The sequence below is a fragment of the Psychromonas arctica genome (assembly GCF_038155225.1).
Taxonomy (GTDB): domain Bacteria; phylum Pseudomonadota; class Gammaproteobacteria; order Enterobacterales; family Psychromonadaceae; genus Psychromonas; species Psychromonas arctica_B.
The window spans coordinates 1-45,176 of the sequence record NZ_JBAKBA010000032.1; the positions used below are offsets into that span (position 1 = coordinate 1).

General features: G+C 36.3%; 37 protein-coding genes. 19 read left to right on the forward strand and 18 right to left on the reverse strand.

The features are described 5' to 3' along the window. Nucleotides 1-114 precede the first annotated feature (114 nt). The 6 genes from pilB to cobT form a co-directional block, all read right to left on the reverse strand. Nucleotides 115-1,800 (reverse strand): type IV-A pilus assembly ATPase PilB, encoded by a 1,686-nt coding sequence (gene pilB, locus V6255_RS12985; RefSeq protein WP_341628542.1) that lies wholly within the window; start codon nucleotides 1,798-1,800, stop codon nucleotides 115-117. A 6-nt stretch (nucleotides 1,801-1,806) separates the two neighbouring features. Then, the gene (locus tag V6255_RS12990) at nucleotides 1,807-2,214 is read right to left on the reverse strand and encodes a pilin (RefSeq protein ID WP_341628543.1); all 408 of its coding nucleotides are present in this window, start codon (nucleotides 2,212-2,214) and stop codon (nucleotides 1,807-1,809) included. Nucleotides 2,215-3,161: 947 nt separating this feature from the next. Beyond that, on the reverse strand, nucleotides 3,162-4,607 hold the full coding sequence (gene nhaD, locus V6255_RS12995; protein ID WP_425355931.1) for a sodium:proton antiporter NhaD: 1,446 nt from the start codon (nucleotides 4,605-4,607) through the stop codon (nucleotides 3,162-3,164). Nucleotides 4,608-5,041: 434 nt separating this feature from the next. Beyond that, nucleotides 5,042-5,866 carry a histidine phosphatase family protein gene (locus V6255_RS13000; RefSeq protein WP_341628544.1) on the reverse strand — a complete coding sequence of 275 codons (825 nt, stop codon included), beginning with the start codon at nucleotides 5,864-5,866 and terminating at the stop codon, nucleotides 5,042-5,044. Between the two features lie 42 nt (nucleotides 5,867-5,908). Then, complete coding sequence (locus V6255_RS13005) at nucleotides 5,909-6,739, reverse strand: adenosylcobinamide-GDP ribazoletransferase (protein ID WP_341628545.1); 831 nt, start codon at nucleotides 6,737-6,739, stop codon at nucleotides 5,909-5,911. Nucleotides 6,740-6,860: 121 nt separating this feature from the next. Next, a complete protein-coding gene (cobT, locus tag V6255_RS13010; protein ID WP_341628546.1) occupies nucleotides 6,861-7,913 on the reverse strand; it encodes a nicotinate-nucleotide--dimethylbenzimidazole phosphoribosyltransferase in 1,053 nt (350 codons plus the stop codon). Nucleotides 7,914-8,444: 531 nt separating this feature from the next. Here cobT and srmB point away from each other — a divergent pair. Both srmB and V6255_RS13020 read left to right on the forward strand, forming a co-directional pair. Next, nucleotides 8,445-9,806, forward strand: a complete 1,362-nt coding sequence (gene srmB / locus V6255_RS13015) for an ATP-dependent RNA helicase SrmB (RefSeq protein WP_341628547.1) — start codon at nucleotides 8,445-8,447, stop codon at nucleotides 9,804-9,806. 172 nt (nucleotides 9,807-9,978) lie between these two features. Further along, nucleotides 9,979-11,535 (forward strand): hypothetical protein, encoded by a 1,557-nt coding sequence (locus V6255_RS13020; protein WP_341628548.1) that lies wholly within the window; start codon nucleotides 9,979-9,981, stop codon nucleotides 11,533-11,535. 675 nt (nucleotides 11,536-12,210) lie between these two features. On the opposite strand, the gene dacB is transcribed toward V6255_RS13020, so the two are convergent. Beyond that, complete coding sequence (gene dacB, locus V6255_RS13025) at nucleotides 12,211-13,668, reverse strand: D-alanyl-D-alanine carboxypeptidase/D-alanyl-D-alanine endopeptidase (protein ID WP_341628549.1); 1,458 nt, start codon at nucleotides 13,666-13,668, stop codon at nucleotides 12,211-12,213. 164 nt (nucleotides 13,669-13,832) lie between these two features. Between dacB and pyrB the strand changes: the two genes are divergently transcribed. From pyrB to rraA, 3 genes are all read left to right on the forward strand, one after another. Beyond that, entirely contained in the window at nucleotides 13,833-14,768 is a 936-nt protein-coding gene (pyrB, locus tag V6255_RS13030; protein WP_341628550.1) for an aspartate carbamoyltransferase, read from the forward strand. Between the two features lie 9 nt (nucleotides 14,769-14,777). Beyond that, on the forward strand, nucleotides 14,778-15,233 hold the full coding sequence (gene pyrI, locus V6255_RS13035; RefSeq protein WP_025563454.1) for an aspartate carbamoyltransferase regulatory subunit: 456 nt from the start codon (nucleotides 14,778-14,780) through the stop codon (nucleotides 15,231-15,233). A gap of 107 nt (nucleotides 15,234-15,340) precedes the next feature. After that, nucleotides 15,341-15,856 carry a ribonuclease E activity regulator RraA gene (gene rraA, locus V6255_RS13040; RefSeq protein ID WP_160063598.1) on the forward strand — a complete coding sequence of 172 codons (516 nt, stop codon included), beginning with the start codon at nucleotides 15,341-15,343 and terminating at the stop codon, nucleotides 15,854-15,856. Between the two features lie 284 nt (nucleotides 15,857-16,140). Here the strand turns inward: rraA and V6255_RS13045 are convergent, their stop codons facing one another. After that, nucleotides 16,141-16,374 (reverse strand): cell division protein ZapB, encoded by a 234-nt coding sequence (locus V6255_RS13045; protein ID WP_160063600.1) that lies wholly within the window; start codon nucleotides 16,372-16,374, stop codon nucleotides 16,141-16,143. Nucleotides 16,375-16,548: 174 nt separating this feature from the next. Between V6255_RS13045 and V6255_RS13050 the strand changes: the two genes are divergently transcribed. Further along, on the forward strand, nucleotides 16,549-16,770 hold the full coding sequence (locus V6255_RS13050; protein WP_341628551.1) for a DUF1653 domain-containing protein: 222 nt from the start codon (nucleotides 16,549-16,551) through the stop codon (nucleotides 16,768-16,770). Nucleotides 16,771-16,861: 91 nt separating this feature from the next. Here the strand turns inward: V6255_RS13050 and cysE are convergent, their stop codons facing one another. Both cysE and V6255_RS13060 read right to left on the reverse strand, forming a co-directional pair. Then, on the reverse strand, nucleotides 16,862-17,641 hold the full coding sequence (gene cysE / locus V6255_RS13055; protein WP_341628552.1) for a serine O-acetyltransferase: 780 nt from the start codon (nucleotides 17,639-17,641) through the stop codon (nucleotides 16,862-16,864). A 51-nt stretch (nucleotides 17,642-17,692) separates the two neighbouring features. Continuing rightward, nucleotides 17,693-18,613, reverse strand: a complete 921-nt coding sequence (locus tag V6255_RS13060) for a cation diffusion facilitator family transporter (protein ID WP_341628553.1) — start codon at nucleotides 18,611-18,613, stop codon at nucleotides 17,693-17,695. Nucleotides 18,614-19,095: 482 nt separating this feature from the next. Here V6255_RS13060 and V6255_RS13065 point away from each other — a divergent pair, with 482 nt between their 5' ends. The 3 genes from V6255_RS13065 to V6255_RS13075 all read left to right on the forward strand — a co-directional run bounded on the left by V6255_RS13065 (nucleotide 19,096) and on the right by V6255_RS13075 (nucleotide 20,942). Further along, the gene (locus tag V6255_RS13065; protein ID WP_341628554.1) at nucleotides 19,096-19,803 is read left to right on the forward strand and encodes a response regulator; all 708 of its coding nucleotides are present in this window, start codon (nucleotides 19,096-19,098) and stop codon (nucleotides 19,801-19,803) included. Nucleotides 19,804-20,138: 335 nt separating this feature from the next. Beyond that, the gene (trmL, locus tag V6255_RS13070) at nucleotides 20,139-20,603 is read left to right on the forward strand and encodes a tRNA (uridine(34)/cytosine(34)/5-carboxymethylaminomethyluridine(34)-2'-O)-methyltransferase TrmL (RefSeq protein WP_341628555.1); all 465 of its coding nucleotides are present in this window, start codon (nucleotides 20,139-20,141) and stop codon (nucleotides 20,601-20,603) included. Between the two features lie 147 nt (nucleotides 20,604-20,750). Next, nucleotides 20,751-20,942, forward strand: a complete 192-nt coding sequence (locus V6255_RS13075; RefSeq protein WP_341628556.1) for a DUF3185 family protein — start codon at nucleotides 20,751-20,753, stop codon at nucleotides 20,940-20,942. A gap of 107 nt (nucleotides 20,943-21,049) precedes the next feature. On the opposite strand, the gene recJ is transcribed toward V6255_RS13075, so the two are convergent. The 3 genes from recJ to xerD form a co-directional block, all read right to left on the reverse strand. After that, a complete protein-coding gene (gene recJ / locus V6255_RS13080; RefSeq protein WP_341628557.1) occupies nucleotides 21,050-22,780 on the reverse strand; it encodes a single-stranded-DNA-specific exonuclease RecJ in 1,731 nt (576 codons plus the stop codon). A 69-nt stretch (nucleotides 22,781-22,849) separates the two neighbouring features. Then, the gene (gene dsbC / locus V6255_RS13085) at nucleotides 22,850-23,602 is read right to left on the reverse strand and encodes a bifunctional protein-disulfide isomerase/oxidoreductase DsbC (protein ID WP_341628558.1); all 753 of its coding nucleotides are present in this window, start codon (nucleotides 23,600-23,602) and stop codon (nucleotides 22,850-22,852) included. A 398-nt stretch (nucleotides 23,603-24,000) separates the two neighbouring features. Further along, entirely contained in the window at nucleotides 24,001-24,897 is an 897-nt protein-coding gene (xerD, locus tag V6255_RS13090; protein ID WP_341628559.1) for a site-specific tyrosine recombinase XerD, read from the reverse strand. A gap of 57 nt (nucleotides 24,898-24,954) precedes the next feature. Between xerD and fldB the strand changes: the two genes are divergently transcribed. From fldB to rlmA, 4 genes are all read left to right on the forward strand, one after another. Then, complete coding sequence (fldB, locus tag V6255_RS13095; protein ID WP_341628560.1) at nucleotides 24,955-25,473, forward strand: flavodoxin FldB; 519 nt, start codon at nucleotides 24,955-24,957, stop codon at nucleotides 25,471-25,473. A 566-nt stretch (nucleotides 25,474-26,039) separates the two neighbouring features. Further along, nucleotides 26,040-28,325, forward strand: coding sequence for a formate C-acetyltransferase (gene pflB, locus V6255_RS13100; RefSeq protein WP_341628561.1), 2,286 nt, complete (start codon nucleotides 26,040-26,042; stop codon nucleotides 28,323-28,325). 196 nt (nucleotides 28,326-28,521) lie between these two features. Then, on the forward strand, nucleotides 28,522-29,262 hold the full coding sequence (gene pflA, locus V6255_RS13105; protein ID WP_341628562.1) for a pyruvate formate lyase 1-activating protein: 741 nt from the start codon (nucleotides 28,522-28,524) through the stop codon (nucleotides 29,260-29,262). Nucleotides 29,263-29,422: 160 nt separating this feature from the next. After that, nucleotides 29,423-30,238, forward strand: coding sequence for a 23S rRNA (guanine(745)-N(1))-methyltransferase (gene rlmA / locus V6255_RS13110; RefSeq protein WP_341628563.1), 816 nt, complete (start codon nucleotides 29,423-29,425; stop codon nucleotides 30,236-30,238). Between the two features lie 9 nt (nucleotides 30,239-30,247). Here rlmA and yfbV read toward each other — a convergent pair whose 3' ends face one another. Continuing rightward, a complete protein-coding gene (gene yfbV / locus V6255_RS13115; RefSeq protein ID WP_341628564.1) occupies nucleotides 30,248-30,697 on the reverse strand; it encodes a terminus macrodomain insulation protein YfbV in 450 nt (149 codons plus the stop codon). A gap of 352 nt (nucleotides 30,698-31,049) precedes the next feature. On the opposite strand from yfbV, the gene V6255_RS13120 reads away from it, so the two are divergent. The 3 genes from V6255_RS13120 (at nucleotide 31,050) to V6255_RS13130 (ending at nucleotide 35,294) form a co-directional block, all read left to right on the forward strand. After that, a complete protein-coding gene (locus V6255_RS13120; RefSeq protein WP_341628565.1) occupies nucleotides 31,050-32,249 on the forward strand; it encodes an acetate kinase in 1,200 nt (399 codons plus the stop codon). Between the two features lie 60 nt (nucleotides 32,250-32,309). Then, on the forward strand, nucleotides 32,310-34,475 hold the full coding sequence (gene pta / locus V6255_RS13125) for a phosphate acetyltransferase (RefSeq protein ID WP_341628566.1): 2,166 nt from the start codon (nucleotides 32,310-32,312) through the stop codon (nucleotides 34,473-34,475). Nucleotides 34,476-34,703: 228 nt separating this feature from the next. Beyond that, nucleotides 34,704-35,294, forward strand: coding sequence for a hypothetical protein (locus tag V6255_RS13130; protein WP_341628567.1), 591 nt, complete (start codon nucleotides 34,704-34,706; stop codon nucleotides 35,292-35,294). Between the two features lie 294 nt (nucleotides 35,295-35,588). On the opposite strand, the gene V6255_RS13135 is transcribed toward V6255_RS13130, so the two are convergent. Both V6255_RS13135 and V6255_RS13140 read right to left on the reverse strand, forming a co-directional pair. Then, nucleotides 35,589-36,527, reverse strand: a complete 939-nt coding sequence (locus V6255_RS13135; protein ID WP_341628568.1) for a class I SAM-dependent methyltransferase — start codon at nucleotides 36,525-36,527, stop codon at nucleotides 35,589-35,591. Nucleotide 36,528: 1 nt separating this feature from the next. After that, complete coding sequence (locus V6255_RS13140; protein ID WP_341628569.1) at nucleotides 36,529-37,689, reverse strand: AI-2E family transporter; 1,161 nt, start codon at nucleotides 37,687-37,689, stop codon at nucleotides 36,529-36,531. Between the two features lie 386 nt (nucleotides 37,690-38,075). Here V6255_RS13140 and adhE point away from each other — a divergent pair, with 386 nt between their 5' ends. After that, nucleotides 38,076-40,733 carry a bifunctional acetaldehyde-CoA/alcohol dehydrogenase gene (gene adhE, locus V6255_RS13145; protein WP_341628570.1) on the forward strand — a complete coding sequence of 886 codons (2,658 nt, stop codon included), beginning with the start codon at nucleotides 38,076-38,078 and terminating at the stop codon, nucleotides 40,731-40,733. Nucleotides 40,734-40,880: 147 nt separating this feature from the next. On the opposite strand, the gene V6255_RS13150 is transcribed toward adhE, so the two are convergent. After that, on the reverse strand, nucleotides 40,881-41,150 hold the full coding sequence (locus tag V6255_RS13150) for a hypothetical protein (RefSeq protein WP_341628571.1): 270 nt from the start codon (nucleotides 41,148-41,150) through the stop codon (nucleotides 40,881-40,883). A gap of 290 nt (nucleotides 41,151-41,440) precedes the next feature. Here V6255_RS13150 and V6255_RS13155 point away from each other — a divergent pair, with 290 nt between their 5' ends. Next, nucleotides 41,441-41,896 carry a MerR family transcriptional regulator gene (locus V6255_RS13155; protein ID WP_341628572.1) on the forward strand — a complete coding sequence of 152 codons (456 nt, stop codon included), beginning with the start codon at nucleotides 41,441-41,443 and terminating at the stop codon, nucleotides 41,894-41,896. A gap of 364 nt (nucleotides 41,897-42,260) precedes the next feature. Here the strand turns inward: V6255_RS13155 and V6255_RS13160 are convergent, their stop codons facing one another. After that, complete coding sequence (locus tag V6255_RS13160; protein ID WP_341628573.1) at nucleotides 42,261-42,449, reverse strand: DUF1289 domain-containing protein; 189 nt, start codon at nucleotides 42,447-42,449, stop codon at nucleotides 42,261-42,263. Between the two features lie 866 nt (nucleotides 42,450-43,315). On the opposite strand from V6255_RS13160, the gene gpmI reads away from it, so the two are divergent. Continuing rightward, complete coding sequence (gene gpmI, locus V6255_RS13165) at nucleotides 43,316-44,833, forward strand: 2,3-bisphosphoglycerate-independent phosphoglycerate mutase (protein WP_341628574.1); 1,518 nt, start codon at nucleotides 43,316-43,318, stop codon at nucleotides 44,831-44,833. The last annotated feature ends 343 nt before the right edge of the window (nucleotides 44,834-45,176 follow it).

Here is a 45,176-nt window from a genome sequence, read left to right on the forward strand (position 1 = left end):
TTATAGTTAAGGTTTATAGTTAAGGTTTATAGTTAAGGTTTATAGTTAAGGTTTAATATAGCTTAAATTTAAAACATAAGTAAAACATAATTCAAACAATGCTGATAAAGAAAATTAAGTAATGCGGGTCACTTCTTGTAAGCTAGTAACGCCATTTAACGCTTGTTTAATCGCTGATTGCCTTAAGGTATACATACCTTCATTTATTGCAGCATCTGAAATTTGCATGGCATTACCATTATCTAGAATAATCCGTCCGAGCTGATCAGACATTTCCATGACTTCATAAATACCAACACGTCCTTTATAACCATCAGTGCACTTATCACAACCAACAGGCTGACATAAATTACTTTTCTCAGATAGCTGCTCGCTTGTAAAGCCAATAGCGGCTAATTCAGAATCAGGCATTTGCAAAGGTGCTTTACACTCTTCACATAAACGTCTTCCCAATCGCTGTGCAATAATTAATGACACAGAGGATGCAATATTAAAAGCAGGTACACCCATGTTTAATAACCGAGTTAGTGTTTCAGCTGCAGAATTGGTATGTAAGGTTGATAATACTAAGTGACCAGTTTGTGCAGCTTTAATGCCTATTTCAGCAGTTTCTAAGTCACGTATTTCGCCCACCATTACAATATCTGGATCTTGACGTAGAAATGAACGTAAGGCTGATGCAAAGGTTAAGCCGGCTTTATTGTTGATTTGCACTTGGTTAACACCGGTTAAATTAATTTCTACTGGGTCTTCCGCTGTTGAAATATTACGCTCAACGGTATTTAGAATATTTAAACCCGTATAAAGCGATACGGTTTTACCGCTCCCTGTGGGGCCAGTAATTAAAATCATACCTTGCGGCTTAGCGAGTGCAGCGAGATACTTTTCTTTTTGTTCGTCGGTATAACCTAATTTATCGATATTTAATGCGGCGGCTGAGCTATCTAAAATCCGCATTACGATTTTTTCGCCCCACATAGTTGGGAGCGTACTGACACGTAAATCAATATTACGTTTATTGGATACTTTAAGTTTGATACGACCATCTTGCGGCAAACGACGTTCTGCAATGTCTAACTTAGACATCACCTTTAAACGTGCAGAAAAACGGTTAGCTAAATTAACAGGAGGAGAGGCAACTTCTTTTAAGATTCCGTCGATACGAAAGCGAATGCGGAATTTTTTTTCATAGGGTTCAAAATGTAAATCTGAAGCCCCCTTTTTGACTGCATCAATCAACACGCTGTTAATATATTTAACAATCGGGGTATCATCATCTGCATTTTGTGATTCATCTAAACGAGAGTCGGATTCATCAACTTCAATATCATCAATCTCACCCATATCACCGAGTGCACTAACATCGTCTTCTAAAATAAAGTCTATTGCTTTATTAAGCTGAGTTTCTTCAATCAGTAACGCTTCTGTATGCATGCCAAAACTAAAACCAAAGTCTTCTAAGGCTGCGACATTAGTAGGGTCAGACATGGCGATATACAAGGTTTTATGTTGAACATAAACCGGCAAGGCATGATGTTTCTCTATTAGTTTTTGGTTAATGAATTTTTCAGGGATATCGGTTAGATCTAAGGATTCATTATCTAATAGAGGAATACCATATTCTGCTTCACAAAATTCAGCTAAAGCTAAACTGGTAATGTAATCATTATCTACCAAATAAGCTGTTAAAGCCTTATTTTCAGAAGCTGCAGAGGTAGTAATTTGAGATAGTTTATCGTTACTTAATAAACCATGAGCGGCAAGGCTAGAAGCCAAGCCACTAATATTATGGTTTGCCATTAGCTATTAACAAAGGCCGTCAGTTGTACAAGATCCACTTTGAACCCAAGTAACTCGACCATTTGCCAAAGTAGCGATTAACTGATATGAAACACTACTATCATCTGTTGCAGTAATAGTTGCAGCTGAAGCCGTAGTCGATACATATGTAATATTATCTAACTCTCCAGCTTGATTAGTAGCTAGCTCTAAAGCAGTTGCTGCTGCACAATCAGTCTCAGCAATAGAGTTGCCTACTTGAGCACAAATTTCTACTGCTGATTTCATCGGAGATGTAGCTAAAATAACTTCAGAAAATCTAGCTTTGTTTGTATAAGTATTATAAGCAGGCAATGCTACCGCTGCAAGAATACCGATAATCGCGATGACGATTAGTAGTTCGATTAATGTAAAACCTTGTTGTACTTTTTTCATTTTTATTTCCTTAGCTTTGTTTGACATTTTTAGTCATTAGTATTGAACGTAATGACAAACAATAATTGGTTTTTAACTTATATGTACAAACAATCCCTATTCGTATCTTTCGGAAATACTCACAAAAATTATTATTATATAAATTGATTTTGAAAGTTTAATCCCAGTAATATTATTTATTACTCTGTTAAAGGTAGTTTTTTTTATCTAGAAAAACAAACTTTAATTTTATAAAAAATAACATTGAACCAAAAAAACTAACTTGTTACTGACTATCACTCATATACTTTAAACCTATATAAAAGCACTAGATTTTCATGTTAACTCAGTAAAGTCATTCCTTTACCTTATTATATAGCCCATGATTTATACCAAATAATCAATGATGAAGTAAAGTTTAATTACCTCTAATTGTATATAAAAGCATAAAATATTTAGCTTTAACGAGCATAGTAACCTAAGCAATCTATTTTTGACAATTAACATTAACAAAAAAAAACAAATCAAAACACAATGAAAACACAATGAAAACACAATAGAAATAAAAGTGTTATGTTAACAATATAACGAGATTAAATAGTCACATAGCGACAAAAGCACTGTATAAGTAATAAACAACAAAAATCTACCTGTTCGATTTTGCTCTACATTTCCTCTACGCTGTATTTTAAGCTTTATATTTCAGTAGCTGTATTTTAGGTTCTATATTTTAGTAGCTATATTTTAGGTTCTTTCTATTAAACGCTATTAAAAAGTACCACCGTTATAAATGTTAAACAGATCGTTTAGATTCTGTTTTTCAGCACCTCCACTTTGAATATTTAATTGAACACTTCAAAGTGGAGGCTTTTCTATAATGTATTGTATAAGGTTGTGGCATAAGGTTATTGTTTAAAAGCTGTTCATACCGAACAGCATTTTATTTAGCTAATTTTTTAGATAAACAATTAGCTAAAATACGCAGCATTAAACCAAAGGTGCGTATAAATACTGGCTATATAACCTAACGTAATCACAGGTGTCCACTTCAAATGAGCGCCAAAAGTATAAATACCACGAGCCTGCCCCATTAATGCTACACCAGCAGCACTACCAATCGACAGCATACTGCCACCGACACCAGCCGTTAAGGTGACTAACAACCATTGCCCTGTATCCATGTCAGGTTCCATGCTCAGTACCGCAAACATAACCGGAATATTGTCAACAATCGCCGATAATACACCCACAGTAATATTGGCGTAAGTTGCATCCCAGTTGCTATACATCGCTTCTGAAATCATGCCTAAATAACCAATAAAGCCTAAACCACCGACACACAGTACAACACCGTAAAAGAACAACAGCGTATCCCATTCGGCTTTTGCCACTTTATTAAAGATATCAAAAGGAGCACCATCGCCTAAACCACGTAAACGCTCGTGTTCTTTTTTATCAACTGTATGCGCCATAGCAAACTGATAGTGATTCTTTTGTGTTTTACGTAAGAAGAATGCGAAGAACTGTAGAATACCTAGTCCTGTCATCATACCTAATACTGGCGGCATCCCTAAGAATGAATGACCTGCAACGGCAAAGAAGATAGTAATTAAAAATAAGATAACAATACGTTTTGCACCACGTCTCATTGCGACCACTTCCCCATCACCTTTTGCAACTTCTTTAGAAATAAAGAAGCTCATGATGATAGCAGGCACTAAGTAGTTAACCGCAGAAGGCACTAATAATGCAAAGAAGGTAGTGAACTCAACCATGCCTTTTTGCCAAACCATTAATGTTGTGATGTCACCAAATGGGCTGAATGCGCCACCAGCATTAGCAGCCACCACTATATTGATACAAGCAAGGGCAATGAATTTTTTATTTTCCCCACCTACTTTCATGACAATGGCACACATTAATAAAGCAGTGGTTAAGTTGTCGGCGATTGGGGAAATAAAGAAAGCTAATATGCCGGTTAACCAAAAAATCAAACGTAAAGAGAAGCCTTTATTCACCATCCAAGCACGCAGTGCATCGAACAATTGACGCTCTTCCATGGCATTGATGTAAGTCATCGCTACCAATAAGAAGAAGAATAGCTCTGCATACTCTAATAAATTATGGCGAAAAGCAGCTTCTGCATCATGGCTCATACCATGTTGAGAATAGTAGTAACCGATCATTCCCCAAATAATACCTGCTGCAACTAATACTGGTTTTGATTTACGTAGATGAATAACATCTTCTAACATCACTAAACAGTAAGCAAAAGCGAAAAATAAAATAGCGGCGTAACCAATTCCATGTGAGGTTAAGTCGATTGTTTCCCCTGAACTAGCCAATACGCTAGTAGAGAATAAAAGCGTAAAAAGGGTCAGCATGACACTTAATACTTTAGACTGCTTAAACATTACATCTTCCTTAAAGTAACTAATAAATTGAAGCAAAAAAATCCGCCCGATTCTAGCATAAATAGACACTTTCAACGTACCGTTAAAAAAGTGCTAAATGTGAAAACTTTGAAGGCTGAAGCAATAAGACATAAAATGGCTAAAAAATAGCTAAAGGATAAAAGACGTTAGAAGTTTATTAATGATGGGTTTGTTCACTATCATTTCATTCATTCTTTTATTAAGTATTTTATTAATGCTTTCATTAACAACGAGCGTGTTAGTACCGATTAATATTCAACGTCACAACGTCATAGCAGGCAGATTCGCGTTAATAAATAAAAACTCATTACAGAGGCAAACAAGCAGTATTAATAGATAAGCGTTAGCAGTTATGGTCTGAATTCAAGAAGCGACGATGAGGATGCTAATAAGAATAAAATAATTAAAGCCATCTATAGTAAATGGTTAACGCCAATACAACGCGATAACTCAGCTTGTGCAGGAACAAGATCAATACTGGACACACTCATTTTATCAATTTTCAAAGATAAAGAGTGTTGTAATGGAATGTGTAAAAATGCAGATAATATAGAACGGATAACTCCTGCATGGCAAATGATGATGATAGTTTTTGATTGTTGCTCTTGGTTGGCTTGGTTTAGATTGTTTAATTTATTTAGGTTATTTAAGTTATCTAAGCTATTTAAGTTATCTAGGCTATTTAAGTTATCTAAGCTATTTGCTTGATTTAATCCGTTTAACTTAGATTGTAATTCATCCCAAGCTTGAATCACCCTATGATCAAACTCACGTGCGCTTTCACCATTTTTAAACGTGTAATCCAGTAAACCATCACTCCAGTCTTGTATTGCTTGTTGTCCAATATCTTGCCACGTTAAACCTTCCCAATCACCAAAGTTAATTTCTTGAAAGCCTTCGTTTATTTGTAATTCTATTGGATTGAAAAACGCACTTTGTGAGTACTCACTTACCTTTAACTCTTTCTCAGGATGAAACTCCAACTCTAAATTTAACTTTAAACCTTCAGCCAAGGCTAAACAACGCGTTAATGGGCTACTAATAATTAATGGCACTTCATTTACTTTTAACTTATCCATTACGTTAGTTTTAACGTAACTTGTTAATTTTAATAAATCGCCGTCAAAAGAGTCAGTCACAGCGCAATCTAATTGACCATAACAAATATCAGCGGCGACATTCACATCACCATGACGTACTAAGTAAATTTTATGTATTGCTAATGGTTTATTATCCATTTTGATTTCCGTTTCCACAGCTATTAGAAAAAGCCCAAATATTTAAGCTAAGCTAGCCCCAAACAAGGCTAAGCAAGTTAATAAAATGAGTAATTCATTTAGTTGTTGTAAAAAGCCTAAACAATCTCCGGTATACCCTTCAATTTTTTTATGGAAGTAAGATTTACATAACAAGGTACATATCGTTGTGACGATAACAATAACCAATATGGAGATGAATGGCATCCAAAGTAATGACAACAAGCTAAACAGCGAAGCACCTAATAAATACGGCAAAGGTAATTGATGCGATGATTGTGTCGATTTACTGGTTTCATCCTCTCTTGCATATTCACTATATTGGATCAAACATAAAGCACTAAAGCGACTCACAACAGCAGCGCTAAAAAGAACGCCAAAGAAATGAAGTAAGCCAAATTCAGAAAATTGATTAAGCTGGCTAAGTTGAATCAGCACAGCGGCTTTAAGCGCAAACAATATAATCAAACCAAGCACACCATAAGTGCCTATTTGGCTATCTTTCATAATACTTAAACATTGCTTTTTGTTATAGCCACCACCGAAACCATCGCAGCAATCTGCCAAACCATCTTCATGAAAAGCGCCGGTTAAGAATAAACCTACTAGCAACATAAAAATGATACTAATCGTATGGTCAAACACACTTAGGCTTACACAATAAACAGTAAAACAAATAAGCGCGTGCAAAGCACCGACAAATGGAAAGTAAGTATTTCCTAAATGAAATGGATAGGCTTTAAAATTAATAGATTTCGGCACAGGACAACGTGAAAAAAACGATAGCGCATAACAGCACAGTACCCATTGCTTATAGAGTTTTTTATATAGCTGTTTATTTAACTTTTCTGGCATTCAACTCTCTTTCTCTTCTCTATGTTTGTCATGTTTATGGTTATAGTTATGCTTATGCTTATTACAAATATGGCTATTACAAATATTACTATCACTTATTATATTGTTGATTCGCAACTAACTACTGACTATCAGAAACACCCGCATCAGCAAAAGAAGCCATTTCATTTAAGAAAGTTAATGCGGACACTAATAATGGATAAGCCACCGCAACACCAGAACCTTCACCTAAACGCATACCTAGTTTTAATATAGGCGTTGCACTCATAGAGGTTAATAATAATTGATGTGCTTGTTCGTCTGATTGATGGCAAAACTGTGTGTACTGTAAAAAATCATCATGCATTTCACTCGCAACTAATGCTGCGCTAGACGCAATAAAACCATCGACTAATACTAACATCGACAATTCAGCCGCTTTTAACATTGCGCCTACCATCATCGCAATTTCAAAGCCCCCTACTGTTTGTAATATAGTTAAAGGGTCAGCCTCTGTTAGTTGATATTTTGCAATCGCATCATCAATCACTTGTGCTTTTAATGAAACCGTTTGTTGGTCAATCCCAGTGCCTTTGCCTGCGCATTCTTGTCCTGTTAAGTTTAGAATAGCAGCCATTATCGCAGCAGCTGAAGTGGTATTAGCAATCCCCATTTCGCCAAAACCAATCACGTTGCAACCAAGTTGGTGCTGTTGTTTTACAATATCAGCGCCTTTATTAATAGCCGCTACACATTGCTCTTTTGTCATCGCTGGTTGCTCTGCAAAATTTTCAGTGCCTAATGCAATCGGGGAATTAACAAAGTTTTCATTGTGAATGTTGTCAAAGTTAGCTTTCACACCGGCATTAACAATTTTCAAATTAATACCATGCTGCTTTGAAAAACAGTTAATAGCAGCGCCACCCTGTAAAAAGTTTAATACCATCTGTTCGGTCACAACTTGTGGAAATAAACTTACTCCTTGGTCTGCAACACCATGATCAGCCGCAAAAATAATAACGCTCGGTTCAATAAAAACAGGCTCTAATGTTTGTTGTAATAACCCCACTTTAAATGCAATCGATTCCAACAACCCTAAACTACCTTGAGGTTTAGTTTTAAGATCAATTTTGTCTTGAAGTGTATTTACAAATTGTGAGGTTACTTTATCTAGTGGAGCAGTAATATTAAACACAGAATATCCTTTGTATAATTCAAAAATTTATAAGCTATCTAGTTAATAAATATCAATAAAATAAGAAACATTAATGGTCCAACTCATTTTTAAAGAAAATGCAGTTAAATCAATGTAGCCAACCAATGAAGTTAAGCTATTTAGCCAAAGCAAAGATAGAATACACGTTTATGACACGCATTTTGAAAACAACGTTAATTTTTTATATAAATAACCTTAACCTTTACATAAATAACTTTAGTTGCAGATAATCAACTCGATACCACATCATTATTTTCGTGCCTCAATGAGGAAAATAATACTCTTTCCGCGCCCCGTTATTTATAACCTTTATCAAACATCGTCTCGAATTTAAAAAGAATTTAAAAATAAAAATGTGATGATTTAGCATTACGGTGAGTTTTTTAAGCTTTAGGTTTTACAAAGCGACTTTTAGTTTCAATATTAAATGCGTTAATTGATAGACAATTCACCCTAAAGGCAATCTTTGCTCTATAATGTGCTTTTTGTTTTATTGTATTGGAAAATTTCATGTCATTTGAGTCGCTTGAGCTGGATCAGCATTTATTAAACGCCGTTGCTAAGATGGGCCACACACGCCCAACTAGTATTCAAAAAATGGTCATCCCACCAGCAATGGATGAACGAGACATCATGGCAAGCGCGCCTACAGGCACAGGTAAAACATTGGCATTTTTATTACCTGCAGTACAACGTTTAATTGATTACCCTCGCCGTAAAGGTGGTTCTGCACGTATCTTAGTATTAACACCAACACGCGAATTAGCAGTGCAAATAAGCGAAGTGGCTGAGCAATTAGTTGAAGGCACAAAATTGATCGTCGGTAATATCATCGGTGGTATTTCTTACGAAGCCCAAGAAGATATTATTATGGGCTCAGTAGATATTGTGATTGCAACACCAGGTCGTTTAATGGAATACATTGATGCAGAAGCGTTTGACTGTCGTGAAGTTGAGTGTTTGGTACTTGATGAAGCAGACCGAATGTTAGATATGGGTTTTGTTGCAGAGATGGACCGTATTGCAGGTGAAGCTCGCTGGCGTAAAATGACCGCTTTATTTTCGGCAACACTAGAAGGTAAAGGGTTACGCGAATTTGCTCGTGATGTATTAAAGAATCCAGTTAAATTAGATGCAGAAGTGACACGCAGAGAAAGCGGTAAAATATTACAATATATTCACCTAGCTGATAATCCTGAGCATAAGTTACAGCTGTTAGCAGCGATTTTAGAACAAGCACCTGAACACGAAGAACAAGTAAATAAGATAATTGTGTTTGTTAAAACACGCGATCGTCTTGCGCAATTAGTCGCTCAATTAGCAGAGTTAAATATTCGTTGTAACTACCTACGTGGTGAAATGGATCAAGAGAAACGTAATTTATCACTACGTCAATTTAAAGAAGGCACTACCAATATTTTAATCGCTACCGATGTTGCAGCGCGCGGTATCGATGTCCCAGATATAACGCATGTTGTTAACTATGATATGCCACGTAGTGCAGATGTTTATGTTCACCGTATTGGACGTACTGCTCGTGGTGGTAAAAAAGGTACTGCTATCTCTATTATTGAAGCACATGACATTGATATTCTCGCAAAAGTTGAGCGTTATACAGATCAAATATTAAAACGTCGAGTGATCAAAGATTTACGTCCACAGAATAAAGAAGCAAAAGTGAGTTTACGTAAAACTAAAAAGCCGATGACCAAAAAAGGTAAAGCACGCGAAGAAGAAGTGAAGCGCCTACAAAAAGAAAAACGCCAAAAGAAAAAATTAGAGATGGGTAAACAACGCCATCGTACTATTAAAGCAAAAGGAAAGCCTAGCTGGGCAGGTAAAAATAAACCTGATAGCGATAAAGCAGAATAAAAAAGCTATTTCACTTCTTTGGCTATCATTCAAGCAGTTAACTTCTATTTAAAGTGAGAAGTTGATTGTTTGATAGCCGTAAATAGTACTTTTGAGGACTACACACAAGCGTTAACACACTGCTATACTAAGCATATTTATTTTTATCAGCAGAAGCTGCCTAAGGTCAATTATGCGTTTTTCTTCCTCTTTTTTACTGATAACACCACTTATTCTTGTTTTATCTGCATGTAGTTCAACGACCTCTTCAACCTCTACCACCCAAGTAAAAGAAACTGTCATAACGCCCACACCTGAAGTTATTCATCAAGACTTTTCAAATATATTAGACGGAAACTTTAGAGGTCAACTTAGCTATAAAAATAATAAACCTTACTTTCAATCCTGTGATGATCCACAACTGTACCAAGTAATAACAGAAACAGCATTAAATGATGTTTATAACAAAATTGATGAAGATAATGGTGAACCTGTTTATATCGAGTTTGCAGGACAAATTGTTTTCCCTAAAAGCAAAAAGTCTAAAAGCTCAGTTATGGTAGAGCTTGATCGTATCAATCACATGGCCTCTACCAAAACGTCATTACAATGTGCAAAAGCAACCGATACCTTTAGCTTTAAAGCAAAAGGTAATGCTCCTTATTGGCGTATCAACATCCATGACAATAAATTATTTTTTGCCACAAAAGCCAGCAACCAATCATATACAGTGACTAACTCAACAGTTGAATCAACAAAACAACAAGTGATCAGTGCAATTAAATCAGATGAGCAGAGATTATCTTTAACGATGCAACTGGGAAGCTGTTATGTATCTGACAATAAAGAATACTGGGGATACATTACCGTTGTTGAAAGCATTCACGGAAAATTCAGTGGCTGTGGTGAGTTAGGGCAATTAACCAGTGAACAGCCGTTTACAGGTGAGTATTTAAGTCAATCTAAACAAAGTTCAGATCAAGACATTAACCTATCGTTAAATGCCAACCATACCTTGGAATATCAACAAGGTAACCAAGCAACAAAAACAGTTAAAACAGGCTTTTGGAAAAGTAATACTCCCAATACTGTTGTCGCTATGTTTACCAAGCAAGATGGTAAAAAAATACAGCAGGAAATTATATTTAAACGTAATGGATTAAGTCTTTCTAGCAATGAAGTTAATAAAGATAATGTGCTAGCTAAGTTAGATGAAATATTAACTTTCGAGAAAATGAATGCGAAATACAGTTCGTTGAAAGGAGATGAGATTCAAATTAAACGTCAGTTTACTGCTCAGTTTATTAACCCAGCAAACAGCATTGATTTAGAAGTACAAAAAGCAGTGCGTAACTACTTTAAAATTCATAGAACCGATCCTAAGAATACACGTTTTAACTCAGTTAGATTCGATTTAAATGGCGATGGTAAAGATGAAGCGATTGTTCTTTTAGATTGGTGTTCTAGTAATGGCTGTGAAATGCTGGTATTTGAATCGAAAGATAAAGGATTAGTATTCTCAAGTCGTGTATCTCGTATACAAGCGCCTATTTTAGTCGCTGAAACTCAGCACTTCTCTTGGCAGGACTTATTTATCGCTAAAGACAATAATTGGCTACAACTAGATTTTGACGGCTTAAGTTACCCGCTTAAAATAAGTGCTGCAAAAAGTATTGAGCGACCAACAGAGTCAAGCGGCGTTGTATTATTTAGCGAAGGCAGACCAACCACTTGGTTTTCTATTAAGTAGCATAGTTAGTTTAAGTAAAAGGCTTTATCAATATTGATAAAGCCTTTTAAAATGCGAATAACGATCAATACATAAAAGCAACACACAAAACCCTGTAAGCTAAAGCATGCGCCCCGAAGTCAAAAGCTCTGATTATTGATTCTTTAATTCTCAATCAAAAAGCGCCTCCCCCCCTGCAAGCTAAAGCATGCGCCCCAAAGTCAAAAGCTCTGATTATTGGTTCTTTAATTCAATACAAAAAGCAACACACAAAACCCTGCAGGCTAAAGCCAGCGCCCCAAGGTCAAAACCTTTGATGATTGATTCTTTAATTCAATACAAAAAACAACACACAAAATCCTACAAGCTGAAGCATGCGCCCCAAAGTCAAAACCTCCGATTGTTGATTCTTTATTTCAATACAAAAAGCAACACATAACCCCCCTGCAAGCTAAAGCATCCGTCCCAAGGTCAAAACCTTTGATGATTGGTGCTTTAATACAATACAAAAAAGCAACACAAAAAAACACCTGCAGGCTAAAGCCAGCGCCCCGATGTCAAAACCTTTGATGATTGATTCTTTAATTCACAATCAAAAAGCAACACATAAATCCCTGCAAGCTGAAGCATGCGCTCCGAAGTCAAAAGAACGGGTTGAAACCTACAGAGTATTACTTTTCCACCATCAATAGCAGTTTATTTGTATATTCTATCAAAAAAGGCTTTTTCAAATAAATAGATAGACGCTTTTTTATCCCGAGGCAGCTTTGCATTAACTGAACTATTTACAGGGTTATATCCGTTAGTCATTAATACAAATAATTTATCACCACTGTCACTTTTAACAATACCTGCTAGGTTAGCAACTCCTTTTAGTGAACCTGTTTTTGCAACCACTTTACCTTTTAACTCAGGTGCATTAACGCCTCGATGATATTTTAAAGTGCCATCAATACCTGAAATGGAAAATGTTTTGAGTAGCCCTAACTTTTTATCCTGCTTATAAACAAACTGCATTACTGACATAAATAACTCAGTACTCATTAAATTATGACGAGATAACCCAGAGCCATCAGCGATGTAAGCATTTTCTAAATTAACGCCATTACTTTTTAGAATCGCTTTCATTGCTTTAGCGCCATTACGGAAATTACCTGGCTGTTGGTAATAATGTGCACCAATCGTTTTGAATAAACTATCTGCAATTAAATTATCTGAACGCTTCATCATTCTTTTTAATAACGTATCCAGAGGGTCTGATTGGTGAGAAGCAAAGATAGAGGGTACAACCGGTTTTATATCTTCATTCGCTTTATTTTTATCCTTTATCGCAACTGAACCAATTAAGTTGATACCAACCTGCTTTAATTCAGCTTCTATTATTTTTTGAGCATAAGTATTAGGGTCATTCACTGCAAATGCTAAAGGGAATGCACGTTTACGAGGCACCATACAGCCCCATAAATGATATTTATTATGGCTATCGCGCGTAATTTCTAAATCACAAAATTGTTCTGCTCGTTGTTTTTTAGTCACAACGGATACATCACTGGTAATATTCACGGGCTCATAAGCAGGAATAAACAATGTTGCTTTTTCTGCATCATCACTGGCTAAACTCAAGTTACCTTGCACACAGTTTCGATTAACAATAATCGCATTAGAGGGAGAGGTGTAACAGACGCCTAAATCATTCCACGCTTGGCCGTTACTCCATTGATAACCATTAAAGAAACTGTTATCCAGTAAAAAGTCCCCTTCTATTTTGTTAACGCCTAGACGTTTTATATCTTGTAACAATTTACGAATATGTTGGCGAGTTAGTGTTGGGTCTCCCATGAAGCGTAAACTCAAATCACCTTTATAAATGCCCTGTTTAAGTTGCTTTTTATCGCCCTCAATGACTGTTTGATATTTAAAATCACTGCCTAATGTTAATTTGGCCGTCGTCGCCGTTAATAATTTTTGAACACTGGCTGGCGTTCTTAATGTTTCCTGTTGAAAACTAGCTACTTCTTTTTGCGTATTAGCATCAACGACTAAATAAGAAACCTGCGTACCTTTAGGTAATAACGATTGTAGATCCTGCCATTGTTCTGCAATCGCATTACAACAAACCACACTACCCATAATAAACAAACACGTTTTTAACATCACAAACCACTCAACTAAGAAATCAATTTTGAGAATAACCTTTCTGTTGATTCCATGCGATGAAAATTTAATACATTAATAACAACAAAAACAATTGTTAGTGATATAATTTTTGCCATTATCTGCTTCACTTTTAACTGCCCTGACAATATGAGTGTGAAAAAATGAATAATCCGTTATACCAAAAAAACATTATCTCCATTGCTGATTTATCTCGTTCTGATCTAGAACTCATCTTACAAACAGCCCACTCTTTAAAACAAACACCGCAACCTGAATTATTAAAAAACAAAGTTATTGCCAGTTGTTTCTTTGAAGCATCAACGCGTACTCGTTTATCTTTTGAAACAGCAGTACAACGTTTAGGTGGCAGTGTGATTGGTTTTGATAGCGGCGGTAATACTTCGTTGGCACAAAAAGGGGAAACATTAGCGGATTCAGTAAAAATCATCGCTTCTTATGCGGATGCCTTTTTTATGCGTCACCCACAGGAAGGTGCAGCACGTTTAGCGTCTGAATTCACTTCAATCCCTGTCATCAATGGTGGCGATGGTTCAAATCAACATCCAACTCAAACATTACTGGATTTGTTTACTATTTATGAAACACAAGCAACATTAGATAACTTAAATATTGCCTTTGTAGGCGACCTTAAATATGGACGTACAGTCCACTCTTTAGCACAGGCATTATCTTTATTTAATTGTAATTTCTACTTCATTTCGCCAGAAGCATTAGCAATGCCAGATTACATTCTTGAAGAATTAAAAGAGCGTAATGTTAATTTCTCTTTACATAGCAGTATTGAAGATGTCGTTGATGACCTTGATATTCTTTATATGACACGGGTTCAAAAAGAGCGTTTTGACGAAACGGAATATCAGCACATGAAATCAGCTTTCTTACTAAATGCCGATATGCTTGATGATGTAAGAGATAATTTAAAAGTATTACACCCATTACCACGTATAGATGAAATCAATATAGATGTTGATGAAACACCTTACGCTTATTATTTTCAACAAGCACAAAATGGTGTTTTTGCTCGCCAAGCGTTACTCGCTTTGTTATTAACTAATCATTTTCAAGCAAACGCTTAAGGTTTTATCATGCAAAAGAAATTACAAGTAGAAGCGATTGAACAAGGTTCAGTGATTGACCATATCCCGGCACAACAAGGGGTAAAAATATTAAAGTTCTTTAAATTTACTCAAACGAAAGAAAAGATCACCATCGGGTTAAACCTTGCCACTCATAATGGTGAAAGCAAAGATCTGATTAAAATTGAAAATACTTTTTTTAATGATCAACAAGCGAATCAATTAGCTTTATTTGCGCCGAATGCAACGATTAATCAAATTAAAGATTTCAAAGTGGTTAATAAATTTCAAGTGCAATTACCAAGTTCATTTATTGGTGTATTGGCTTGTCCTAACAGCAATTGTATTAGTCATAATGAACCAGTTCAAACACGCTTTTATGTCCACCAGAAAAACACATTAAAATTAAAATGTCATTACTGTGAGAAATCTTTTGAACGTGGTACTTTTGACGAATTAGACTAAGTTTGAAAATTAAGCTTAGTTTCAGCAAATATCAGAGAATAAGATTGAATTAGAGTCTGTTACGTTTATACTAAATTTAACTTCATCAATAAAAAGTGAGCATTTATATGCAATACAATACTTCTGTTTTATGTGATATCTACGCAGATACAATTGACGTAGTAGAACCACTATTAACTAACTTTGGTGGGCGAAACTCCTTTGCAGGAGAAGTCGTTACTGTTAAATGTTTTGAGTCGGTAGGATTGATTTATAAAGCATTAGAAGAGAATGGTGCAGGTAAAGTATTATTGATTGATGGAGGCGGTTCGTTACGTCGTGCTTTAATTAATGCACATATCGCAGACTTAGCAGTAGAAAATTGCTGGGAAGGTATTGTAGTTAATGGCTGTGTACGTGAAGTAGACGCGCTAGAGGAACTCGATATTGGCATTCAAGCAATTACTGCAATTCCTGTCGGTGCAGATGATGACGAAGTGGGCGAAATAAACGCAGCGGTGAATTTTGCTGGCGTGACTTTCCTACCTGAAGATTTTTTATACGCTGATAGTACTGGTATTATTATTTCCCCTGAGCCACTAGTGCTTGATGAGGAAGATGCTGAAGAAGAAGAGGTTTTTTAAAGCAAGCCTTTAGCTAACGCCAATTTACCTAAACTTGAAATTTAGCAACGGCTCGAGTTTAGCAAGCCTTATTTTGGCAAATGATAGATACTAAAAAGCCCAATTAAATTGGGCTTTTTGTTAACTAGCGATTTATTATTCAGTGCTTCATTATTTAATTAAGCTTACTGGTCACTCAACCTTGCCACTCAACCAAATATTTACTTATTACCCCAATAAACACCAGTTTTTCAATTAGCTATAAATAAGCGTAACGCTAAACAATAAATGCTAATCACAAATAATTACTCTGCGTTTTCTTCAGCTTGTTCGATTTTACCGACCAATGCACTTAAACGATCTTGCCATTGCTGATGCTCTTCGTTTAAACGATCGTTATCAGATTGTAACTGTTCAGTTTTACCTGATAAATTAGCTTTATCTTCTTTAAGCTCTTCAATTTCCATTTGCAACAGTGCAATAGTCTCTACAGCTTGGTTAATTTTGTTTTCTAATTTTTCTAATAGCTCAAATGTCATTTGAAGACCCTTAATACAAAGTAAATGGTTAACTGGAATGCAATGAGAATAAGCATTCCACGATGCTTATTCAACCTTTGTTTTAATTTTTATGAAAAAAAGATGTAAATCGTCTTTAAAGTCGCATTATGTTAGTCTGATTCCGATTAATTAAAATAATTTAAAAGGAAAAATATGTCTACACAACTACAAATAGGTAAGTACCAACATTACAAAGGCAGCTTTTATCAAGTCGAAGACATTGCTATTCATAGTGAAACAGAAGAAAAAATGGTGGTTTATCGTCCTTTATACGGAGAAGGGCTTTTATGGGTAAGACCGCTTGCTATGTTTTTAGAACAAGTAGAAGTTGAAGGTAAAAGCCAACCTCGTTTTGCTTATGTTGGCTTAGAATAAAAAATAAGTTTTAAAGTATTAATCCCTAGAACAGTCACTATTCTAGGGATTATGATCTAAAGGGCTAAAGAGCGTTTTAGATCATAAAATTTCAAATGTTCTGTTCCATCGATAAAGATGGCATATCGCATGATGGCCTACCAACAATCTTAGCGGGAACACCAGCAACTGTTGTATGTGCAGGAACCGTTTCTAAAACCACACTACCGGCCCCTATTTTTGCTCCAACACCAATTTCAATGTTACCCAATACTTTTGCACCTGCACCAATCATCACACCTTGACGGATCTTTGGATGACGATCTCCACTATCTTTACCCGTTCCGCCTAAAGTAACGCCTTGCAATATTGATACATTATCTTCAATCACAGCCGTTTCACCGACAACAACACCCGTTGCATGGTCAAACATTATACCTTTCCCAATAGTAGCAGCAGGATGAACATCGACTCCAAAAATAACTGAGCTACGGTTTTGTAAATACAATGCCAGGGCTAAACGATTTTTGTTCCATAACCAATGTGCAACACGGTGAATTTGAATGGCGTGAAAACCTTTCAGATATAAAAGTGGAATAGAATATTCTTCAACGGCAGGATCTCTATCTTGCACGGCTAAAATATCTGCCATTGCACTTTCTATAATACTTGGGTCGTCAGCAAACGCTTCGTCAATCACTTCACGTACTAAAATGCCAGGCATCGTACGGCTATCTAAACGGTTAGCTAATTGGTAACTTAATGCTGATGATAAATCTTTATGATTTAAAATAGTCGAATGGAAAAAACTGGCTAAAATCGGTTCACCTGTAGAACTAGCCCAAGCCTCTTCTCTAATTTTATCCCAGAGATCTTTTACCTTACATTCCATTCTTTTGTCCTTAACTATTAAATCTATGTCCTATCGACATTTTATTGCGCGCTATATTTCTATCTCATGAGTCGATTTATTATTAGGTACGACTGAAATAGGATCTAAATGAATCAATATATCGGCTCCCGGAAATGCGGTTTCAAGAGCCAGTTCTAGTTCGTCAGCCTTTTCATGCGCATCGAATAGGCTTTGCTCATCATCTAGCTCTAAGTGTAATTGTATAAATTTAATATAGCTTGAATAACGTGTTCTTAAATCATGAACGCCACGAACCCCTTTAACCTTATAGGCAAGCTTGAGGATCAATTCTTGATCTTCTTGAGGTAGCTGTTTATCCATTAAAGCATCAATCGATTGAGTCCCAATCTCCCAAGCTCCGTGTAAAATATAAAGGCTCACTGCAATAGCAAATACACCATCAGCCCAATCCCAACCATACCCAGCTAACACAATCGCTAATAGTACAGCCCCATTAAGAATAATGTCTGTTCGATAATGCAAAGCATCGGCTTTAATCGCCATGCTATTGGTTTTAATCACCACATAACGTTGAAATAAGACGAGCGCAATAGTAATAACCAATGAAAATAGCATCACAGAAACCCCTAAACTACTGGCGTGAATTTGATTGTTATTCACCACGGCAGAGATGCCATTGATCATCAAAAATACAGATGAGCCAGAAATAAAGGCAGCTTGTGCTAATCCCGCCAAACTTTCCGCTTTACCATGCCCAAAGCGATGTTCTTTGTCTGCGGGTTGTAAGGCAATTTTTATTGCAAAGAGATTAATAATAGAAGTGGTTACATCCATTAATGAATCAGTCAAAGCTGCTAAAATACTTGATGAACCCGTCATGATCCAAGCAATTAATTTAACAATAATCAATAAAGAAGCTGCAACAATGGCAGCTTGGCCAGCTCGTTTAACTAAATAAGCATATTCTTCGGAAGGTGCTGATTGATTCACAATAATATAACTCTGAAAATTGTTGGACGGTCATTATACCCGTTATCATTTCAGATACAAAACACCGCCTATATCAGTCGCTTTACATTTAAAACGTAAAGATAAAATATTTTATTTTTCATATATATCATAAAGTTAGAAGCTAAAATATTCGATAACTCATCTATCCGTAAGACCAGTTAACCCACTCTATTTCAAAATACGCAATACAAGTAATCACATTATTTACTCTGTTAAGTATATATACAGATCTTTTATCCGACCAATCAATCAATTACGCACAATATATAAAACATAAATACGCATCAGCACAAAAAATACCTCTTTATGGGGTATAATTGACAAATAAGGGCTACATTTAAGTCGAATAAACGATATAGGCATAAAAATAAAAGACGACACATTCAAATAAAATAAATTTAAATGAGATGTGAAGTAAAAAATTGCCATTTACAGCAGCCAATTTTACAAAGGCTTATACGATGAAAAATCTACTATTAATTGATGATGACAAAGAGCTAGTCTCCTTTTTGGAGAAGTTTCTAACGTCAGCAGGGTTTAAAACAGAAGTCGCTTTCGATGGTGAAGAAGGTCTATCTAAAATTCTAAGTAAAGATTATAACCTGATTTTATTAGATATAAAGATGCCCCGTATGGATGGCTTTGAAGTATTGAGATTACTACGCCAAAAAAATGAGACTCCTGTTTTAATGCTGACCACTGAAAATAGCGAGCAAGATATACTACTCGCTTTAGAAATGGGTGCAGATGATTACATATCAAAACCTTTTAGCGAGCAAGAGCTGCTTAAACATGTCCAAGCTGTTTTACGTTATACCGAACATAAAACAGGCAATACTGATGATAAAATAAGCTATCAAGATATTGAATTATTTCCCACACAACAGCAAATCACCTGCCAAGGTTTTACTATTGAATTAACTTCGACTGAATTGTTATTATTAGAGAAATTTATCACTCACCCAGGCGATCTATTAACCAGATCAGATCTTAGTGAACAGATTTTAGGGAAAAAATTAATTCCATCAGATCGTAGTATTGATATGCATTTAAGTAATTTACGCCGTAAAATTCCTATTCGTTTAGATGGTCAACTGCGTGTTAAAAATGTCCGTGGTCGTGGTTATGTATGGTTGGGTGAACAAGAAGCAATAATACAAAGTAGTTAAGTGTTCCGTTTATCAAAGTATAAAAAGTACTGAAACATAAAGACGACTATTACATAAATAGCATAATCATTTTATAACTATAAATAGCCAAAGGAGCATTAATTGATGCTCCTTTTTTGATCAGGCCATTATTTTATGCAGAGAAAAAATTCAACTTAAGAGGTCACTAATTAAGGTGCAGACTCTTTAACAGTATTTATAAGCTAGCATTATTTATAAGTTAATAGTGAATTTTTTAGACGGTAAAATAGATCAGCTATTTATTATGATTGGTATAAAATAAGCGCTTATTGATTTTAGTGATATGACATTAACCACAAAAGTAGAGTTTATAAATGATTGAAGTTGCATTGTACGAACCAGAGATCCCACCTAATACGGGTAATATCATCCGCCTATGTGCGAATACAGGCTGTATATTGCATTTGATTGAACCACTTGGGTTTGACTTAGATGAAAAAAAAGTAAGACGTGCTGGGTTAGATTATCGTGAAATGACCAATGTTTCCATACATAAAGACTTTGATAGCTTTCTAAAAGTAGTTGAAGGTAAGCGTTTACTAGCTTGTACAACTAAGACAACCACCTACCACCATAATGCAAACTTTCAAAAGGGCGATGTATTACTATTTGGTCCTGAAACACGTGGTTTGCCAGCAACAATATTAGATGCATTACCATTAGAACAAAAATTACGTATTCCAATGAGAGCCGATAGTCGCTCAATGAACTTATCTAATGCAGTTTCTGTATTTGTGTATGAAGCTTGGCGTCAGTTAGATTTCCCGGGTGCAGTATAAATAAACGGGTATCACTCTCATTTATTAATATGGACGCGCTTTTACCGGCAAGATTAATTAATATAATTTATTTTATTGTTATCATAATGCTATTAACGGTTTATGCACTTCAGCGTTGACCTAGGTTTATAAATAATCGGAGTTTGAATGAATAACAAAGTAATGGGGTTAGTACTGATCGTTTTCGGTATTATCTTATTTGTATGGGGTTATGACGTCTATAGTTCACAAGAGATCGAAGCGAATAGCTCTATTCCTCCACTTCGAGCATGGGTTGGTATGGTCGTGGGTGCGATTAACGTTTTTGTTGGTGTTTTAAAGCTGAAATCAAAAGCCTAACCCTTCATAACGAATCCAAAACTTGAAACCTAGTTAAACAGCAATAAAGCTGTTATAAAAAAATACCGTAATAAAAAGGAGAACTATCGATAGCTCTCCTTTAATATTTATCTTGGTTCTAACATTTGTACTAATAACTGCACGGTTCTTTGCCCTCTAAACTCATTAACATCTAAGCTATAAACACAAAATACTTCTTTAACAGACAAATCAGGCCATGCCTCAGGGTCAATATTAAATGCAATTGCATCAATTAACTTATCGCCCTGCTGTAATACCATTTTTAAATGTTTCAGCCCCACAATTCGCTGCTGTTTTAACTCAAACACACCGTCAAAAATAGGCGCAGGAAAGCCTTGTCCCCATGGCCCTGCATCGCGTAATTCTTGTGCGATACTTAAATCAAATTGATCAGAAGCTAATTGCCCGTCTGACAAGATCACATTTTGCAGCAGGTGATCTTCAACCTGTTCTTTTAAAATAGTGTTTAAAGTGTCGTTAAATAAATCAAAATCTTTTTCTAATAAACTTAATCCAGCAGCCATTGCATGACCACCAAATTTCAAAATAACACCAGGTATTTTTTTATCGACTAAGTCCAGCATATCTCGAATATGCACGCCAGGAATAGAACGAGCAGATCCTTTAATTTCACCATCATTTGCACGGGCAAAAGCAAAGGTTGGGCGGTAATATTTTTCTTTAATACGAGAAGCAACTAAGCCAATCACACCTTGATGCCAGTCTGCTTCAAATAAACATAAAGCCAATGGTAAATTATCTTGGTCTATAGACAGTTTTTGTAAGCTCACCATCGCTTCTTGTTGCATGCTTTGCTCTATTTCTCGACGAGACAAATTAAGCGCATCAAGTTCTGTTGCCAATGTATTGGCACGTAAATGATTTTCACACAGTAATAATTCGACACCATGGCTCATTTCATCCAAGCGCCCTGCTGCATTTAACCTTGGCCCCAATGAAAATCCTAAATCGGTTGCCACTAGTTGTTGTTGATTACGTTTAGCAACTTGAATCAACGCACTAATTCCAGGACGACAAAACCCTGCTCTAATACGAGCGAGTCCTTGATGTACCAGTGTTCGATTATTTGAATCTAACTTAACGACATCAGCGACCGTACCCAATGCAACAATATCTAAAAAGTTGGCTAAATTAGGCGCTGGAAAGTGTGTAAAACAGCCCTTTTCTTGCATTAACGATTTGAGAGACAACATCACATAAAATGCGACGCCTACGCCCGCTAAATTTTTACTTGGGAAATCACATCCAATTTGGTTCGGGTTAACAATCGCATCGGCAATAGGGGTTTCGTCTCCCGGTAAATGGTGATCAGTAACCAACACGGAAATACCCAACTTTTTAGCATGGGCAACACCACTGATACTAGAAATACCATTATCGACTGTCATTAATAAGCTGGCACCCTGCTGTGCAGCAAGGTCAACGATTTCAGGACTTAATCCGTAACCGTAATCAAATCGATTCGGGATTAAATAATCTATATTTTGAAAGCCTAGTGCTTTTAAAGAAAGGACGCTTAAGGCAGTGCTCGTCGCACCATCGGCATCAAAATCACCAATAATAATTATTTTTTGGCGAGTTAGGTAAGCTTGATACAACAATTCACAAGCATCACTCATTCCCTTTAATTGATTCGCATGAATCAATGTTTTGGTACTGTTATCTAATTCGCTATCAGCTTTAATGCCTCGACTAGCGTAGAGTTGAGTTAATAATGGAGAGCAAGATAATGACAGTAAACTACTATCATGTTGAAGACGTTGCTGTACTTGTGTTTTTGTTGTTTCTGAAGACATAAAAAAACTGCACGATAAGGGATTATCAATGCAGTTTATTATGAATGGAGCAATAGCTGAAGTATTACTCTATTTTTTTTGTTCTATTGCTTGCAGTAAATTATCAGCAGGTAAGTAACCAGGCATCATTGTACCGTCTTCTAAGAACAACGTTGGTGTTCCCGTAATACCTAAAGCAACACCTAAGTTATATTGGTCAATAACATTATTGTCACAGGTAACTGGTTTAATGCTACGACGTTTTTTTGCTTCATCCATTGCTGCTTTTTGATCATCCGCACACCATACTGACACCATAGTACGGTAAGCATTTGAATTAACGCCACCACGAGGGAAGGCTAAGTAACGAATTGTAATGCCTAACTTATTATAATCAGGAATTTCAGAGTGTAACTTCTGACAATAAGCACAACTTGTATCAGAGAAAACCGTCACAACGTGTTTTTCATTTTCTGCTTTGTAGACGATCATGTCTTTTTCAAAGTCTTTGATTTTTGCAAAATGCTCAGCTGTATTCGCTTTGCGTATTTCAGCAACCTTTGTACTGGTTAGATTGTTCATACTATTATCTAAATCGAAAATATCGCCATTTAATAAATATTGACCATTTTCACTAATGTAATAAATAGCACCTTGGCTAACTATTTCATATAAACCTTTTACAGGCGATTCACTGATAGAGTCAACGTCGACTTTTAATGATTCTAATTTTTTTATTAATGATTCATTTATTTCGTTTGATACCGCAGCAAAACTGCTTGAGCTAATCAGCAACCCTACTATTAATGCGCTTACACTTTTTTTAACGTTCAATATGGACATGATGACCCCTGTGAGAAATTAAATTATTGACGATTGATTATGCCTATCTTAACGCATAAAGTGAATGCTAATTGCCCATATTCGCTATATCTCAGATAACATTTACTTAACATCTAAGGCAAGACTCTGTGATAAATCATTTCTGACATACTTTCTATTAATTTATTAACTAAATTTAAATAGATAATACAAAATAACCATAAAACAATTCTTTATTGGTCACTGACGACTAACCCCGTTACCGTTCAAGGTGCTTTGTTCACAGAGGGCAAGTTGTGAAGTAAACACCTTCGTGGTTAGAAAATGTCGATTTAACCCGCCAAATCTTCCTCTTTTTGCCTAGCATCCGTTCACTTCACTGCTTACTGAATTTTGCACATTGATGGGTGTCGGGTATGTTACGCACGAGGATGATGTTCACTGTGCAATGCTTTTAATCTATCTTTAGCGATATGAGTATAAATTTGCGTGGTCGATAAATCACTGTGACCTAATAACATTTGTACGACACGTAAGTCTGCACCGTAGTTCAATAAATGAGTGGCAAAGGCATGGCGCAGAACATGTGGCGATAACGAATCTTTATCAATACCTGCTAGCTGAGCGTAAAACTTAATACGGTGCCAAAAAGTTTGTCTCACCATTTGAGAACCGCGACGGCTCGGAAATAACACATCACTACTTTGACCAGATAATAAAGCAGAGCGCATTTCTTCAATATAACGCTCTAACCAATACACAGACTCTTCACCTAAAGGCACTAATCTAGTTTTATTACCTTTCCCCGTGACACGTATCACACCTTGTTGTAAGTTTATTTCTTCCATGGTTAATCCCACCAGCTCAGAAACACGTAATCCCGTTGCATATAGGACTTCTAACATGGCTTTATCTCTGAACTGTACAGGATCGTTTAATTCCGGAGCAGATAACAATGCATCAACTTCAGATTCAGATAATGATTTAGGTAACGGTTTAATGACTTTAGGGCTTTCTAATTTTGCACTAGGATCGTCAATGCGTATTTTTTCGCGACATAAGTATTGATAATAACGACGAACGGCACTCATCAAACGTGCCGTAGAGGTATTTTTATAATCAATTTCGCCCTGTAAACGAGATTCAAAGTAATCACTTAACTGTCTCTCACTCGCATCACTCAACATCACGTCTTTTGTTTGTAAATAAATTTCTACTAAACTCAAGTCATGGCGGTAAGAATCTAAGGTGTTTTTGGATAATCCTCTCTCTAACCAAAGAGAATCTAAAAATTGTTCGATGCTTAATACTTCCATTCCAACGGCCTTAACGGTAAATTAGCGCCTCTTTTATTTTTCTTCAAAAGGTCACATATGAAAATCGGTTTATTTTATGGTTCTAGCACTTGTTATACAGAAATCGCTGCAGAAAAGATTCAAGCAGAGCTAGGGGAATCATTAGTTGACCTATTTAACATAAAAGATGATGGTTTAAGCAAGATAAATGATTACGATATTGTTATTTTAGGCATATCGACGTGGGATTTTGGCGAGCTACAAGAAGATTGGGGCAAGTTATGGGATCAAATTGATGGGCTGAGCGTTAATGGTAAAATCGTTGCCATTTTTGGATTAGGTGATCAAGACGGTTATAGCGAATGGTTTATTGATGCAGTCGGTATGTTGCATGAAAAACTATTGCCGCAACAGCCTAATTTCATTGGTTACTGGCCAACTGAAGGTTATAACTTTGATGCCTCTAAAGCACTCTCTGAAGACGGCGAATATTTTGTTGGATTAGCTTTAGATGAAGATACGCAATATGAGTTAAGCGACCAGCGAATCAGCGATTGGTGTTTGCAAATTTTAGAAGAGATGCAGGTTTTACTATAATCCCTCTCCCCCACTTTAATACAATAAACCTTTAGGTGAAAACTTGAAGGTAAACAATCTATTGCCTCTTTTATACCGCTTGTCGTTTATTTCCCCATTTAAGACTTAGTTTTATAGTCTATGATTATAAAAAATATTTAAAGTCACTGTACCACGGCATAATGCCTGAAAAAGCGAATAACATTTTATTATGTTGTTGCATAAAAAAATCTCTTAAAAGAACAAATTCGAATAAAACTGTAATTTAATTACAAGTAATCAAACAAGTTGATGTGAATCAACTTTTGTACATAGGCATTTGTTAAACTAAGCACTAATTCATCACGGGGTAACTTCTAAGATGCAAGTAGACAATCGCACTAACAAGCTTTTAGCTTATCAAATAACAAGCAAGTCTCAGAACATTGCTGACAATAAAATAAGCAACGCTTTTTTATCTGACTCTTATCTTGCGACCAACACAAGCCTGTTTATTGTCTTGTTATTTATGGCCTACTTTTTAAACCCTCAACAGAATACGCATTTTAACATTATTTTTTAATCACTAACGGTAAAGGTAAATCTTTATGACTAATTTAAACGAAGCATTTGTATCAGCATGGGAAGGTTTTGCAGGTGACGCTTGGAAAACTGACGTAAACGTTCGCGACTTCATACAACAAAATTACACACCATTTGATGGTGATGAAAGCTTCCTAGCGGATGCAACACCTGCAACAGATACGTTGTGGGAAAAAGTAATGGAAGGCATCAAGCTAGAAAATGCAACGCATGCCCCTGTAGATTTTGATACAGACGTTGTTTCTACTATTACTGCTCATGATGCAGGCTATATTAACCAAGACTTAGAAACGATTGTTGGCCTACAAACTGAAAAACCATTAAAACGTGCGCTTATCCCTAACGGTGGTATTCGTATGATTGAAGGTTCTTGTAAAGTGTACGGTAAAGAACTAGATGCCGGTATCAAGCAAACTTATTCTGAATTCCGTAAAACACATAACCAAGGCGTATTTGATGTTTATACTGGCGATATTCTTAAATGTCGTAAATCAGGTGTATTAACAGGATTACCTGATGCATATGGTCGTGGTCGTATCATTGGTGATTACCGTCGTGTTGCTTTATACGGTATCGATTACCTAATGACAGAAAAAGCGGCTCAACATAAAAGCCTAGAAGCTGAATTGATTGCAGGTACTTCATTAGAAGATACAATGAAATTGCGTGAAGAGATCTTCGAACAATATCGTGCACTTTCACAAATGAAAGAGATGGCCGCTAAATACGGTTCTGATATTTCAGGTCCAGCACAGAATGCTAAAGAAGCAATCCAATGGACTTACTTTGGTTACCTAGCAGCAATCAAATCTCAAAATGGCGCGGCGATGTCATTTGGTCGTACAGCAACGTTCTTAGACATCTACATTGAAAAAGATCTAAAAGCAGGTGTGATTACTGAGACTGAAGCGCAAGAGCTAATCGATCACCTTGTTATGAAACTACGTATGGTACGTTTCCTACGTACACCTGAATACGATGACCTATTCTCTGGCGACCCTATTTGGGCAACAGAATCAATCGGTGGTATGGGTGTTGACGGTCGTACATTGGTCACTAAAAACTGTTTCCGATTCTTACATACTCAATACACTATGGGTCCTTCTCCAGAGCCAAATATTACTGTTTTATGGTCTGAAGCATTACCAATTAACTTTAAAAAATACTGTGCAAAAGTGTCTATTGATACGTCATCTATTCAATATGAAAATGATGACCTAATGCGTACTGACTTTGATAACGATGATTACGCGATTGCATGTTGTGTATCACCGATGATTGTTGGTAAACAAATGCAATTCTTCGGTGCCCGTGCCAACTTAGCAAAAACATTGTTGTACTCCATCAATGGCGGTGTTGATGAAAAATCTAAAATGCAAGTCGGTCCTAAAACATTACCAGCGATCACTTCTGAAATTTTAGATTACGATGAAGTTTACGCTAACCTTGACCACTTCATGGATTGGTTAGCAGAACAATACGTGACTGCACTTAACTGTATTCACTACATGCACGACAAATACAGCTACGAAGCGTCACTAATGGCACTTCATGACCGTGATGTTGAACGTACAATGGCTTGTGGTATTGCGGGTCTATCAATTGCTGCCGATTCACTAGCTGCGATTAAATATGCAAAAGTTAAACCAATTCGTGATGAAGATGGTATTGCAACAGACTTTGAAATCGAAGGTGATTACCCTAAATTTGGTAATAACGATTCACGTGTTGATGATATTGCTTGTGAGCTTGTTGAAACGTTCATGAAAAAAATAAAATCACGTCCAATGTATCGTAATGCACGTGCAACACAGTCAATTCTTACTATTACATCTAACGTTGTATACGGTAAGAAAACTGGTAACACACCTGATGGCCGTCGTTCTGGTGCGCCTTTTGCTCCAGGTGCAAACCCAATGCACGGACGTGATGAGAAAGGTGCTGTAGCATCACTAACATCGGTATCTAAACTACCGTTTGCTTACGCACAAGATGGTATTTCTTATACTTTCTCAATCGTACCAAACGCATTAGGTAAAACTGACGATTCACAAAAATCTAACCTTGCTGGTTTAATGGATGGTTACTTTAAGCACACACCTGAAATTGAAGGTGGCCAACACTTAAACGTAAACGTAATGAACCGTGAAATGTTATTGGATGCAATGGAATACCCTGATAAATATCCTCAGTTAACTATTCGTGTATCAGGTTATGCAGTGCGATTTAATTCATTAACTGCAGAACAAAAACAAGATGTGATCACGCGTACTTTTACAGCTAAACTGTAAGGGTCACGATAAAAAGATTAACTTTTGGTTAGCCTGCTATAATTGAAAAAGGTTTCATTCTTCGGAATGAAACCTTTATTTTTATCAACCAATTTCTTTTTATTAAAATAACAGTATTTATCTATATTAACTTTGAACTCATTCGATGATAAACAACAAGAGTTAATACAAATAATTATATTCATGAGGTTATAAAATGTCAGTCACTGGACGAGTACACTCGGTAGAAACCTGCGGCACCGTTGATGGGCCAGGGATCCGTTTTATCATCTTCTTGCAGGGATGTTTAATGCGTTGTCAGTATTGCCATAACCGTGATACCTGGGATACAGAGGCAGGTAAAGAGATGTCCGTTGAAGAGCTAATGAAAGAGCTGCTTCAATATCGTCATTATATGGAAGCATCTGGTGGTGGTATTACTATTTCAGGCGGCGAAGCGATGCTTCAACCTGAATTTGTTTTAGCCATGTTTAAAGCCTGTCGCTTAGAAGGCATTCACACTTGTTTAGACACTAACGGCTTTGTTCGTAAAATAGATGAGACAACCAAAGAAATTCTTAATCACACTGATTTAGTCTTATTAGATATTAAGCAAATGGATAATAAAAAACATATCGATTTAACCCACGTTAGTAATAAATACACGCTAGAGTTTGCTAAATATTTAGCGGAGCACAATCAAGCGGTATATCTACGCTATGTTGTCGTACCAGGGATTACAGATAGTCTGAAAGATGCACATTCGCTGGGTCAATTTATTCAACCAATGAAAAATATAGAAAAAATAGAAATGCTGCCTTACCATGAGTTAGGTAGACATAAATGGATTGAGATGGGTGAAATTTATCCTTTAGAAGGCGTGCATGCACCCACTAGAGAAACAATGGTTGCCGTACAAGATGTACTCTTACAATATCATAACAGTGTTATTTTTTAGCTTTTAAGTTTAATTACAACTTAAGGTTTATCTTAGATAAAACATTATTTATGACGGGTATTTTTTAACTCCTCGTCATAAATAGTCGTAATTCCTGATTAAGGCAGTGTAAACTGTCTTTCTCTTGATACTCACTTTCTATTTTAAAGCAGTAAACTCTATGACGCCTTTCATTTGTCCGCTATGCCAAAGTACATTCACGCAAGCTAATAACACTCAAATTTGCCAAAATAACCATCACTTTGATATTGCTAAGGAAGGTTATCTGAATTTATTACCTGTACAGTCTAAAAGCTCTAAAAACCCAGGTGATAATCAAGAGATGATGATGGCAAGACGTGCTTTTCTGAATACCAGCGGTTATTTACCACTCGCAGAAAAAGTAGCGCAAATAAGCCAGCAATATTTAGAGGGTGTGGAAAACGCGCAAATTTTAGATTTAGGCTGTGGCGAAGGTTATTACACCGATATTATTCATCAGCAACTTCCACAACATAATATTTGTGGCATTGATATTTCTAAAGTGGCTATCCGTTACGCCGCTAAACGCTATAAAAAGATCCACTTTTGTGTCGCTAGTGCTTATCAAGTCCCACTTATAGATGAAAGTGTTGATCTAATGACGCGTATTTATGCGCCTTCAAAAGCACAAGAGTTGTTACGTTTAATCAGCAAAAAAGGGTATTTAATAACAGTGACCCCTGCCCCTCGACATTTGTATCAACTACGTGAAGCGATTTACGATAATGTGAATGACCATGCTCAAGAGAATGAAGCAGTAACAGGGTTTACTAAAGTAGAACAAATAAGACTCAATTATGAGCTAATGATTGACCAAATTCAGCAATTAAAAGATCTGATCAACATGACTCCCTTTGCTTGGAAGTTTACGCCTGAGAAACTAGCCGATTTACTTAGCTTATCTCAATGGAAAATAGAGTGTGATTTCAATATTGAAATCTTTCAAAAAGATTAAATCGACTCATTAAATCAATTCATTATTATATAAAAAGTTATCGCCTCCTTTTCTAAACCCTTTATTTAACAACTTAGCGAGATCGATAAACCGAGGTTTGTCGATCATTACTTGCTGACCTAACTGTTTACCATTTAAGACTTCCGCAATTTCAACATACCAAGTAAACAATTGGGGTGAAAGTAATTGTTGAGATCGCTTGCCAAGCCATAAAAGACAATGCACTGGTAACCCAATCAAAAATAAAATAAAAGTAGCCGTACTCGCCCAAGAAAAATAAAGGGGGAAAATAATATAAAGTGATGCGACTAATACAATAAAAATGGGGAAAAGTTTAATTAATAACTGTGTATAACAAATCATTTTACTGTCTACAAATAACGAGTATAGGCAGCTTTGTTTAGGCCATGTTTTTAAATATTGATCGCCTTTTTTTAATAAATCAAAAAACGTAAACAATTAAATTCTCCTCTGAAAACTTCAATAAAATCGACATACAGATAATAGTTAGTTTAATCCAAAAAATATATTTGTATTAAACTTGATTTGAAATAACTTTTTATTCAATTGCCATTTGTAATTTTATTACATAAATGTAAGATAAAAACTATAATTTAATGTGTGTAATGTAACTAAGCAACATAAATAAGCCGAAGTAACTAAATCAAATTAACTAGATAAAAGTAACTAGACCAAAGTAACTAGGCAAAGCAAAGAAGCATTACTTAAATTGTCTCTAATTATTATACCTTAGCTTAATATCGAACCTTGTTTGATATTTTTTGTTTATTTTTACTGACTGGAATCTTACATGAGCAATAAATTAGTCCTTGTACTCAACTGTGGTAGCTCTTCGCTTAAATTCGCTGTCATCGATGCCAATAATGGTGATGAAGTCATCAGTGGTTTAGCTGAATGTTTTAACCTTCCAGATGCTCGCATCAAATGGAAATTCAACGAAAAAAAAGAATCAACAAGTCTTCCTGAATATAGCGCTCACTCTGCAGCAATCATCTTTATTGTAGAAGAAATAATCAAAAAGGTTGAGGGTCTTGAGGCTCAATTTATTGCTGTAGGTCACCGTATCGTTCATGGCGGAGAAAAATTCACTGAATCAGTCATTATTGATGAAACTGTTTTAGAAGGTATTGAACAATGTTCATCACTTGCACCACTTCATAACCCTGCCCATGTTTTAGGTATTAAAGCAGCACAAAAAGCCTTTCCAACGTTAACTCAAGTTGCTGTATTTGACACGGCTTACCACCAAACTATGCCAGCTAAAGCTTTCCTATATGCGTTGCCATACAACCTATATAAAGAAAAAGGTATTCGTCGTTACGGTATGCACGGTACAAGCCATTTATTTGTGACTAATGAAGCGGCAAAAGCATTAAATAAACCCGTTGAAGAAACAAACATTATCTCAGCTCATTTAGGTAATGGTGCATCGGTTACTGCCATTAAAAACGGACAATCAGTTGATACCAGTATGGGCATGACACCTCTTGCAGGTTTAGTGATGGGGACTCGTTGTGGTGACATTGATCCAAGTATTATTGAGCACCTTATTGAACGTGAAGGTTACAGCTTAAAAGGTGTAATGGACATGTTACAAAAACAAAGTGGTTTATTAGGTATCTCTGGTCTTTCAAGCGATTTTCGTGATATCGAACAGAACTACGAAAAAGGACATGAAGGTGCTATATTAGCAGTTGATATGTTCGCTTACCGCTTAGCAAAATATATCGCTTCTTATGCGGTACCACTTGGACGCATTGATGCCATTGTTTTCACTGGCGGTATTGGTGAAAACTCTGTACGTATTCGTACAAAAGTGTTGGATAATTTAGCTATATTTGGTTATCAAATAGATGCAGACAAAAATAAAACTGCAATATTAGGCGAAGCTGGCATCATTACTGCTGATAACTCACCCATCGCAATGGTTATTCCAACTAACGAAGAATGGGTTATTGCGCAAGATTCAGCTAAACTTGTCTCTGCATAATCTACATTAATTTCAAGGGAGCATTAACTCCCTCTTTATGACCTATTAAAAGGAATAGTCATGGCTCGTACAATAATGCTAATACCAATTGGTTCTGGTGTCGGTGTCACTTCGGTAAGTCTTGGAATGATCCGCGCGATGGAACGCCAAGGTGTTGCCGTTAATTTCTACAAACCAATCGCACAACCTCGTCAAGGTGATCTTGGAACAGAGCGCTCTACGACAACACTACGTAACTCAAGTAATATTCTTCCCCCAGAACCTTTTGCAATGAAGTATGCAGAAAACCTGATTTCATCTGGGCGCACTTCAGAATTACTTGAAAATATCGTAGAACGTTTTCGTGAAGGCACTAAAGATAGTGACGTTATTATCGTTGAAGGTTTAGTACCGACCGATAAGCATCAATTTGCTAATAACATCAACTACAGTATCGCTAAAGCACTGAGTGCTGAAATGGTATTTGTAACGCATCCAAGTAACGATACGTCGCAACAACTTAAAGAACGCATGGAAATTGCAGTTTCTTCATTTGGCGGCAAAGAAAACAAACGCATTGCGGGTTGTATTATCAATAAAGTAGGCGCGCCTATTGATGAAAATGATAAAACAGGCGTTGATATCACTGAAGTATTTGATATTCCAGAAGCAAGCCTTAATAACAACCTTGAAGTGCTACAGATGTTTAGCAAAAGTCCGCTACCTATCTTAGGTTGTATCCCATGGAGTGCTGACTTAATTGCACCTCGTGTTAAAGACTTAGCCGTTCATTTAGAAGCAAAAATTCTAAATAAAGGTGACTTAGAAAATCGTCGTCTACATTCAGTAACATTCTGTGCTCGTTCAATTCCAAATATGGTTGAGCATTTTAAAGCAGGTTCAATGTTAGTAACTTCTGGCGACCGTAGTGATGTAATCATCGCAACGTGTCTAGCAGTAATGAATGGCATGAAGATTGGCTGTTTACTACTAACAGGCGATTACATGCCTGAAGAAGAAGTATTAAAACTTTGTAGAAGCGCAATGGATTCAGGTTTACCTGTATTACTCATAAAAAGTAATACTTGGCAGACTGCACAACGCTTACAAAACTTTAATATGGAAATCCCAGTAGATGACCTTGAGCGTATTGAAAAAGTACAAGAATATATTGCGAGTCATATCGATAAGCATTGGTTAAATACATTAACTGAAGATTCTTCATTATCTCGTCGTTTATCACCACCAGCATTCCGTTACCACTTAACTGAATTAGCGCGTAAAGCAAACCAACGTATTGTATTACCTGAAGGTGAAGAGCCACGTACGATTCAAGCTGCGGTTATTTGTGCGCAACGTGGTATCGCAAAACCTGTTCTACTAGGTAACCCTGAAGAAATTCATCGCATAGCAACACAACAAGGCATTATCATCACTGATGAAGTTGAAATTGTTAACCCTATCGATGTAATCGAGCAATACGTAGCACCTATGGTTGCATTACGTAAAGGTAAAGGACTAACGGAAGTGGTTGCACGTGAGCAATTACAAGATCCTGTTGTATTAGGTACGATGATGTTAGCTGAAAGCGAAGTAGCTGGTCTAGTATCAGGTGCCGTGCATACAACAGCAAATACTATTCGTCCTGCGTTACAGTTGATTAAAACGGCACCAGGCGCAAGCTTAGTATCTTCAATCTTCTTCATGTTATTGCCAGACCAAGTATTAGTTTACGGTGACTGTGCAATCAACCCAGATCCAACAGCAGACCAACTAGCAGACATCGCAATTCAATCTGCAGACTCTGCCATTGCTTTTGGTATCGACCCTAAAGTAGCGATGATCAGTTACTCTACCGGTAATTCTGGTGCAGGTTCTGATGTTGAGAAAGTACGTGAAGCGACTAAAATTGCTCAAGAGCGTCGTCCTGACTTATTAATCGATGGTCCATTACAATACGATGCCGCTGTTATGGAAAATGTTGCAAAAAGTAAAGCACCAGATTCTAAAGTAGCAGGTCAAGCAACGGTATTCATCTTCCCTGATTTGAATACAGGTAATACGACATACAAAGCAGTACAACGAAGTGCTAACTTGATCAGTATCGGTCCGATGCTACAAGGTATGCGTAAACCCGTTAATGACTTGTCACGTGGTGCATTAGTAGATGATATTGTTTACACCATCGCGTTAACAGCAATTCAAGCAACGCAAGCTAATGAAAAAGCGGCTTTAGCTGCAGAATAATTTTATTAATAAGCAGTGCCAGCACATTTAAATGAAGTGTTAAGCTCTGCAATAAAAGCCCCATTTACCTTTATTAAATAAGATGAAGGTAAATGGGGCTTTTTTATAACCTCATTACCGCAATTGACATTAAAAATAGTAATTTTTGATTTAAAATACTGATAAGCTGCACCCAATATATTTAAAAAATTAACCCCCAAAAAATAATATTTATGATAGAGAGGCACTGTGAAATATTTTTTATTAACAAGCTTGATATTATTAAGCTTTTTTACACAAGCAAAACAAGCAAATAGTGATTTTGGTTATAGCATGGACATTCCAGATACTTGGTCGGCATTAACAGGCCCTGAAATCAAAGCAAACCCAGAGTTATTTAACTTTGAAGATGTAAACAGCATCCCTGACCCATTATTACAACAAATAATCCCGATGATTAGATCTGGAAAAATGGACTTTTATTTTTTGCCTGATAACACTAATAATTTTGCAGACAATATCAATGTAATGAAGCAGATAGGACAAGTGGCAACAACACCAGAAAAAATAAAAGAAACCTGTGCAGCAATCCCTATTGAATTAACTAATCTTTTTCAACGAAATATCAAGCTTTATACCTGTGAAAAAGCACAAGTATCAGGAAAAGATGCGCTTTATGTAAAATTTGATGGTGCATTAGCAAATACAACGACGATGCAATACCACATTAAAAAATCAGAAAATGTATTTTTAATTTTTACAGCGACACTAAAAAACAGCAGTTTTGACAATGCAGAAGCTGATATTCAACAGGCGATTAGCACAATTAAGTTAAACTAACGTAAGCTAATTGATGAAATTCATTTATCAATTTCATTCATCAAACGAAAGCCTAAACTTGAATCGCTTAAATGAATTGGATTATTGAAATTATTAATAATGAGATTAATGATGGGGTCATTTTATGGCTATAAGTTTATTGACTATAAGTTCATTGGGTAACTTAGAATATTAAACAATGAAAATGAAAAAGGAGCTATTTAAGCTCCTTTTTCATTTTCAATCCTAAACAGACTATATTTATAAGCTAACCCTATCTAATTACATCGTACAACTCTTGAGGGATCAGCGCTATTATTCTGATATCTCCACTAGGACGCATTTTAAGCCTTTATCTAAGTCAATATTCGTATATTCAATAGGTGGCTTAATAACATCGATCACTTTCGCTTCAGGACAATGTTCAGCTAATGAGTCATAAATAAATTTAAAATCCAGATCTGGGCTGTTTAAGCACAATAAAGCTTGTCCGCCTTTATTGAGTAACTCAGGTAAACGACGCATAATTTTGGGATAATCACGTTGGATATTAACGCTGCCCTTCTGTAAAGATGGTGGATCAGCAATCACAATATCGTAAGGCCCTAAACGTTTCACTTTTCCCCAAGACTTAAACAAGTCATGCCCAAGGTATTTCACCTTCGCTAAATCATGTCCATTTAATCTATGGTTATCACGCCCTACTGCTAAAGCCGCTTTGCTCATGTCTAAATTAACAACCTGTTCAGCTCCACCCGCTAATGCAGCAGCAGAGAAAGCACAAGTATAAGAAAATAAATTTAAAACACGCTTTCCTTGGCTGTTATCTCTTAACCAAGTGCGTCCATTTTTCATATCTAAGAAAATACCGTAATTTTGGTTTTTACCTAAATTAATTTTATAAGATAACCCATTCTCACAAGCTACATAATCACTGACGGCTTCACCATATAACACTTCTGTAGGCGCTAAATCTCGGCAACGAAATTGCACTTGAATACTCGTAACAGAAAATCCTCTTTTAGTCATTTCAGCTAATAAAAATTGGCTTAAATCAGCTAACCATTGTTGGCTTTCTTCTTTGTAAAGAATCACTAAAATAACAGGCGATAACCAATCAATATTGAAATGTTGATATTCAGGATAACAAAACCCTCGCCCGTGAAATAAACGCGCCATCTCTTTATCTTGTTGCATATCGTTGTTCGATACTGCTTTAGGGAAATGCATTTTTTCTAACAATGGTGCAAACATATTATTTTTCTTCTTTGGTAGTAGAGTTAACGAACGTTTCTGATTCTGTTTCACCTGTATTGGTAACCGGTAAATCGAATGAATTAACACAGGTTTCGCCATCAGTCTCTTTATCTTCGCAGGCAATTTCCAATGCTTCGACCTCTTCGTCAGAACTTAATAAAATAGAAAACCAACGGCCATCTTCGCTATTTTCTAAGGCAATTTTTAAAATCATCGTTAACGGAACCGATAACAGCATACCGACTACACCTAGTAGCCATCCCCAAAAAATTAATGAGAGAAATACAACTAACGTTGATAAACCTAAACTTCGCCCCATGAAACGTGGTTCGACCACATTTCCCATGATCATATTAACGCTAACAAATAACCCAACAACAACAGAAGCATAACCAGCACCAAGCTGTAAGAAGGTGAGAATAACAACAGGCACTGCAGCAATAATTGAACCAATATTAGGGATATAATTTAATAGAAAAGCTAATAAGGCCCATAACACATAAAATTGTACGCCCATTCCCCACAACACAGTACCAATGATGACCCCAGTAGCAAGACTAACCATGGTTTTAATTGCCATGTACTGATTTACCATGGTTAAGAAATGATCTAAGCGTTTTTCTGTATGTGCAGAATCATCAAAAGCCATGTGTAGTTTCTTTGTAAATACTTTTCCTTCAGCGAGCATAAATACAACCGTTAAGAGCAATAAAAATATATTGCCTAATACACTGCTAAAGCCGGATAAGGTTGTTGTCACTAAATTCATGACTTTTGCAGGATCAAAATAACCTCGGAGTTCAGCCATTGAAATCACAATATCGTGATTTGCTAACCACCCTATTAACCAAGTAATTTGCTCTGATAATTGTGCTTCATAAGTTGGAATCGCTTTTCTAAAATCATTTACAGCAGCGCCAATTACCCCGCCCAAAATAATAAACAGAGAAAAGATAGTAAAAATAACAAGGGTGATCGCTAACCCTCTCGGCACTTTTTTACCTTCAAGATAATTAATCGCAGGGTTACATATAATTGCGACAAATAAAGAAAGTAAAAAGGGAACAACAATCGGTGCAGCTACTTTTATACCTGCTAATGAAATGACTAAAGCAGAAAAATATAAAGCCGTACGTGCCGCGGTGGATGCATTAACCATTTTGCACTTTCCTTAATGGGATTATGTTCTAAATAACGTAATTAAATCGAAGTATAAAGGATAGTGAATGATTAATAAAAATTACTTAACCTTATATTTTAACCAATTGATATATAAGAATATAATAATACAATTTAAATATTTATTATTATTTTAATAATGGATTTTATAATAAATATCCACTTATTAGCGCTCATTTACCAAAAGAGACATAGATCACAAAATAAACAGCACTAAGCATCACAATAAAGTGATCCTGATCAATATGACAATCTCATATCTTCCTATAATTAAGTTGAAAGTTATTTACTAAGTCTGTTTTTAAATACACCGTTTTAATAAAGCACTTTTAAAATTTTTAAATTTATTAAACTTTGGAGAAATATATGACAGTAACTAATGTCGCAGAACTAAATGCAATGGTGGCTCGCGTAAAAGCAGCACAAAAAGAATTTGCAAACTACTCACAAGAGCAAGTTGACAAAATATTCCGCGCCGCATCATTAGCAGCCTCTACAGCACGTATTGAACTTGCTAAAATGGCAGCCACTGAATCTGGTATGGGTATTATGGAAGACAAAGTAATTAAAAATCACTTTGCTTCTGAATTTATTTACAACAAATACAAAGACGAACTGACGTGTGGTGTCATTGAGCGCAATGAAGAAGGCGGTACTATTACTATCGCTGAGCCATTAGGGATTGTTTGTGCCATCGTTCCAACAACTAACCCGACATCAACAGCTATTTTCAAAGCGTTAATTTGCCTTAAAACACGTAACGGTTGTATCTTCTCTCCGCATCCACGCGCTAAAAATGCAACTAACTTTGCCGCTAAAATTGTATTAGAAGCAGCAGTTAAAGCAGGTGCCCCAGAGAATATTATTGGTTGGATTGATGAGCCTTCAGTTGAGCTTTCAAACAAACTAATGAAACATGACGATGTTAACATGATCCTTGCAACAGGTGGTCCTGGCATGGTTAAAGCGGCCTACTCTTCAGGTAAACCAGCTATCGGTGTTGGCGCGGGTAATACCCCTGTTGTTATCGATGAAACAGCAGATATCAAACGTGCTGTTTCTTCAATCTTAATGTCTAAAACATTCGATAACGGTGTAATTTGTGCTTCTGAGCAAGCAGCCATTGTTGTTGAATCTATTTACGATGAAGTAAAGGCTCGTTTTGCTAAATATGGCGCTGCAGTGCTAAGCAATGCGGATGCAGACAAAGTACGCAAAGTTTTATTAATTGACGGTGCATTGAATGCAAAAATCGTTGGTCAACCTGCATATAAAATTGCGGCACTAGCAGGCGTTAAAGTACCAACATCTACTAAAATTCTTATCGGTGAAGGCCTAGAAGCTTCATGGGATGACGAATTTGCACATGAAAAACTATCCCCAACATTAGGCTTATTCAAAGCCAAAAACTTTGAAGATGCAGTACGTCAAGCAGGTATCGTATTAGACATAGGCGGTGTTGGTCATACATCAGTACTTTACACTGACCAAGACGCGAACGCTGAACGTATCGCTTACTTTGGCGACAAAATGAAGACTGCACGTATTCTTATTAATACACCAGCTTCTCATGGCGGTATCGGTGACCTTTACAACTTTGAACTTGCACCTTCATTAACACTAGGTTGTGGTTCATGGGGTGGTAATGCCATTTCTGAAAATGTAGGTCCTAAACACCTTATCAATAAAAAGATAATTGCTAAGAGAGCTGAAAATATGTTGTGGCATAAACTACCAAAATCAATCTACTTCCGTCGCGGCTGTTTACCTGTTGCAATGACAGACCTTGAAGGTAAAAAACGTGCATTAATCGTGACTGACCGCTTCTTATTCAACAACGGTTACATCGATGATTTACGCAGTATCTTAAAAGAAAAAGGCATGGAAGTTGAAGTATTCCATGAAGTAGAAGCCGACCCAACATTGGCAGTCGTAAAAGCAGGTGCTGCAGCTTGTTTAAGCTACCAACCGGACGTTATCTTAGCAGTGGGTGGTGGTTCACCAATGGACGCGGCAAAAATCATGTGGGTAATGTATGAACACCCAGAAACAGATTTTGAAGACTTATCAATGCGCTTTATGGATATTCGTAAACGTATCTACAAATTCCCTAAAATGGGTTCTAAAGCTGAATTGGTCTGTATCACTACGACTTCTGGTACTGGTTCTGAAGTAACACCATTTGCCGTGGTAACTGATGAAAAAACAGGTCAAAAATATCCATTAGCAGATTACGAACTAACACCAAACATGGCGGTTATCGATGCTAACTTAGTAATGGATATGCCAAAATCATTATGTGCATTCGGTGGTTACGATGCGGTAACGCATGCAATGGAAGCTTACGTTTCTGTATTAGCAAATGAATACTCTGACGGCCATGCGTTACAAGCACTTAAAATGTTAAAAGAGTACTTACCGAGCTCTTACCAAAACGGCAAAAAAGACCCAATTGCACGTGAAAAAGTACATAATGCAGCCACTATCGCTGGTATGTCATTTGCCAATGCATTCTTAGGTGTTTGTCACTCAATGGCACACAAACTAGGTGCTGAATTCCACATTCCACATGGTTTAGCTAATGCGTTATTAATTTCGAATACGATTCGTTACAACGCAACGAATAACCCAACTAAACAAACTGCATTCTCACAGTACGATCGCCCTAAAGCACGTGCTCGTTATGCAGAAGTAGCCGCACACTTAGGCTTTATTACAGGTAACACTGAAGATAAACTAAACGCCCTACTAAACTGGTTAGAAGAGTTAAAAGTAGCATTGGATATTCCATTATCAATCCAAGCGGCTGGGGTTAACGAAGCTGAATTCATGGCGAAATTGGATTCACTAGCAGAAGACGCATTTGATGACCAATGTACAGGTGCAAACCCACGTTACCCATTAATCGCAGAGCTTAAAGAAGTATTAATCGCTTCTTACTACGGTACTGCTTACGCTGACGTAATGGATGCACCAGAAGTAGAAGCAAAAGAAGAGAAAAAGGTAGCTAAAAAAGCTAAATAATTAGCTAACTTCTCAACTACCTTACCAAGCCTGCTTTATGCAGGCTTTTTTGTACCTGAGATTCCAAATCAACCTCTGAAACTAAAGCAGAGACAATAAAGCAAAGGTAAGAATCATGATAAAAATAAAATTGCAGTTAAAGATAAATTAATTTTTAGCGGCGAGCTTTGATGTCAAAAAATAGATGACGGCACTTTGTACAAACAAAGAGAAAGTCATTGAGAACGAATACCAATTATTATAAAAACTGTCAGTGTTATTGCCCAATAAGCCTGTTGCTTCAAGAAGCTGAAGCGGCCAAACACAATATAAATTTGATAACTCACTATCCAACATAATCAATATAAACAAAGTGGCCACTGAAAAAACAAATGAAATAGTAAATAACTTCACAGGTAATACCTCATATATCTTCAAATAAATAACACCTCGTTCAGAGGTAAAACAATGATTCAAAGTAAGCAACCAAAGGTTAAAAAACAACTACTTTTCATTTAATTTCGTTGTTGTGTAACACGACTCACTAAACCAGAAGGAATACAGCCAATATTAGCAGAGAGTATTGTTGCCGACAGGGCTAAACCACAGTCAAGAAATTCCTAACTGACTCAACGAGCGAAGACGATAAAAAATCAATTTTTTTGCTTTTTGTATAAATACCTGCTTGACTCTGTACCTAGGTACGGAGTGTAGGATAGGAGCTATCGATGAATGAGAACAAACCAATTACCATTGGCGTGCTGGCTAAAGCAGCAAATGTTGGCGTAGAAACAATTCGTTTTTATCAACGTAAAGCCATTATTGAACAACCATTAAAAACCAATGGATATCGTCATTATTCTAATGAAGATATTCGGACGGTTCGCTTGGTGAAAAAACTTCAAGGAGTTGGTTTTTCCTTAGATGAAATTAAAGAACTTCTCATTTTCGATCATTGTTGTAGTGAATCACGATCAGTCGTTAAGCAGAAATCGTTAACCAAAATTGAAGAAATTAAAACACAAATTTCTGAATTACAAGCAACGGTAGAAGCATTAGAAGTGTTTTCAAATACTTGTGGTTCAAGCGAGATTGCAGAGACTAATTGTCATTTACTAGATTGTTTTGAAAACCATTGGCAGTGCTGCAGTACTGGCAACGCCCCTAACCTAACTGGAGAGTAAATATGAGTGAAGTATGTAAATGTTGTGAAGATAAAAAAACGCCAAACTGTTGTTGCAATACAGACAACTGTAAGTGTGCAGAAAGTTGTGCTTGTGGTGATTGCTGTAGCAATTCGGATTGCTGCTAAACCCTTTTGAATCTGATGCTATAAACTGCCTATCAATTATTAAGCGTTTTAAATTGAGTAAAAGATAGGCAGATTTTTAACCAAAAATATCCAGTATGCTTTATAGAGTACAAAAACCCAGTACAAGACTTATCAAAGTAACTCTCTTAACCTTTTTTGCTTATCATAATTCACCGCAATAAATTTAAACCAATCTCATTGCGAAGATACACTACTTGTATCCACTGCTTTATTTTTTAGGCGTTCTTTGTAGCCTTTATTTGTATCATTCTTTTTGTAAGATCTTTTTGAAGAATATTGGCATTATAAGGCGTCATTGTATTCCACTTTTGACACTCCTTTCTCGTTCTTGCGCATCCTAAGCACCAGCCTTTGGTTGCTGAGAAATCACACTGGTCGATACAAGGACTTTTTCTTTTTTTCATTTCAGGTATCTCGTTTTATTGAGCTCATACTCAAAGCTTAAACAGGAATAGATTTTAACACTGTAAAGCGGTTAAATACTTCGGATAAACGTTATACCGATTACATTAAATAAGTGATCTAAATTTTGCGCAGGAAAAATGACTTAGTTTAAGGCGTAAATTGAGGCCTTTCGAAGATTAACTTCGTTAATCGTCTATCGGTGAATTAACTAAAACATGTTAATTCATTAATGGTTGTTCCCTTTACGAAATTTACAACGAAGAAATAAGTTATTTTAACAAATAAAATAGATCAGTTAATTAGTGTGATTGGTATTACTATAAGTTTATTAAATTAAACGGCAGCATTCACTGACCAATCCTGTCATCATTTCCGAGTGTCTTATAAAAGCTATTGATTATTTGGAGTAGAAAACGATTCTGTAACAGCCTCTTTGCAACCTTTTTTCTGATAAAAGAAAGACGTGACTCCGACAGGGCGCGACGACTGCTAATAAAGATACAACAGATTGAATCAGCGAAGACGAGTTAACACAAAACCTGAAAGCTAAAAACAGAACTCGCAGTGCTCCTCCATTAAGAATACTAGACTACGTCGAATCCGCCATGCGCCCCTAAAAATAAACCTGATTCAAATAAACTTATATTCATCGCCCTTTTTTACCTATCAATTTGATTGGAAAGAACCATGAAGAAAACAAGGTATTTCATAGACAAATTTATCATTTAAGCTTAAATTAAAAACATATAAACAATAACCATTATCATTTAAATAAATATTATTACTCTATTAAAACTTATTGTATTGAGTGTAAGTGAAATAGATAAACAAAATTTAGAACTAAAAAATTAAACTGGGTGAATACATGAACAAAAAAACAATTCTTATGATTTTAGACGGCTGGGGTACTTCACCAGATCCTAAAGTATCAGCTCCAGACAATGCTAATATTCCATTTCTAGACTCTTTATACAAAAATTACCCTAATGCTTCACTACGTACTGATGGTGAGCATGTTGGTTTGCCAACAGGACAAATGGGTAACAGTGAAGTGGGTCATATGAACCTAGGTGCTGGGCGCATTGTTTACCAAGACTTAGCAAAAATTAATATCGCAGTAGCAGAGAAAACGTTATCTAAAGAACCGGTACTGGTTGATGCACTTCAATATGCTAAAGATAACAATAAAGCGGTACATTTCTTAGGTTTATTAAGTGATGGAGGAGTTCATTCTCATTCTACTCATTTAAAAGGCTTTATTGATGCTGCACAAGAAGCTGGTGTACAGCAATCATACGTACATGCTTTTACCGATGGACGTGATGTTGACCCAAAATCAGGAAAAGCCTCGATTGCAGATTTAGAAGCCTACATTGAAAATACCAATACTCAAATTGCCTCTCTTACTGGTCGTTATTATGCAATGGATAGAGATAATCGTTGGGAACGCGTTCAGCTCGCTTACGATGCACTAGTGAATGGCGTTGGTGTAAAAGCGACAGATGCCCTAAGCGCAATTGAACAAAGTTATGCAGATGGCGTAACAGATGAATTTGTTAAGCCAATTATTTTAACGGATGATAAAGCACAGCCACGCGCGACAATTAAAAAAGATGATGTTGTTATCTTCTTTAACTTCCGTACTGACCGAGGTCGTGAATTAACTGAAATGTTAAATCAACAAGACTTCCCTGAGCAAAATACGACAAAGCTCGATTTATACTACGTGACAATCACTAACTACAGTGATGCCTTTGAAAATGTAAAAGTCATTTACAACAAAGATAATATCAATGAAACGTTAGGCGAAGTGTTAGCTAAACACGGCAAAAAACAGATTCGTATTGCTGAAACAGAAAAATATCCACATGTAACATTTTTCTTTTCAGGTGGTAGAGAGGAACCTTTTGAAGGGGAATCCCGCATCTTAAAAAATTCACCTAAAGTGGCAACATACGATTTAAAACCTGAAATGAGTGCCTATGAACTACGTGATGCGTTAGTACCAGAACTGAACAAAGGTGAAGCAGACTTTGTTTGTCTTAACTTTGCTAACGGCGATATGGTAGGGCATACAGGCATGATGGACGCAGCAATTAAAGCCTGTGAAGCAGTAGACGAATGTGTCAAAGATGTTGTTACTGCAGCCCTTGCTAATGACTATACAACATTGATTATCGCCGATCACGGTAACTGTGAAACCATGATCAACCCAGATGGTAGTCCAAACACCGCACACACGACCAATCCAGTGCCGGTTATTTTAGTCGATAAAGATCTTAAAAATATTGAAGATGGTGTGTTAGGTGATATGGCACCAACAATACTGAAATTAATGGGTATAGAACAACCTGCTGTAATGACAAGACATTCATTAATTTAGTTTATGCAATATAGTGTATAAAACCTCTACTTTAGCAGGGTAGGACAACTACCCTGCTTACATCATAAATCGCATATTCATTAAATCTACAACATTGAATGTACAACAGTGTTTGTCCATAGCTTTAATGCCATTTTTTGGTTTAATTTAGACAGGTACATAACCTCAGCTCCGGATAAGCAAAGCGATACAACATCGCTATTTCCGTGGATTTCTGCGTTAAATAATTTCTCAATAACCAGTTATTGTTTAAATAATTCGCCTTGAACTACGCAAAACCAAAGGCACTGACTAGGGCGTGTTGATCTTTGGTGCTCAATAATTACTCTGCATGCATAGGGAG

Coding starts and splice junctions, on each gene's coding strand:
- pilB (WP_341628542.1), bottom strand. CDS start 1,800: ATGGCAAACCATAATATTAGTGGCTTGGCTTCTAGCCTTGCCGCTCAT.
- V6255_RS12990 (WP_341628543.1), bottom strand. CDS start 2,214: ATGAAAAAAGTACAACAAGGTTTTACATTAATCGAACTACTAATCGTC.
- nhaD (WP_425355931.1), bottom strand. CDS start 4,607: ATGTTTAAGCAGTCTAAAGTATTAAGTGTCATGCTGACCCTTTTTACG.
- V6255_RS13000 (WP_341628544.1), bottom strand. CDS start 5,866: ATGGATAATAAACCATTAGCAATACATAAAATTTACTTAGTACGTCAT.
- V6255_RS13005 (WP_341628545.1), bottom strand. CDS start 6,739: ATGCCAGAAAAGTTAAATAAACAGCTATATAAAAAACTCTATAAGCAA.
- srmB (WP_341628547.1), top strand. CDS start 8,445: ATGTCATTTGAGTCGCTTGAGCTGGATCAGCATTTATTAAACGCCGTT.
- V6255_RS13020 (WP_341628548.1), top strand. CDS start 9,979: ATGCGTTTTTCTTCCTCTTTTTTACTGATAACACCACTTATTCTTGTT.
- dacB (WP_341628549.1), bottom strand. CDS start 13,668: ATGTTAAAAACGTGTTTGTTTATTATGGGTAGTGTGGTTTGTTGTAAT.
- pyrB (WP_341628550.1), top strand. CDS start 13,833: ATGAATAATCCGTTATACCAAAAAAACATTATCTCCATTGCTGATTTA.
- pyrI (WP_025563454.1), top strand. CDS start 14,778: ATGCAAAAGAAATTACAAGTAGAAGCGATTGAACAAGGTTCAGTGATT.
- rraA (WP_160063598.1), top strand. CDS start 15,341: ATGCAATACAATACTTCTGTTTTATGTGATATCTACGCAGATACAATT.
- V6255_RS13045 (WP_160063600.1), bottom strand. CDS start 16,374: ATGACATTTGAGCTATTAGAAAAATTAGAAAACAAAATTAACCAAGCT.
- V6255_RS13050 (WP_341628551.1), top strand. CDS start 16,549: ATGTCTACACAACTACAAATAGGTAAGTACCAACATTACAAAGGCAGC.
- cysE (WP_341628552.1), bottom strand. CDS start 17,641: ATGGAATGTAAGGTAAAAGATCTCTGGGATAAAATTAGAGAAGAGGCT.
- V6255_RS13065 (WP_341628554.1), top strand. CDS start 19,096: ATGAAAAATCTACTATTAATTGATGATGACAAAGAGCTAGTCTCCTTT.
- trmL (WP_341628555.1), top strand. CDS start 20,139: ATGATTGAAGTTGCATTGTACGAACCAGAGATCCCACCTAATACGGGT.
- V6255_RS13075 (WP_341628556.1), top strand. CDS start 20,751: ATGAATAACAAAGTAATGGGGTTAGTACTGATCGTTTTCGGTATTATC.
- recJ (WP_341628557.1), bottom strand. CDS start 22,780: ATGTCTTCAGAAACAACAAAAACACAAGTACAGCAACGTCTTCAACAT.
- dsbC (WP_341628558.1), bottom strand. CDS start 23,602: ATGTCCATATTGAACGTTAAAAAAAGTGTAAGCGCATTAATAGTAGGG.
- xerD (WP_341628559.1), bottom strand. CDS start 24,897: ATGGAAGTATTAAGCATCGAACAATTTTTAGATTCTCTTTGGTTAGAG.
- fldB (WP_341628560.1), top strand. CDS start 24,955: ATGAAAATCGGTTTATTTTATGGTTCTAGCACTTGTTATACAGAAATC.
- pflB (WP_341628561.1), top strand. CDS start 26,040: ATGACTAATTTAAACGAAGCATTTGTATCAGCATGGGAAGGTTTTGCA.
- pflA (WP_341628562.1), top strand. CDS start 28,522: ATGTCAGTCACTGGACGAGTACACTCGGTAGAAACCTGCGGCACCGTT.
- rlmA (WP_341628563.1), top strand. CDS start 29,423: ATGACGCCTTTCATTTGTCCGCTATGCCAAAGTACATTCACGCAAGCT.
- V6255_RS13120 (WP_341628565.1), top strand. CDS start 31,050: ATGAGCAATAAATTAGTCCTTGTACTCAACTGTGGTAGCTCTTCGCTT.
- pta (WP_341628566.1), top strand. CDS start 32,310: ATGGCTCGTACAATAATGCTAATACCAATTGGTTCTGGTGTCGGTGTC.
- V6255_RS13135 (WP_341628568.1), bottom strand. CDS start 36,527: ATGTTTGCACCATTGTTAGAAAAAATGCATTTCCCTAAAGCAGTATCG.
- V6255_RS13140 (WP_341628569.1), bottom strand. CDS start 37,689: ATGGTTAATGCATCCACCGCGGCACGTACGGCTTTATATTTTTCTGCT.
- adhE (WP_341628570.1), top strand. CDS start 38,076: ATGACAGTAACTAATGTCGCAGAACTAAATGCAATGGTGGCTCGCGTA.
- V6255_RS13155 (WP_341628572.1), top strand. CDS start 41,441: ATGAATGAGAACAAACCAATTACCATTGGCGTGCTGGCTAAAGCAGCA.
- V6255_RS13160 (WP_341628573.1), bottom strand. CDS start 42,449: ATGAAAAAAAGAAAAAGTCCTTGTATCGACCAGTGTGATTTCTCAGCA.
- gpmI (WP_341628574.1), top strand. CDS start 43,316: ATGAACAAAAAAACAATTCTTATGATTTTAGACGGCTGGGGTACTTCA.